The 57,671-nt window shown below is 59.2% G+C and carries 54 protein-coding genes (1 of these 54 running past the window's edge); 26 read left to right on the plus strand and 28 right to left on the minus strand.

What is annotated here, in order from left to right:
• On the plus strand, positions 1 to 318 hold a 318-nt coding region (locus BLS87_RS34425; RefSeq protein WP_208605153.1), incomplete at its 5' end, for a hypothetical protein.
• On the opposite strand, the gene tyrS is transcribed toward BLS87_RS34425, so the two are convergent.
• Complete coding sequence (gene tyrS / locus BLS87_RS09170; protein ID WP_074752188.1) at positions 270 to 1,469, minus strand: tyrosine--tRNA ligase; 1,200 nt, start codon at positions 1,467 to 1,469, stop codon at positions 270 to 272. The genes BLS87_RS34425 and tyrS overlap by 49 nt on opposite strands.
• 212 nt (positions 1,470 to 1,681) lie before the next feature.
• Between tyrS and BLS87_RS09175 the strand changes: the two genes are divergently transcribed.
• Positions 1,682 to 3,118 carry a peptidoglycan DD-metalloendopeptidase family protein gene (locus tag BLS87_RS09175; RefSeq protein WP_074752189.1) on the plus strand — a complete coding sequence of 479 codons (1,437 nt, stop codon included), beginning with the start codon at positions 1,682 to 1,684 and terminating at the stop codon, positions 3,116 to 3,118.
• 3 nt (positions 3,119 to 3,121) lie between these two features.
• On the plus strand, positions 3,122 to 4,213 hold the full coding sequence (locus BLS87_RS09180; RefSeq protein WP_074752190.1) for an anhydro-N-acetylmuramic acid kinase: 1,092 nt from the start codon (positions 3,122 to 3,124) through the stop codon (positions 4,211 to 4,213).
• Positions 4,214 to 4,274: 61 nt separating this feature from the next.
• Here BLS87_RS09180 and erpA read toward each other — a convergent pair whose 3' ends face one another.
• A complete protein-coding gene (erpA, locus tag BLS87_RS09185; protein ID WP_074752191.1) occupies positions 4,275 to 4,625 on the minus strand; it encodes an iron-sulfur cluster insertion protein ErpA in 351 nt (116 codons plus the stop codon).
• A gap of 166 nt (positions 4,626 to 4,791) precedes the next feature.
• A complete protein-coding gene (gene argC / locus BLS87_RS09190; RefSeq protein ID WP_074752192.1) occupies positions 4,792 to 5,826 on the minus strand; it encodes an N-acetyl-gamma-glutamyl-phosphate reductase in 1,035 nt (344 codons plus the stop codon).
• A gap of 133 nt (positions 5,827 to 5,959) precedes the next feature.
• Here argC and hemJ point away from each other — a divergent pair, with 133 nt between their 5' ends.
• The 5 genes from hemJ (at position 5,960) to coq7 (ending at position 9,396) form a co-directional block, all read left to right on the plus strand.
• A complete protein-coding gene (gene hemJ, locus BLS87_RS09195; RefSeq protein ID WP_074752193.1) occupies positions 5,960 to 6,385 on the plus strand; it encodes a protoporphyrinogen oxidase HemJ in 426 nt (141 codons plus the stop codon).
• Positions 6,386 to 6,429: 44 nt separating this feature from the next.
• Positions 6,430 to 7,353, plus strand: a complete 924-nt coding sequence (locus BLS87_RS09200; RefSeq protein WP_074752194.1) for a DUF805 domain-containing protein — start codon at positions 6,430 to 6,432, stop codon at positions 7,351 to 7,353.
• A 57-nt stretch (positions 7,354 to 7,410) separates the two neighbouring features.
• On the plus strand, positions 7,411 to 8,196 hold the full coding sequence (locus tag BLS87_RS09205) for an SDR family NAD(P)-dependent oxidoreductase (protein WP_074752195.1): 786 nt from the start codon (positions 7,411 to 7,413) through the stop codon (positions 8,194 to 8,196).
• An 89-nt stretch (positions 8,197 to 8,285) separates the two neighbouring features.
• On the plus strand, positions 8,286 to 8,624 hold the full coding sequence (locus BLS87_RS09210) for a histidine triad nucleotide-binding protein (RefSeq protein ID WP_074752196.1): 339 nt from the start codon (positions 8,286 to 8,288) through the stop codon (positions 8,622 to 8,624).
• 124 nt (positions 8,625 to 8,748) lie between these two features.
• Positions 8,749 to 9,396: a 2-polyprenyl-3-methyl-6-methoxy-1,4-benzoquinone monooxygenase gene (coq7, locus tag BLS87_RS09215; protein ID WP_074752197.1), complete on the plus strand. Its 648-nt coding sequence runs from the start codon at positions 8,749 to 8,751 to the stop codon at positions 9,394 to 9,396.
• Positions 9,397 to 9,527: 131 nt separating this feature from the next.
• Here coq7 and speD read toward each other — a convergent pair whose 3' ends face one another.
• Entirely contained in the window at positions 9,528 to 10,322 is a 795-nt protein-coding gene (gene speD / locus BLS87_RS09220) for an adenosylmethionine decarboxylase (RefSeq protein ID WP_074752198.1), read from the minus strand.
• A gap of 239 nt (positions 10,323 to 10,561) precedes the next feature.
• Complete coding sequence (locus BLS87_RS09225) at positions 10,562 to 10,984, minus strand: OsmC family protein (protein ID WP_074752199.1); 423 nt, start codon at positions 10,982 to 10,984, stop codon at positions 10,562 to 10,564.
• 207 nt (positions 10,985 to 11,191) lie between these two features.
• Here BLS87_RS09225 and crp point away from each other — a divergent pair, with 207 nt between their 5' ends.
• A complete protein-coding gene (gene crp, locus BLS87_RS09230) occupies positions 11,192 to 11,836 on the plus strand; it encodes a cAMP-activated global transcriptional regulator CRP (protein ID WP_074752200.1) in 645 nt (214 codons plus the stop codon).
• A gap of 14 nt (positions 11,837 to 11,850) precedes the next feature.
• Here the strand turns inward: crp and BLS87_RS09235 are convergent, their stop codons facing one another.
• The 5 genes from BLS87_RS09235 to BLS87_RS09255 all read right to left on the minus strand — a co-directional run bounded on the left by BLS87_RS09235 (position 11,851) and on the right by BLS87_RS09255 (position 16,379).
• Positions 11,851 to 12,546, minus strand: coding sequence for a lipoyl protein ligase domain-containing protein (locus BLS87_RS09235; protein WP_074752201.1), 696 nt, complete (start codon positions 12,544 to 12,546; stop codon positions 11,851 to 11,853).
• 34 nt (positions 12,547 to 12,580) lie between these two features.
• Positions 12,581 to 13,417: an indole-3-glycerol phosphate synthase TrpC gene (trpC, locus tag BLS87_RS09240; protein WP_074752202.1), complete on the minus strand. Its 837-nt coding sequence runs from the start codon at positions 13,415 to 13,417 to the stop codon at positions 12,581 to 12,583.
• Complete coding sequence (trpD, locus tag BLS87_RS09245; RefSeq protein WP_074752515.1) at positions 13,414 to 14,463, minus strand: anthranilate phosphoribosyltransferase; 1,050 nt, start codon at positions 14,461 to 14,463, stop codon at positions 13,414 to 13,416. Before trpD ends, trpC begins: the two co-directional genes overlap by 4 nt.
• Positions 14,464 to 14,481: 18 nt before the next feature.
• A complete protein-coding gene (locus BLS87_RS09250; RefSeq protein ID WP_074752203.1) occupies positions 14,482 to 15,081 on the minus strand; it encodes an aminodeoxychorismate/anthranilate synthase component II in 600 nt (199 codons plus the stop codon).
• A 377-nt stretch (positions 15,082 to 15,458) separates the two neighbouring features.
• Positions 15,459 to 16,379, minus strand: coding sequence for a LysR family transcriptional regulator (locus BLS87_RS09255; RefSeq protein ID WP_074752204.1), 921 nt, complete (start codon positions 16,377 to 16,379; stop codon positions 15,459 to 15,461).
• 146 nt (positions 16,380 to 16,525) lie between these two features.
• Here BLS87_RS09255 and BLS87_RS09260 point away from each other — a divergent pair, with 146 nt between their 5' ends.
• Entirely contained in the window at positions 16,526 to 17,740 is a 1,215-nt protein-coding gene (locus tag BLS87_RS09260) for an MFS transporter (RefSeq protein ID WP_074752205.1), read from the plus strand.
• Between the two features lie 233 nt (positions 17,741 to 17,973).
• The gene (gene estP / locus BLS87_RS09265) at positions 17,974 to 19,914 is read left to right on the plus strand and encodes an esterase EstP (RefSeq protein ID WP_074752206.1); all 1,941 of its coding nucleotides are present in this window, start codon (positions 17,974 to 17,976) and stop codon (positions 19,912 to 19,914) included.
• A 187-nt stretch (positions 19,915 to 20,101) separates the two neighbouring features.
• Here estP and trpE read toward each other — a convergent pair whose 3' ends face one another.
• The 12 genes from trpE to BLS87_RS09325 form a co-directional block, all read right to left on the minus strand.
• Positions 20,102 to 21,583, minus strand: a complete 1,482-nt coding sequence (gene trpE, locus BLS87_RS09270) for an anthranilate synthase component I (protein WP_074752207.1) — start codon at positions 21,581 to 21,583, stop codon at positions 20,102 to 20,104.
• A gap of 70 nt (positions 21,584 to 21,653) precedes the next feature.
• Positions 21,654 to 22,472: a phosphoglycolate phosphatase gene (locus BLS87_RS09275; protein ID WP_062385176.1), complete on the minus strand. Its 819-nt coding sequence runs from the start codon at positions 22,470 to 22,472 to the stop codon at positions 21,654 to 21,656.
• The gene (gene rpe / locus BLS87_RS09280) at positions 22,472 to 23,143 is read right to left on the minus strand and encodes a ribulose-phosphate 3-epimerase (RefSeq protein WP_074752516.1); all 672 of its coding nucleotides are present in this window, start codon (positions 23,141 to 23,143) and stop codon (positions 22,472 to 22,474) included. The genes BLS87_RS09275 and rpe overlap by 1 nt, the downstream gene beginning before the upstream one ends.
• Before the next feature lie 223 nt (positions 23,144 to 23,366).
• The gene (locus BLS87_RS09285; protein ID WP_074752208.1) at positions 23,367 to 24,791 is read right to left on the minus strand and encodes a hypothetical protein; all 1,425 of its coding nucleotides are present in this window, start codon (positions 24,789 to 24,791) and stop codon (positions 23,367 to 23,369) included.
• Between the two features lie 71 nt (positions 24,792 to 24,862).
• Complete coding sequence (locus tag BLS87_RS09290) at positions 24,863 to 26,026, minus strand: iron-containing alcohol dehydrogenase (protein ID WP_074752209.1); 1,164 nt, start codon at positions 26,024 to 26,026, stop codon at positions 24,863 to 24,865.
• Between the two features lie 198 nt (positions 26,027 to 26,224).
• Positions 26,225 to 27,598 carry a sigma-54 interaction domain-containing protein gene (locus BLS87_RS09295; protein WP_074752210.1) on the minus strand — a complete coding sequence of 458 codons (1,374 nt, stop codon included), beginning with the start codon at positions 27,596 to 27,598 and terminating at the stop codon, positions 26,225 to 26,227.
• A gap of 213 nt (positions 27,599 to 27,811) precedes the next feature.
• Positions 27,812 to 28,636: an ABC transporter permease gene (locus tag BLS87_RS09300; protein ID WP_074752211.1), complete on the minus strand. Its 825-nt coding sequence runs from the start codon at positions 28,634 to 28,636 to the stop codon at positions 27,812 to 27,814.
• A gap of 10 nt (positions 28,637 to 28,646) precedes the next feature.
• Entirely contained in the window at positions 28,647 to 29,894 is a 1,248-nt protein-coding gene (locus BLS87_RS09305; protein ID WP_074752212.1) for an ABC transporter permease, read from the minus strand.
• Positions 29,895 to 30,006: 112 nt separating this feature from the next.
• Positions 30,007 to 31,038, minus strand: a complete 1,032-nt coding sequence (locus BLS87_RS09310) for a polyamine ABC transporter substrate-binding protein (RefSeq protein WP_074752213.1) — start codon at positions 31,036 to 31,038, stop codon at positions 30,007 to 30,009.
• A 91-nt stretch (positions 31,039 to 31,129) separates the two neighbouring features.
• The gene (locus BLS87_RS09315; RefSeq protein ID WP_074752214.1) at positions 31,130 to 32,254 is read right to left on the minus strand and encodes an ABC transporter ATP-binding protein; all 1,125 of its coding nucleotides are present in this window, start codon (positions 32,252 to 32,254) and stop codon (positions 31,130 to 31,132) included.
• Positions 32,255 to 32,544: 290 nt separating this feature from the next.
• On the minus strand, positions 32,545 to 33,174 hold the full coding sequence (locus BLS87_RS09320) for a response regulator (protein WP_074752215.1): 630 nt from the start codon (positions 33,172 to 33,174) through the stop codon (positions 32,545 to 32,547).
• Positions 33,171 to 35,186, minus strand: coding sequence for a PAS domain-containing sensor histidine kinase (locus BLS87_RS09325; RefSeq protein WP_074752216.1), 2,016 nt, complete (start codon positions 35,184 to 35,186; stop codon positions 33,171 to 33,173). Before BLS87_RS09325 ends, BLS87_RS09320 begins: the two co-directional genes overlap by 4 nt.
• A 192-nt stretch (positions 35,187 to 35,378) precedes the next feature.
• Here BLS87_RS09325 and BLS87_RS09330 point away from each other — a divergent pair, with 192 nt between their 5' ends.
• Complete coding sequence (locus BLS87_RS09330) at positions 35,379 to 36,362, plus strand: alpha/beta hydrolase family protein (RefSeq protein WP_074752217.1); 984 nt, start codon at positions 35,379 to 35,381, stop codon at positions 36,360 to 36,362.
• A 123-nt stretch (positions 36,363 to 36,485) separates the two neighbouring features.
• Here BLS87_RS09330 and BLS87_RS09335 read toward each other — a convergent pair whose 3' ends face one another.
• Genes BLS87_RS09335 through BLS87_RS09345 form a run of 3 tightly spaced genes read right to left on the minus strand, consistent with a single transcriptional unit; the run spans position 36,486 to position 38,990 of the window.
• The gene (locus BLS87_RS09335; RefSeq protein ID WP_074752218.1) at positions 36,486 to 37,256 is read right to left on the minus strand and encodes a DnaJ domain-containing protein; all 771 of its coding nucleotides are present in this window, start codon (positions 37,254 to 37,256) and stop codon (positions 36,486 to 36,488) included.
• Positions 37,257 to 37,925, minus strand: coding sequence for an N-acetylmuramate alpha-1-phosphate uridylyltransferase MurU (murU, locus tag BLS87_RS09340; protein WP_074752219.1), 669 nt, complete (start codon positions 37,923 to 37,925; stop codon positions 37,257 to 37,259).
• A 48-nt stretch (positions 37,926 to 37,973) separates the two neighbouring features.
• The gene (locus tag BLS87_RS09345; RefSeq protein ID WP_074752220.1) at positions 37,974 to 38,990 is read right to left on the minus strand and encodes an aminoglycoside phosphotransferase family protein; all 1,017 of its coding nucleotides are present in this window, start codon (positions 38,988 to 38,990) and stop codon (positions 37,974 to 37,976) included.
• Positions 38,991 to 39,551: 561 nt separating this feature from the next.
• Here BLS87_RS09345 and BLS87_RS09350 point away from each other — a divergent pair.
• The 11 genes from BLS87_RS09350 (at position 39,552) to BLS87_RS09400 (ending at position 53,231) form a co-directional block, all read left to right on the plus strand.
• Positions 39,552 to 41,924: an LPS-assembly protein LptD gene (locus BLS87_RS09350; protein WP_425262213.1), complete on the plus strand. Its 2,373-nt coding sequence runs from the start codon at positions 39,552 to 39,554 to the stop codon at positions 41,922 to 41,924.
• Positions 41,905 to 43,227, plus strand: coding sequence for a peptidylprolyl isomerase (locus BLS87_RS09355; protein ID WP_074752222.1), 1,323 nt, complete (start codon positions 41,905 to 41,907; stop codon positions 43,225 to 43,227). Before BLS87_RS09350 ends, BLS87_RS09355 begins: the two co-directional genes overlap by 20 nt.
• On the plus strand, positions 43,224 to 44,213 hold the full coding sequence (pdxA, locus tag BLS87_RS09360) for a 4-hydroxythreonine-4-phosphate dehydrogenase PdxA (protein WP_074752223.1): 990 nt from the start codon (positions 43,224 to 43,226) through the stop codon (positions 44,211 to 44,213). Before BLS87_RS09355 ends, pdxA begins: the two co-directional genes overlap by 4 nt.
• Positions 44,210 to 45,016: a 16S rRNA (adenine(1518)-N(6)/adenine(1519)-N(6))-dimethyltransferase RsmA gene (gene rsmA, locus BLS87_RS09365; RefSeq protein WP_074752224.1), complete on the plus strand. Its 807-nt coding sequence runs from the start codon at positions 44,210 to 44,212 to the stop codon at positions 45,014 to 45,016. The genes pdxA and rsmA overlap by 4 nt, the downstream gene beginning before the upstream one ends.
• A gap of 118 nt (positions 45,017 to 45,134) precedes the next feature.
• Positions 45,135 to 45,515, plus strand: a complete 381-nt coding sequence (apaG, locus tag BLS87_RS09370) for a Co2+/Mg2+ efflux protein ApaG (RefSeq protein WP_074752225.1) — start codon at positions 45,135 to 45,137, stop codon at positions 45,513 to 45,515.
• The gene (locus tag BLS87_RS09375) at positions 45,515 to 46,396 is read left to right on the plus strand and encodes a symmetrical bis(5'-nucleosyl)-tetraphosphatase (RefSeq protein ID WP_074752226.1); all 882 of its coding nucleotides are present in this window, start codon (positions 45,515 to 45,517) and stop codon (positions 46,394 to 46,396) included. The genes apaG and BLS87_RS09375 overlap by 1 nt, the downstream gene beginning before the upstream one ends.
• A 55-nt stretch (positions 46,397 to 46,451) precedes the next feature.
• Entirely contained in the window at positions 46,452 to 46,772 is a 321-nt protein-coding gene (glpE, locus tag BLS87_RS09380) for a thiosulfate sulfurtransferase GlpE (protein ID WP_062385210.1), read from the plus strand.
• A 287-nt stretch (positions 46,773 to 47,059) separates the two neighbouring features.
• Positions 47,060 to 48,982: a PrkA family serine protein kinase gene (locus tag BLS87_RS09385; RefSeq protein ID WP_074752227.1), complete on the plus strand. Its 1,923-nt coding sequence runs from the start codon at positions 47,060 to 47,062 to the stop codon at positions 48,980 to 48,982.
• Positions 48,983 to 49,099: 117 nt separating this feature from the next.
• A complete protein-coding gene (locus tag BLS87_RS09390) occupies positions 49,100 to 50,371 on the plus strand; it encodes a YeaH/YhbH family protein (protein ID WP_074752228.1) in 1,272 nt (423 codons plus the stop codon).
• A complete protein-coding gene (locus tag BLS87_RS09395; protein ID WP_074752229.1) occupies positions 50,368 to 51,930 on the plus strand; it encodes a SpoVR family protein in 1,563 nt (520 codons plus the stop codon). Before BLS87_RS09390 ends, BLS87_RS09395 begins: the two co-directional genes overlap by 4 nt.
• A gap of 71 nt (positions 51,931 to 52,001) precedes the next feature.
• Entirely contained in the window at positions 52,002 to 53,231 is a 1,230-nt protein-coding gene (locus tag BLS87_RS09400) for a multifunctional CCA addition/repair protein (RefSeq protein WP_074752230.1), read from the plus strand.
• A gap of 131 nt (positions 53,232 to 53,362) precedes the next feature.
• On the opposite strand, the gene folK is transcribed toward BLS87_RS09400, so the two are convergent.
• Complete coding sequence (gene folK, locus BLS87_RS09405; RefSeq protein WP_074752231.1) at positions 53,363 to 53,890, minus strand: 2-amino-4-hydroxy-6-hydroxymethyldihydropteridine diphosphokinase; 528 nt, start codon at positions 53,888 to 53,890, stop codon at positions 53,363 to 53,365.
• A complete protein-coding gene (gene folB / locus BLS87_RS09410) occupies positions 53,881 to 54,234 on the minus strand; it encodes a dihydroneopterin aldolase (RefSeq protein ID WP_074752232.1) in 354 nt (117 codons plus the stop codon). The genes folK and folB overlap by 10 nt, the downstream gene beginning before the upstream one ends.
• Positions 54,235 to 54,308: 74 nt before the next feature.
• Here folB and plsY point away from each other — a divergent pair, with 74 nt between their 5' ends.
• Positions 54,309 to 54,878, plus strand: coding sequence for a glycerol-3-phosphate 1-O-acyltransferase PlsY (gene plsY / locus BLS87_RS09415; protein ID WP_074752233.1), 570 nt, complete (start codon positions 54,309 to 54,311; stop codon positions 54,876 to 54,878).
• Between the two features lie 54 nt (positions 54,879 to 54,932).
• On the opposite strand, the gene tsaD is transcribed toward plsY, so the two are convergent.
• Positions 54,933 to 55,958 (minus strand): tRNA (adenosine(37)-N6)-threonylcarbamoyltransferase complex transferase subunit TsaD, encoded by a 1,026-nt coding sequence (gene tsaD / locus BLS87_RS09420; protein ID WP_074752517.1) that lies wholly within the window; start codon positions 55,956 to 55,958, stop codon positions 54,933 to 54,935.
• Positions 55,959 to 56,154: 196 nt separating this feature from the next.
• Here tsaD and rpsU point away from each other — a divergent pair, with 196 nt between their 5' ends.
• Both rpsU and dnaG read left to right on the plus strand, forming a co-directional pair.
• Positions 56,155 to 56,370: a 30S ribosomal protein S21 gene (gene rpsU, locus BLS87_RS09425; protein WP_002551877.1), complete on the plus strand. Its 216-nt coding sequence runs from the start codon at positions 56,155 to 56,157 to the stop codon at positions 56,368 to 56,370.
• 246 nt (positions 56,371 to 56,616) lie between these two features.
• Positions 56,617 to 57,671, plus strand: the 5' portion of a protein-coding gene (dnaG, locus tag BLS87_RS09430; protein ID WP_074752234.1) for a DNA primase. The gene runs 916 nt beyond the window's last position; only the first 1,055 of its 1,971 coding nucleotides appear in the window; the start codon lies at positions 56,617 to 56,619; its stop codon lies beyond the right edge, outside the window.

Raw genomic sequence — 57,671 nt, forward strand, 5'->3', positions numbered from 1 at the left:
GAAGTTTTCAAAGTTTCCTTTGCAACTTCAACCACTTGCGCTTCGTTCGACTTACCGTCTCACGTCAGCGGGAGGCGAATTCTACAGCGTTACAACCTGCTGTCAACCCCTTTCTCACCGCTGTCGATTCAAGCATCTGAACCGAAGCGCTTCCTCGCTGCTTACTTCGTCCAACTCATTGATTCTCAAGGAGTTTTCCGTTTCGTCTGCGCCGGAAGTGGGGCGAATTATAGACAGATCCAGACGAGCGTCAAGCACTTATTTGAACTTTATTCCAAATTCAGCGTAACGCGCCCAAAAGCCTTCTTACCCGCCTGACAAACATGAGTAGCGCCCAGCTTAAAGATGAAGCTGCGATCGACAACCTCTCCATCTATACGCACGCCGCCGGACGCCAACAGATCGCGAGCCACTGCCGAGTTCTTTACCAGCCCTGCCTTATTAAGGACGGCAGCAATCGGCATATCCTCGACACCCGACACAGCGATTTCCGGGAGATCTTCTGGCAGCTCGCCATCCTTCATACGATTACCCGCAGATCGGTGGGCCGACGCAGCAGCCTCTTCACCATGGAAACGGGCAACGATCTCTTCTGCCAGCTTGATCTTGATGTCGCGAGGGTTCGCACCCGACTCACAATCAGCCTTGAAGCCATCGATCTCTTCCATGCTGCGGAAGCTCAGCAACTCAAAGTAGCGCCACATCAGTGCATCAGGGATCGACACCAGCTTGCTGTACATAATGCCCGGTGCTTCCTGGATACCCACGTAGTTACCCAACGACTTGGACATCTTCTTCACGCCGTCCAGACCTTCCAGCAACGGCATGGTCAGCACGCACTGCGCTTCCTGACCATACGAACGCTGAAGCTCACGCCCCATCAGGAGGTTGAACTTCTGATCGGTACCGCCCAGCTCAACATCGGCACGCAACGCAACCGAGTCGTAACCTTGTACCAGCGGATACAGGAACTCATGGATGGCAATGGACTGGTTCGACTTGTAACGCTTGTCGAAGTCATCTCGCTCGAGCATGCGAGCCACTGTGTACTGCGAGGACAGACGAATGAAGTCGGCAGGACTCAGCTGATCCATCCAGGTGGAGTTGAAGGCCACTTCGGTTCTGGCAGGATCAAGAATTTTGAAAACCTGGGCTTTATAGGTTTCCGCATAGTCGAGCACTTGCTCGCGCGTGAGCGGAGGGCGCGTCGCACTTTTACCGCTTGGGTCGCCGATCATGCCGGTGAAGTCGCCGATCAGGAAGATCACCTGATGGCCCAGCTCCTGAAACTGGCGCAGCTTATTAATAAGCACCGTGTGACCCAGGTGCAGGTCGGGCGCCGTGGGGTCAAAACCGGCCTTGATGCGCAGTGGCTGACCACGCTTAAGCTTCGCGACCAGTTCGGACTCGACCAGGAGTTCATCCGCGCCACGCTTGATCAGCGCTAGCTGCTCTTCAACCGACTTCATAACAGCCCCGTAATGCCTTATTTCAAAGGGAAACAACCATACAAGATCACCGCCCAAATACAAGTTCTGAGCGGAGAAGGCAGACGAATCGAGAAGCGATCCGCTTACGCGCTTGCCTCAAGGAGGATTTGGTTATATTTTATACAGTTATTTCATCTTCATCATGTCATTCATCTTTTCCATTTCATCTTTTTTCAAAGTCAAAATTACCTATGAACGACACTCCGCCTAAAGCGCCTCCGCTTTATCCGAAGAGCCACCTGCTAGCTGCCAGCGGTATCGCCGCGCTGCTGAGCCTGGCCCTTCTGGTTTTTCCATCCAGCGATGTCGAAGCCAAGAAAACCAATCTCACCCTCGAACTGGACACGCCGGCCGACCAGTTCAAGCAAGAACAAGACGCTCAAGATCAGAACAAAGCCACAGAAGACACATCATCTTCTCCTTTTGCTCAGATCGACAATGCTGCCGACGAGCCTGAAGACACGGCCGCAACCCAACCGGGAACCAAGCCTGCTGCGCCTGAAGTCGCAGCGGCCGCTAAAAGCCCAAACCATAAGGAGGTTGTCGTCTCCAAAGGCGATACGCTTTCTACCCTGTTCGAAAAGGTAGGCCTTCCTCCGGCAGCCGTTCACGAAGTCATTGCCAGCGACAAGCAGGCCAGGCAGTTCAGCCAGCTTAAAAACGGCCAGGTATTGCAGTTCGAGCTAACGCCTGAGGGCAAACTCAAACAACTGCACAGCAAACTCAGCGATCTTGAAAGCATCAGCATCTCAAGAACGGACAAGGGTTACACCTTCACCCGGGATGTCAGCAAACCCAACGTCCGCACGGCGTATGTCCACGGCGTGATCAGCAATTCGCTGTCGCAGTCGGCACAACGTGCAGGCCTGAGTCACAGCATGACCATGGACATGGCCAACATCTTTGGCTACGACGTCGACTTCGCTCAAGACATCCGCAAGGGCGACGAATTTGACGTGATCTACGAGCAGAAAGTCGCCAACGGCAAGACGGTAGGCACCGGCAATATCCTGTCGGCGCGCTTTACCAACCGCGGCAAGACTTACACCGCCGTGCGATACACCAACAAGCAAGGCAATACTAATTACTACACCGCGGACGGCAACAGCATGCGCAAGGCGTTCATCCGTACGCCGGTTGAGTTCGCCCGCATCAGCTCGATGTTCTCCATGGGCCGCAAACACCCGATCCTGAACAAGATCCGCGCCCACAAAGGCATCGACTATGCTGCACCACGCGGCACGCCGATCAAGGCGACGGGCGATGGCAAGGTTATCTTGGCTGGCCGTCGCGGCGGTTACGGTAATACGGTGATCATCCAGCACGGCGAAACCTATCGCACGCTCTACGGCCATATGCAGGGTTTCGCAAAAGGCATCCAAAGCGGCAGCAACGTCAAACAAGGCCAGGTCATCGGCTATATTGGAACAACCGGCCTGTCGACGGGTCCGCATGTACATTACGAGTTCCAGGTAAACGGCGTTCACGTTGACCCCCTAGGTCAGAAGCTGCCTATGGCAGACCCGATCGCCAAGTCCGAAAAACAGCGGTTCATGCAGGAAAGCCAACCTCTGATGGCGCGCATGGACCAGGAAAAGGCCACCATGCTGGCCTCGAGTAAGCGCTGACCCATGCATTTATATGTAGGTGTAATGTCCGGAAGCAGTCTAGATGGACTCGACTTCGCGCTCGTAGAACAGGGTGACCGACCACGTTTGCTCGGCACCCATTACATCCCTATGCCTGAAGATCTGCGCGCCGAGCTGCTTGGCCTGTGCTCAAGCGGCCCGGATGAGCTCGCTCGCGCCGGGATTGCGGAGCAGAAGTGGGTACGTCTGGCCGCGCAAGGCGTGCTCAAATTGCTGGACGAGCAGAAAGTCCTGGCGGGTGCGATTCGCGCCATCGGCAGCCATGGCCAGACGATCCGCCACGAGCCTGCGCGCGGGTTCACCATCCAGATCGGTAACCCCGCCCTGCTTGCAGAGCTGACGGGTATTACCGTTGTCAGTGATTTCCGCAAGCGCGACATTGCTGCAGGTGGGCAAGGTGCGCCGCTGGTGCCTGCCTTCCATGAAGCATTGTTCGACGACAACAAGGACTATCGTGCCGTCCTGAACGTCGGCGGGTTCAGCAACCTCAGCCTGATCGAGATCGACAAGCCCGTATCCGGCTTCGATTCCGGCCCGGGTAATGTGTTGCTGGATGCCTGGATCCAGGCCCAACGTGGCTTGAGCTATGACAAGGATGGTGCATGGAGCGAAAGCGGGACGGTTAACGCCGACTTGCTGAAGTCTATGCTGAGCGACCAGTTCTTCCAGACCAAAGGCCCAAAAAGTACCGGGCGCGAGGTATTCAACCTGGGCTGGGTTCACCATCACCTGTTTCAGCTGCCAACGCTGAAACCTGAAGACGTGCAGGCGACGTTGCTGGAAGTCACTGCGCTGAGCATCACCGAGTCGCTGCAATCGGCTCAGGCACAGACCAAAGAACTGCTGGTCTGTGGTGGCGGCGCTCTTAACAAAGCCCTGATGAATCGACTGGCTGCGCTGCTGCCCAACACCAAGGTCTCGAGCACAGCCAAGTTCGGTGTCGACCCTAAATGGGTTGAGGCGATGGCGTTCGCATGGCTGGCCCACTGCGCGCTGGAAAGCGTCCCGGCCAACCGCCCAAGCGTCACGGGCGCCAAAGGCCTTCGCGTTCTGGGTGCAATCTACCCGGCGTAATGCTCAGCGCCAACGCAAAACGCCGCGCATATGCGCGGCGTTTTCGTTTACAGCCCGTGAATCAGATCGAGAAAGACGAACCGCAACCACAGGTCGTGGCAGCATTCGGGTTCTTGATCACGAAACGAGAACCTTCGAGACCTTCCTGATAGTCAACCTCTGCGCCCGCCAGATACTGGAAGCTCATCGGGTCGACAACCAGGCTTACGCCCTCACGCTCAACGATGGTGTCATCGTCGGCGACGTCTTCATCGAAAGTAAAACCATACTGGAAACCGGAACAGCCGCCGCCAGTGACGAACACCCGCAACTTCAGGCGATCATTGCCCTCTTCGTCGACCAGGGTTTTCACTTTGTGCGCTGCACCTTGCGTGAATTCCAGAGCCGTAGGAGTGAAGGATTCAACGCTCATGCTCGATATCTCCCGGCGCTAAGCCGTCATAATGCGTAATGCGCGCATTATCCGCTTGTCCTAGAAAATTGGTCAACTATTTGGAGAGCAGCGGTAAGCCACTCGCTTCAAGCCGCAAGAAGCGTTACCCCTCTCGCAGCTTGAAGCTTGCCGCTAGAAGCTGCTCTCAAGGCAACAATGCGGCGTGAGACAGCCCCATACGCTCGTCCAGTTCGAACATGATGTTCATGTTCTGCAGCGCTTGGCCCGATGCGCCTTTGACGAGGTTGTCGATAACCGACAACACCACCACCAGATCGCCATCCTGAGGACGGTGCACCGCGATGCGGCAGACGTTGGCGCCGCGTACGCTGCGCGTTTCGGGGTGGCTGCCCGCCGGCATCACATCGACAAACGGTTCCTCGGCGTAGCGCTTCTCAAACAGAGTCTGAAGATCAACAGACTTGTCGACGACAGTTGAGTAAAGCGTCGCGTGGATACCGCGGATCATCGGCGTCAGGTGCGGAACAAAGGTCAATCCGATGTCGCCGCCTGCTGCACGACGCAGGCCCTGGCTGATTTCCGGCAAATGGCGATGGCCTTTTACGGCGTACGCCTTGAAGCTCTCGCTGGTTTCAGCATAAAGAGAACCGACACTGGCGCCGCGACCTGCACCGCTGATGCCGGATTTACAGTCGGCAATCAGACGAGTCGGATCGGCCAGGCCCGCTTCCAGCAACGGCAGAAAGCCCAGCTGAGTGGCGGTCGGGTAACAACCCGGTACAGCGATGAGGCGAGCACCCTTGATTTTCTCGCGATTGACTTCAGGCAGGCCATAGACCGCTTCGTCGAGCAAGTCTGGCGCACCATGTGGCTGGTTGTACCACTTGGACCACTCAACCGGATCCTGCAGACGGAAGTCAGCCGACAGGTCGATGACCTTGGTGCCTGCTGCCAGCAATTCACCGGCCAGCGCGTGAGCGACACCGTGCGGGGTGGCGAAGAACACGACATCGCAAGCACCCAGAACCTTCACGTCCGGCACGCTGAACGCCAGACCGTCATAGTGGCCTCGCAGGTTCGGGTACATGTCGGCAACGGGCAAACCTGCCTCGGAGCGCGAGGTGATCGCCACCACTTCAGCCTGCGGATGCTGTGCCAGAAGACGCAGCAACTCGACGCCGGTGTAACCCGTGCCACCGACGATACCGACCTTGACCATAACCTGCCCCTCAACGAAACCACTGGAAAGCCGCTGATAATAGGAGTCCAGCGCCTTCGGGACAACCGCGAACGTGACGTACGGGCACGCAAGCCACTACTATTTACGCCACCGTGCCCCTGGAAAAACCAAAATGCTCTATCTGTGGATCAAAGCGCTGCACATTGTTTCGATGGTCTGCTGGTTCGCCGGCTTGTTCTATCTCCCTCGCCTGTTCGTCTACCACGCCATGAGCGAAGACACCGTTAGCCGCGAGCGTTTCTGCACCATGGAGCGCAAGCTCTATCGCGGCATCATGGGCCCGGCGATGATCGCCACGCTGGTGTTCGGCATCTGGCTGATCACACTTAGCCCAGGGTTTCTTCAGCAAGGCTGGATGCACGCCAAACTGACGCTGGTCGTGCTGTTGATCGGTTATCACCACATGTGCGGCGCGCAGGTCAAACGCTTCGCTCGCGGTGAAAAGGGCCGCAGTCATGTGTTTTATCGCTGGTTCAACGAAGTCCCGGTACTGATCCTGCTCGCCGTTGTCATCCTGGTGGTGGTGAAGCCGTTTTGATTACCCCGTGGTGACGCATTCAACCCAAGACAAGGAAGCCAAGCATGGCGGAACACTTCAAGATCGTTTTCGAAGGGCAGTTGCGAACGGGTGTCGATCTGGAAACGGCGCGCCTGAACCTGGCGCAGCTGTTCAAAAGCGACGTATCGAGCATGGATCGGTTATTTACCGGCAAGCCTGTGACCGTGAAACGTGGCCTGACGCAGGATGACGCGCAGCGCTATATGAAAGCCTTGAACGATGCAGGCGTTGAAGCCCGTATCGAACCCGAGCAGCCTGTCACCTGGACGCTGGAAGAGGTCACCGCTCCCGAACCGCAGAAGCCCGCTTTCGAACCTGCCGCCTCCCCTTATGCACCTCCGCGCGCATCGATGGCCCAGGACTGGCCGGCGGTTGGCGAGCTCAAGGTCTTCACGATCCAGGGTCGGATTGGTCGTCTGCGCTACCTGGCGTGGAGCATGGTAATGGTTTTCGCGCTGATGGCCGCCTTTATGGTGTGCCTTCAGGTCATGGCGATGTCGCTGACGGCTGGCGGTTTGCTCGCGACGGTGCTTTTTATCGCGTTCCTCGTGGTCAGCATTCAGATGGGAGCCCAGCGGCTGCATGACGCAGGGTGGTCGGCCTGGTTGCTTCTGTTGAATCTGGTGCCCGTGATCGGAGGCTTTTTCCCGTTCTTGATGATGGCTGTTCCCGGCAACAACGGGCCGAATCGATATGGCCCACCACAACCGCCAAACACGCGATCCGTCAAAGTGCTCGCCACCTTGTGGGTTGTCTTCCTCGCGCTGGTGTTCGCTGGCGCAATGATGGGGGGCCTGCAGAAGATTCAAGACCAAGTGGAGGCCACTACGGGTGACTATGAGCAGACGTTGCCCAACGATGATGATTCGGACGACGCCGCACAACCTGTTGTCCCTGTAGACCCTGCCGATGCCGGTGACTCTTCCGACAGCGAAGACGACCAATAACTGTCTGGCAGCAAGGAAGCTGTCTCAACATCTGCTACACGTTCATTGGAGAACCGCATGACCCGTTACGCCCTGGTCACTGGCGCATCCAGCGGCATCGGCCTGGCCATGGCTGAAGCCTTGGCCCGCCGTGGCCGCAATCTGATTCTGGTCTCGCGCCACCGGGACATGCTGGAAAGCATCGCACTTGAATTCACTCAGCGCTTTGGCGTCGAGGTGCTGTTTCGCGCCTGCGACCTAGGTGAACCCTTACGACTCTCAGGTTTCCTGCTCGAGTTGGAAGAGGGCGAGCGACAGATTGATCTGCTGGTGAACTGCGCAGGCATCGGCAACAGCGGGCCGTTTCTCGCCCAGGAATGGGCGCAGGAACAAGACTTGCTGGACCTCAACGTGCTGGCCCTGACTCGCCTTTGCCACACCGTGGGCAACCTGATGGCAGTGCAAGGCGGCGGACAGATTCTCAACGTCGCCTCGATCATGGGTTTCCAGCCAGGCCCCTGGATGAGCACGTATGCCGCCAGCAAGGCCTACGTACTGCACTTCTCAGAAGGTCTGCGCGAAGAACTGAAGAAAACCGGGGTGAAGATTTCGGTACTGTGTCCGGGCCCGACGCGGACATCGTTCTTCCGCACAGCACAACTCAACGCAGACAAATTCACCGACGACAAGACGATGACCGCCGAGGAGATTGCGCTGTACACCGTTCGCGCCCTCGACAAGAACCGCGCGATTATCATTCCCGGAAGGCGAAACCGCTTCCTGGCCCAGCTACCGCGCCTGACAGGTCGCTGGATGGCGCGCAAAATCTGGGGATCGATACTGAAGTCGCGCACTTCGGCCTGAGTCGCTGAACAGCAAGAAACGGCTGGGCGCACGCGGGTACGCTCAGTACACTCGATCCACTCCCCCACAAGAAACGGAGAAACAAGGCTGTGGAAACTCTGTTCACCAAGATCATCAATCGCGAGATACCAGCGAAGATCATCTATGAAGATGACCAAGTGCTGGCCTTTCATGACATCGCCCCGCAGGCGCCGGTGCATTTTCTGGTTATCCCGAAAAAGCCGATTCGTACGCTCAATGATGTGACCGAGGAAGACAAAGGCCTGCTGGGCCACATTCTCTTCACCGCGCAACGCCTGGCGAAGGAGCAAGGTTGCGAGGACGGTTTCCGGGTGGTCATGAACACCAATGAGAAAGGCGGTCAGACCGTCTATCACATTCATATGCATGTACTGGGCAAGCGCCAGATGACCTGGCCTCCGGGCTGAGTCGGAAATTCAACGACTTACGCCCGCCGAGCGTCTAAAACGCGTCTCGGCGGGCTGACGCAGAACAAGCCTCGTCACATCGATTGAGGTAGACTGGCCGCCGTGGATTTATCCGGAGGTGCCCATGGCTACCGAACGTCACTACTCCCCTATCGACCGTTTCCTTCTGCAAGCCGACGCCGCGATGAAAACGCTGCTGCCTGCCAGCGCGCACGCTCACCGCCCCTCGCCTGCCATCGTTCAACCCGACACCAAGATGAGTGAAGTCGACACCAAACATGTCGCGGGCCTCATGCGCATCAACCATACGGGCGAAGTCTGTGCTCAGGCGCTGTATCAGGGACAAGCCCTGACCGCCAAGCTGCCGCACGTGCGCAAGGCGATGGAGCACGCCGCCGAAGAAGAAATCGACCATCTGGTGTGGTGTGAGCAACGCATCCGCCAATTGGGCAGTCACACCAGCGTACTCAACCCCTTGTTCTACGGCATGTCGTTCGGCATTGGCGCGGTGGCGGGTTTGATCAGCGACAAAGTCAGCCTGGGGTTCGTTGCCGCCACTGAAGATCAGGTCTGCAAACATTTGAACGAGCACCTGGAGCAATTGCCGATCGAGGACGAAAAATCTCGCGCGATTCTCGAACAGATGCGCACTGACGAAGAACAACACGCCGAAGGCGCTATTGATGCAGGCGGTTTCCGCTTTCCGCGGCCGGTAAAATTTGGCATGAGCTTGCTGGCCAAGGTCATGACCAAGAGTACTTACCGGATCTGATGCGCCAGCGTTGACGACAACGGCCGCTCGCAACTGAATTAGCGAAGCGGCCATGTCAGACACAGATGTCTTGTTGATAAACAAAAAAGGCGCCTCGATAGGCGCCTTTCTTGTTCATGCAGGAAACATCATCAGTTCGGCATGTTGCGGCCGTAGAAGATTTCCAGCATTTCGTGTTTCACACGGTCAGTGACCTGCTCGCGCTGTTCTGGCGAGAGGTTGCTGGTCGCGTCGCCGAACAGGTAATTGTCCAGTTCGAACTGCTTGAGCAGCATTTTGGTGTGGAACAGGTTTTCCTGATACACGTTCACGTCAGTCATCTGATAGCTGTCGCGAGTGTCTTCGGAAAGGTAGTTCTGGATCGAGTTGATCTCGTGATCGATGAAGTGCTTCTTGCCTTCCACGTCACGGGTGAAACCGCGCACGCGATAGTCGACGGTCACGATGTCGGACTCGAACTTGTGAATCAGATAGTTCAGGGCCTTGAGCGGGGAAATCACGCCGCAGGTCGACACGTCGATGTCCACGCGGAAGGTCGCGATACCGTCGACCGGATGAATTTCCGGGTAGGTGTGGACCGTGATGTGGCTCTTGTCCAGATGAGCAAGAATGGTTTCCGGCAACGGGCCGGGCGATTCTTCAATCTGGCTGTCGGTTGGCGTCACCGGCTGCTCGGAAATCAGGATCGTGACACTGGCACCTTGCGGATCGTAGTCCTGACGCGCGATGTTCAGGATGTTGGCACCAATGATATCGACGACATCCGTGAGAATCCGCGTCAGGCGTTCTGCGTCATACACACTGTTGATGTACTCGACGTAGGCCTGCTGGTCCTGCGGGGTTTCCGCATAGCAGATGTCATAGATGTTGAAGCTCAAGGTCTTTGTCAGGTTATTGAACCCGTGGAGCTTGAGTTTGCTTTTCACCGTTAAAAACTCTCTATATGGGTGCGGCCCAGGCCGCGTGATCAAGCATGCCCGTCAACTGAGCCCGGCTCAGTCGCGTAGGACGGTTAACACCTCTTCGCGTTGGCGATTTTGGTTGTCTGGTCGGAGGCGAGCCGGCAAGGTTCCGGCGGTCGCGCCCTGAAAAAGGGGCGCATTATGCAGACCTCGGAAGTCGCATGCCATAGCCTGCGCCTCATTTGTGAAAATTGGGTGGTGAATCAGCCCAATTCGATGATTTCGTAATCGTGGGTGATTTCAACGCCAGCGTTGCCCAACATGATAGACGCGGAGCAGTACTTCTCGGCGGAAAGCTCGATAGCGCGTTTGACTTGGGTCTCTTTCAGACCACGGCCCTTCACCACGAAATGCAGGTGAATTTTGGTGAACACCTTGGGGTCCTCGTTGGCGCGTTCGGCTTCCAGAAACGCCTCGCAGCTTTCGACCGGCTGACGGGCCTTTTTCAGAATGCTGACCACGTCGAAGTTGCTGCAACCCCCCAGACCAATGAGCACCATCTCCATCGGGCGCACACCCAGATTACGACCGCCGCTCTCGGGCGGGCCATCCATCACGACCACGTGACCGCTGCCCGACTCGCCGAGGAACATGGCCTCACCGGCCCACTGAATACGCGCTTTCATCCCCAGGACTCCAATGCTTGAAAAAAGGCGGCCAGCTTAGCACAGGGCCGGAATGTCGCTGAGTGGACCGGAAATGTCGATAAGCGACAGAAATGTAGGAAATTTCCGAAAAAATGGCGAATTGCCGCTGCTGAACTGTGACAAATCGGAAATACTGCCGATACCTTTAAGAATGCCTCAGGGCGCAGTTTTTTACGGGATACAGCCATGGTCGCCATGACCCCTCCGAACAAAGTGAAGCTGGTCGACAAACTTCTCCCTCACGCACAACGAAAGCGCTGCGCCGCCAAGAGCAACATCATCTGCGCCGGTGAACAATCCGAATCGCTGTACCTGATCATCAAAGGGTCGGTCACGATCCTGATCGAGGACAACGAAGGCCGCGAGATGATTGTCGCCTACCTCAACAGCGGTGATTTCTTCGGCGAGCTGGGCCTGTTCCAGCAAGCGGCGACCGGTCCACAGCGCAGCGCCTGGGTCCGGGCCAAGAGCGAGTGCGAAGTCGCCGAAATCAGCTACACGAAATTCCGCGAGTTGAGTCAGCACGACCCCGAGTTGATGTACGCGATAGGCGGACAAATGGCCGAGCGTCTGCGCAATACCACACGCAAAGTCGGCGACCTGGCATTTCTCGATGTCACCGGGCGCGTCGCACGCAGCCTGCTCGACCTGTGCAAACAGCCAGATGCGATGACTCACCCCGACGGCATGCAGATCAAGATCACCCGTCAGGAAATCGGTCGTATCGTGGGGTGTTCACGCGAGATGGTGGGCCGCGTTCTCAAGTCTCTGGAAGAACAGAAGCTGGTGCACGTTCGTGGCAAGACGATGGTGGTCTTCGGCACTCGCTAAGCGCCCGATCCCGACTATAAGCGGGCGAACATGTCCGCGTAGCGCTCGCCCAACCGGTCCAGGAAGTCGGGGGCGGCGAACAGCTCGTGCAGCGCGATGTGGCTCTGCGCACGGCAGCGCTGTTCCAACTCGCACATCTGATTGAAGCGGTTGACGGCATTGACCATGTCAACCCGCTCGTTATCCAGCAGCATCGCGCCATGGGCCAGCACCACCGGGCGCCGTCCACCCTGACTTTGCCGCCAGCGCTGGGCCGTCCCGACCATTTTGCGATCATCCAGATTGACGTTGAAACGACCGTCGCAGAAGGCGCCGTCAACCTCGCCCAGAGAAGCGGCGCCACCGAGATCGGTCAACACGTCGAGCATGGGCTGACACAGACGCATGTAGGCGTTCTCGATACGATCCCTGTCCAGATCGGATTGTGGCTGAACGTAGACCAGCGCGACGTTCACCGTGGCAGGTGACTGTGGGACCGGTTCTCCGCCGCTTTCACGCAGCAGAACCGGCCAACCGATATCGGCCAGGGTCTCGCTGGCTTCGGTGAAACCGTCCAGACGGCTCAAGCGTCGCGGCATCACCAGCGCGTGATCACTGGGTCGCCAGAACAACAGACCGTAATCGGCATCGCCTGCGCAGACCGAGGCCAGCAGGTCCTGTTCGGCCTTGAGGCCGGCTTCAACGCAGATGTCGATTACCTGGGTGGTCATGATCACGCCTCGTTCCGACGAACCTATGGCCGTCTCAATCCAGGGTGCTGGATTTGATGGCCGTACCTTTTTCCGGGAAGAACAGACGCTGCAGCTCCACACCCGGCTTCTCGGCGCGCATGAATGCTTCGCCAACCAGGAACGAGTACACGTCGTTGATTTCCATCAACTCGACGTCGGCACGGTTGAGAATGCCGCTCTCGGTGATGACCAGGCGATCACGCGGGATACGCGGCAACAGGTCCAGCGTGGTTTCCAGGCTGACATCGAACGTATGCAGGTTACGGTTGTTAATCCCCACCAGCGGCGTATCGAGGGTTTTCAGCGCACGCTCCAGCTCATCACCGTCGTGCACTTCAACCAGCACGTCCAGTTTGTTGGCTTTGGCGACCGCAGCCAGTTCGGCCATCTGAACGTCGTCCAGCGCAGAAACAATCAGCAGGATGCAGTCTGCGCCCAGCGCGCGAGCTTCGACGACCTGATACGGGTCGATCATGAAGTCCTTGCGGATCACCGGCAGTTTGCACGCGCCACGGGCTTCTTTCAGATAGGCGTCAGCACCCTGAAAGAAGTCGATGTCGGTCAGCACGGAAAGACACGTCGCGCCGCCCGCTTCGTAGCTTTTGGCGATTTCAGCGGGCTGGAAATGCTCGCGAATCACGCCCTTGCTCGGCGAAGCCTTCTTGATTTCGGCGATGACGGCAGGCTGCTTGCGCTTCGCCTGCTCGATCAGCGCCTTTGCGAAGCCACGTGGAGCATCGGCGGTGGCAACCAGGGTTTCCAGCTCGGACAGGCTGACGCTGGCGCGCCGCGCCGCGACTTCCTCGGCCTTACGGGCGAGAATCTTTTCCAATACCGTCGGCACGCTCATCCTTCATTCTCCTGTTTGAATACCGCGGTAAAAGCACCCAGCTCTTCAAGCTTCTCACGCGCCAGACCGGTGTGCAGCGCATCGTGCGCCAATGCCACGCCTTCCTTCAGGGAAGAGGCATGATCGGCGGCGTACAGCGCGGCGCCCGCATTGAGCACAATCATTTCAGCCGCTTTCTGGCCGTTCTCGGTTTTGCGCCGACCCAGCGCATCGCGGATCAATTCCAGCGACTGCGCAGGACTGTCGACCACCAGGCCGAACAGGCTCTGGCTCTTCATGCCCAGGTCTTCCGGTTGCACCCAGTATTCGGTGACTTCGCCGTTCTTGAGTTCAGCGACAAAGGTCGGCGCCGCGAGGCTGAATTCGTCCAGGCCGTCCTGTGAGTGCACCACCAACACGTGCTTGCTGCCCAGACGCGACAGCACTTCAGCCAGCGGACGGCACAGCGCCTGACTGAACACGCCGACGACCTGGTGCTTGACGCCTGCCGGGTTAGTCAGTGGACCCAGCATGTTGAACAGCGTGCGCAGGCCCAGCTCTTTGCGCGGACCGGCGGCATGTTTCATCGCCCCATGATGGGTTTGCGCAAACATGAAGCCAATGCCGACGCTGTCGATGCAACGCGCCACCTGAACCGGCGTCAGGTTCAGATAGACACCCGCCGCTTCCAGCAGATCGGCACTGCCGCTTTTGCCGGAGACAGCACGGTTGCCGTGTTTGGCGACCGTGCAGCCCGCCGCAGCGATGACGAACGAAGCGGCTGTCGAGACGTTGAAGATATTCGCGCCGTCGCCGCCGGTGCCGACAATGTCGACCACGCCTTCGAGGGTCTTGAGTTCGACCTTGTCGGCCAGCTCACGCATGACCGAGACCGCGCCGACAATCTCGTCGATGCTCTCGCTCTTCATGCGCATGCCCATCAGAAAGGCACCGATCTGCGCCTGCGTGCACTGGCCGGTCATGATTTCGCGCATGACGTCGCGCATTTCGTCGGTGCTCAGGTCCAGTTGCGTCACAACCCGGCCCAGCGCCGTCTTGATATCCATTGCCATATCGAAGTGTCCTTAACCCTGACGAGTGCCGCCGGTCTGCTTGAGGAAGTTGGCGAACAGCTCGTGACCCTGCTCGGAAAGAATCGACTCAGGGTGGAATTGCACACCCTCGACATTCAGCGTCTTGTGACGCAAGCCCATGATCTCATCGACGGAGCCGTCTTCGAGCTGGGTCCATGCGGTCATTTCCAGGCAGTCCGGCAGTGTCTCGCGCTTGACCACCAGCGAGTGATAGCGGGTAACTGTCAGCGGGTGTTTCAACCCTTCGAACACGCCTTTGTCTTCGTGGATCAGGTCGCTGGTTTTGCCGTGCATCACCTGACGCGCGCGCACGACGTCGCCGCCAAACGCCTGGCCGATGGACTGATGGCCCAGGCAGACGCCCAGCACCGGCAGCTTGCCGGCGAAGTGCTTGATCACGTCGATGGACACGCCCGCTTCATTCGGGGTGCAAGGGCCTGGGGAAACGACGATGCGCTCGGGGTTCAGCGCCTCGATTTCAGCGACGGTCATTTCGTCGTTGCGGATCACTTTAACGTCGGCGCCCAACTCGCCAAGGTACTGCACGACGTTATAGGTGAAAGAGTCGTAGTTATCGATCATCAGCAGCATGGTGTGCTCAACCTCTTGGAATCACTGACCTTTATTCAAACCTTCCAGAGTCCGTGTTCGTTTTTGCGCCCGTTTGTGCAGTCGTTGCATGGCTCGACTGGGGCAGACGTCACGGTTTGAAGGCAGGGTGTTACAGGGCCGGGAGAGCCGGCAGGGAAAAGAGTCAGGCGCGCCAACGCCAGCGGGCGTGAGCCTTGATAACGCGCATCAAGAGTTTGCTGACAGTCGTCACGGAAGGGGTCTCATCTAAACGTTTTGGGACATTAGCGTACCGAATCAAGCGGCGCAACCGCATTGTACGATAGAAAAAATTTGAGTGGATGCAGTCAGAACGAGCGGCATAACACGGATCAGCCTGTGTCGGAGTTTCAACCCTTTCAAACCGGGGCTGTTTCACCGAGCAGTCGGGACATCCTGGCCCGCAGCCGAGGCCCGACGAAATCCAGAAACGCGCGCAGCTTCAACGGCAGCGGCGCCTGACCGGTGTGCACCAGGCTGACGGGCAAGGGCGCCGATTCATAAGACGCCAAAACCACACGAAGCGCGCCATGACGCACAGCTTCCGCCACTTGATAAGACAGAACGCGAATCAAGCCGACACCCAGTGCCGATGCATCGATGGCAGCCTCGGCGGTGTTCACCGTGAGCCTTGACTGAACAGGCACCGACACCTGAGAGCGGCCAGCGCCGAAGACCCAGGCGCGTTTAGACTCCAGCACCTCAAAGGTGATGCAGTCGTGTTCGGCCAGATCAGTCGGGTGAGTGGGCTCGCCACGCTGACTCAGGTAGGCGGGACTCGCACACACGACGCGCCGCACCGTTCCCACGCGGGTCGCCATAAGCGAACTGTCGGGCAGCTCACCTATGCGCACGGCAATATCACCGTGCTCTTCCATTAAATGCACCACGCGATCGGTCAGCATCAGGTTGACGGTGATCAGCGGGTAATGAGCCAGAAATTCTGCAATCACGGGCACCGCGTGCAGGCGGCCGAACACCACGGGCGCCGTGACCGTCAGCTCGCCTTTCGGCGCCGAATATTCCCCCGTCGCAGCCCGCTCCGCCTCACCGATGTCTTCAAGAATCCGCCGGCACGCGACCAGGTAAGCGCTTCCAGCTTCGGTCAGTGAAAGCTGACGCGTGGTGCGGTGCAGCAAGCGTGTTTTCAGGTGCGTTTCCAGCTCCACGACCTTGCGGCTGACTGTCGCCAGCGGCATGCCGAGTCGGCGTGCTGCGGCGGACAGGCTGCCAGCGTCCGCAACGGTGACAAAGATGGACATCGAGTCAAGGCGGTTCAACGGCGACTCTCTCGGAATATGGAAGAATGATTCCCGATCTTAGGGAATTATCTTTACCAATGCGAGGGCGTAGGGTTCAAGGCTCACCACCGGTACGCGACAGATTGGCTGCAAGTGCCGGAGCCACTTACCCACAGGAGGGTGCCATGAGCATTTCCAAAACGCCCGCTGCGCCCGTCATCGCGTCACGCGGCAAAATCATCATGATGGCGATCATTGCCGGAGCGGTGATCACTAATCTGTACTGCGTACAGCCCATCTTGCCGCTGATCGCCTCAAGTCTTGGCGTTGACCAAACGACCGTGGACCTCGTGGCCGGCGCAGCGCTGCTCGGGTTTGCCTTTGGGCTCGCGCTGCTGTTGCCGCTGGGCGACCGTTTCGATCGGCGCAAGCTGGTCCTCGGACAAATCGCGGTCGCCTTCATTTTCGGTATCGCCGCCGCAGCAGCGCCGAGCATCTGGACGTTGATTGCCGCGGCGTTCGGTCTGGGTGTGGTCAGCTGCGTCCCACAGCAACTGGTGCCTTTCGCTGCGGTGATGTCGCAACCCAGTGAACGCGGACGTAACGTGGGAACCGTGGTCAGCGGCATCATGGTCGGCATTCTGCTGGGCCGAACCATCAGCGGCGTGGTGGGTGACACCTACGGTTGGCGCGCGGTGTTCGGCGTAGAAGCAGCCTTCATGATCCCGGTCTTCATCGCCGCCGCAACGCTGCTGCCCAAGGGCGTGCCCAGCACCCAACTTTCCTACGGTCGCCTGCTGGCTTCGCTGTGGCCGTTGATGCGCGACAACCGTCCGATTCGCGAATCAATGATGGTCCAGGCGCTGCTGTGGGCGTGCTTCAACGCCTTCTGGGTGAACTTGGCCGCGCTGCTCGCAGATGGCCCCATGCATCTGGGCAGTGCCTGGGCGGGTGGATTCGGCATCATCGGTGCGGCCGGCGCGCTTGCCGCTTCTCTGGGCGGTCGTGCCTCGGACACACTCGGTGCGCGCAAGGTGATTGGCGCCAGCATCGCTATCGTGACGTTGTCCTTCCTGCTCCTCGCCGGTGCCGAGTCCTCTCTGATCTTCCTTGTGATCGGGGTTATCGTGCTCGACATCGGCGTACAGGCCGGCCTTGTGTCCAACCAGACCCGCGCCTTTGCGGTCGACCCGAAAGCGCAAGGCCGAATCAACAGCCTTTATATGACCGCAACGTTCTTCGGTGGCGCGGTCGGCACCATCATCAGCGGCTGGCTAATGGCCCGACTGGGATGGCAAGGGATCGTCGCCTTCGGAATCCTGCTGGGTCTGATCGCGATGGCCATCCACTGGGTCGGCTCGGCCCGCCTCCCGCAAAAACAAGTGAGCCCTGGCGCCTGAAACGCTGTCACTCGTAAGTTCTGAAACAGACGACAAAAGCCCTCAGTCAAACGTTTCCTCTTGATCCCGCACGTTGGATTCGGGTGTCCGCTTTCCGGGTGGACACCTTTTTTCTGCTGACCGTGAACGCACTGTTCTTGCGACGCACCTGCATCCTTGTTGATACAGAACATGGCGACCTGTGTCGTGGCTGCTACCTTGTCGTACAGCAATAAAAAAAGAAGGGATTTCTCATGCTCAACGCCACACTGTCGCGACCTTTCGCCGCCTGCCTCCTCGCGCTCGCCTGCTCCTCGGCGACGGCAGCTTCCTCGCCCTATTCAACGATGATCGTATTCGGCGACAGCCTCGCCGATGCGGGCCAGTTTCCCGACGCGGGCGGCCCACCCGGTGCAACCTTGCGCTTCACCAACCGTACCGGCCCCACGTATCTGAATGGAAGCGGTGAGGTGTTCGGCCTGAACGCCTCGACGCTGCTGGGCGGCATGCTCGGGGTGTCACCCAATGATCTACAGGCATCCACCTCACCGGTCCGTGCGGCACAAGGATTGGCCGACGGTAACAACTGGGCGGTGGGTGGTGATCGGACGGATCAAATTTTGGCCGCGATCACCACTCAGTCGCAGGTCGCCAATACCGATACCACGACCGGCGTGACCACCGTTTTCCGCACACGACCAGGTTATCTGGCAGAAACCGGCTTTCGTGCCGACCCGAATGCGCTGTATTACCTGACCGGCGGTGGCAACGACTTTCTGCAGGGTCGGGTGCTCAGCCCGGGGCAAGCGGTCAGTGCCGCGAACAATCTCGCTGACAGCGCGCAGGTGCTGTCGCAGGCAGGTGCGCGTTACATCATGGTCTGGCTGCTGCCCGATATCGGCCAGACGCCCGCTGTTTCAGGCACGCCATTGCAGGTCCCGTCGACGTTGCTCAGCGGCGTGTTCAATCAACAGCTGGTAAACCGTCTCGGGCAAATCAATGCCGAGGTCATCCCGCTGAACGTGCCCGGCCTGGTCAGAGAAGTGTTGGCCGAACCTGCGCGCTACGGTCTGGCCGCCGACCAGAATCTGGTCGGCACCTGTTTCAGTGGTAACAGCTGCACCGCCAACAGTGTTTACGGAATTGGCGGGCTCACGCCTGACCCGACGAAACTGCTGTTCAACGACGGGGTTCACCCCACCGTCGCCGGCCAGCGCCTCATCGCCGACTACGGCTATTCCATTCTCTCTGCTCCGTGGGAGATCACCCTGCTGCCGGAAATGGCCAATGGCACTTTGCGCGCACAGCAGGATGAGCTGCGCAGTCAGTGGCTGGCCGACTGGGGCAACTGGCAGAACGTGGGTGAATGGCGTGCGATCGTCGCCGGGGGCGGTCAGAAACTGGACTTCGATGCGCAGAGCAATTCTGCGAGGGGCGACGGCCATGGCTACAACCTGACCATCGGCGGCAGCTACCGGTTTGCCGAAGACTGGCGTGCCGGCCTGGTGGCGGGCGCCTACCGGCAGACGCTGGAAGCGGGTCCACGGGATTCGGACTACAAGCTCAACAGCTACATCGCGACGGCTTTTGTGCAGTTTCAGGCGAATCACTGGTGGGCTGATCTCGCTGCATCGGGCGGCAAGCTCGATTACGACAACCTCAAGCGCAAATTTGCGCTGGGCGTCAGCGAGGGTGCAGAGAAAAGCGACACCGACGGCAACCTTTGGGCGCTCAGTGGCCGAGTGGGATTCGATCTTGCCGAGCAGACCAGCCGCTGGCATGTCTCGCCCTTCATCAGCGCCGATTACTCGCATGTCGAGGTGGACGGTTACTCGGAGAACAGCACTCGGGCGACGGCGCTCAACTACGACGATCAAACCCGCCGTTCAAAACGGCTCGGAGCAGGCGTGCAGGGCAAGTTCGACCTCACACCGCAAACCCAGCTGTTTGGCGAGGTGGCACATGAGCGGGAATTCGACACCGATCAGCAGGATGTGACCATCGCACTGAACAGCGTTCCCGGCGTGGACTTCAATCTGGAAGGTTATGAGCCGCAGCGCAGTTTGAATCGGGCAAGCGTTGGCATGAGTCAGAAGCTCGCCCCGGATCTGACACTGCGTGCGGGTTACAACTGGCGCAAAAACGATGACGTGACGCAGCAAGGGGTGAATCTTGCGTTGAGCCTGGATTTCTAATGCCGCTCTCCTACCCCGCATCAAACGTGGACGTGTAGGAGCGCGCTTGCCCGCGAAGACTGATTGTCTGACGCTGAGTTTGCAGCGGATGTACCGACCTCATCGCGGGCAAGCGCGCTCCTACACGGGATTTGCGCCGGACAAAAAAAACGGCGCCATTGGCGCCGTTTTTAAGGGTGCAGCTTCATTACGCCTCAGGCGTCTGCTCTGCCAAGGCCACCGCGCGGAACATGGCGCGGCGTTTGTTCAGGGTTTCTTCCCACTCAAGCGCGGGCACCGAGTCTGCAACGATGCCGCCACCGGCCTGAACGTGCAGTTCGCCGTTCTTGATCACTGCGGTTCGAATGGCAATCGCAGTGTCCATGTTGCCGTTCCATGCCAAGTATCCGACTGCCCCGCCGTAAACGCCACGCTTGACCGGCTCGAGTTCGTCGATGATTTCCATCGCGCGAATCTTAGGCGCACCCGACAACGTGCCTGCCGGCAGAATCGCCCGCAGGGCGTCCATGGCAGTCAGGCCGGCTTTCAACTGACCGGTCACGTTGGACACGATGTGCATGACGTTGGAATAACGCTCGATGACCATCTTCTCGGTCAGTTTCACCGAGCCGATCTCCGAGACGCGCCCCGTGTCATTACGGCCCAGGTCGATGAGCATCAAGTGCTCGGCGATTTCCTTGTCGTCGGACAGCAGATCGACTTCGAGCGCGTGGTCCGCTTCTTCGGTCGCGCCACGAGGACGGGTACCGGCGATAGGACGCACGGTGATCAGGTTGTCTTCGACGCGCACCAGCACTTCCGGCGAACTGCCGACGACGTGGAAGTCGCCGAAGTTGAAGAAGTACATATACGGCGTCGGGTTGAAGCAACGCAACGCGCGGTACAGATCGATCGGCGCAGCCTTGAAGTCGATGGACATGCGCTGCGACGGCACGACCTGCATGCAGTCGCCCGCCAGGATGTATTCCTTGATGGTGTCGACGGCTTTTTCGTAGTCACCCTGCGTGAAACTGGAGCGGAACACCGGGTCAGCCGCCTGTGGACGGGTCAGGTCCAGGCCACGACGCGGGGTGATCGGCTGGCGCAGTTTCTCCATCAACTGGTCCAGACGCTCCCGGCCGCTTTCATACGCGTCTGGCTGAGCAGGGTCGACCAACACGATGGCGTGCATCTTGCCCGCCAGGTTGTCGAACACCACCACGGCGTCGGACACCATCAGCAGGATGTCCGGCACGCCCAGTGGGTCCGGGTTCGGGCAGGCGCCCAGACGCGGCTCTACATAACGCACGCAGTCGTAACCGAAATAACCCACCAGGCCGCCGTTGAACCGCGGCAGACCGGGAATGGTCGGCACGTTGTAACGCGCCTTGAAGGTTTCGACGAATGCCAGCGGATCTTCGGCTTCGAGACGCTCGATCTCGACACCGTCCCGGGTCACGCTGATGGTGTGCCCATGCACACGCATGACCGTGCGGCAGGGCAGTCCGATGATCGAATAACGGCCCCACTTTTCGCCGCCTTGCACCGACTCCAGCAGATAGGAGTTCGGCTCGTCGGCGAGCTTCAGGTAGATCGACAACGGTGTGTCGAAGTCGGCCAGTGTTTCGAGGGCAAGCGGAATGCGGTTGTAGCCGTCAGCGGCCAAACGCAGGAATTCTTCGCGGGTCATGATCAGCCTCGTGGTCTGAGGGTAAAACGGTCAGTTGTGCAAACGCGCCGGACGTCCGGCCAGATTCAAGTCAGGCGCGCCAACGCCAACGGGCCAGGGCCTTGATGACTTTCATCCAGAGTTTGCGAGTGACCACCACGATGGATTCTCTAAAGGAGGGAGCTTTAACGTCGGGCAACGTTATCTCAGCCCCAAGATCTAAGCAACCGGGAATCAGTTTGCGCAAATCGTCGATCACCAACGCCGGAGATTCCTCGGCAATCGGGCGACCGTGGTTGTAGCCGTAGCTCAATGCCACACAGGCAACGCCGGCAGCTTTGGCGGCCAGCACGTCGTTGCGCGAGTCACCGACAAACAGCGATTGCGAGCCCGGCGCACCGGCCATTTTCATCACGAAGAACAGCGCCGCAGGATCGGGTTTCTGTTGCGGCAAGGTGTCGCCGCCGACGATCCAGCGAAAGAAACGGCCCAGTTTCATGTCATCCAGCAACGGCGCGACGAACTGCTCGGGCTTGTTGGTGATGAGGGCCATTTCCACGCCATTTTTCTGCAGCCATTTCAGCGTTTCACGCACGCCTGGATAGACCTTGGTCAGCGAATGGTCGCCGCCGTAGGCCTCCATGAAAATCGCCAGCGCCGACTCAGTGGACGCTTCGTCCACGCCGGAGTGGTCCATGTCGTTCGCCAACGCCCGGCGTACCAACACGCGCACGCCGTTGCCGATCCAGTCGCGCACGCGCTCGATACCCGCCGGCGCGCGTCCGAGCTGAATCAGGGTTTTATCCACAGCTGCGGCCAGATCCGGCACCGAATCGACCAGGGTCCCATCCAGATCGAACATGATCAGTTTGGGCAGGCGACCCGGAAACAGCTGTTCGAAGCCGCTCATCAACGAGCCAACGCCAGTTCTGCACGCATTTTTTCAATGACCTCTTGGTAGTCCGGCGCATTGAAGATAGCTGAACCTGCAACAAACGTATCGGCGCCCGCTGCAGCGATTTCACGGATGTTGTTGACGTTGACGCCACCGTCGATTTCCAGACGGATGTCACGCCCGGACGCGTCGATCAACGCGCGCGCTTCGCGCAGCTTGTTGAGCGTGCCGGGAATGAACTTCTGCCCGCCAAAACCCGGGTTGACGCTCATGAGCAGGATCATGTCGACCTTGTCCATGACGTATTCGAGCAGGTTCAGCGGAGTCGCCGGATTGAACACCAGACCGGACCTGCAACCGCCTTCGCGGATCAGTTGCAGGGAGCGGTCGATGTGCTGGGTCGCTTCCGGGTGGAACGTGATGTAGGTCGCGCCGGCCTCGACGAAGTCGCCGATGATGCGATCGACGGGGCTGACCATCAAGTGAACGTCGATCGGTGCCGTGATGCCGTACTTGCGCAGCGCCGAGCACACCATCGGACCGATGGTCAGGTTGGGGACGTAGTGGTTGTCCATGACGTCGAAGTGGACGATGTCGGCGCCAGCGGCCAGGACATTGTCGACTTCCTGACCCAGACGGGCGAAATCGGCGGACAGAATCGACGGAGCAATAGCGAAGGGCTGCATGACGCACCTTTTTTGAGCGAAATCACGGTGGCGCGCATTGTACTCCAAGAGTTTGAAACGTGTGTTGGGTGGCGGATGAATGCGGTTTCCCGTGAATACAATCGCGATCCATTGTGGGAGCTGCCGGAGGTGACGACGGTGGCGAAAGCGGTGTGTCAGAACAACCGCATTCGCCACCGTCGTCACCTCCGGCAGCTCCCACATAGCATCACCCTAAGCAGAATCAATCCACCAACGCTTCTTCCTTCACGCGTTCGGTGTTGGCGGCTGGCTTGGCGTCGACCACCCTCAAATCCTTGGCGAACGTTCCGTCCACTTCACCTTTGAAGAAGTTCTTCCCGTAGATCAGCAGGCACAGCACCACACCGATACCAAACGCCCAGCTCGCGCCTTTGATCGCCAGCACCGCGCCGATCACGCCCGCAATGCCCAGGTCACGCTGGCTGCGCGCTTCGAGGATACCCAGACGCACGCTCACGTAGCCCTGAATCAGCAGGGTCAGCGACAGCGCCACACCGAGAATCGGCTGAACCAGCGTCACGACCGGCAACAGCAGCAAGCCGGTGTTGGTGCCCCAGCGGAACGAGCCAACGCCACCGATGATCGACTGCATCGCCTTCGGGCCACCTTTGAAACGCTCGATCACCACGACCAGCATCGCGGCCCACTTCGGGCCGCACATGGCAACGTCCGGGCCGAAGATGCTCATGAACGCGTTACGCGCACCGAAGATCAAGTGAGCACGATCCGGGTTGTAGTCCACGACTTCATCGGTACGTACAGTTTGCGCCTCATCAAGCAGCGACTTCGCACTGAGGACGTCGCCGAAGACGATGATGTACACCGCCAGCATGGTCGGCAGCGCGGAGATAAACATCGACAACGGCGGCATACCCAGCCCGAACACGGTGTAGTGTTCCCACAACCCGGCGAAGTCCGGCTTGCTGATGCCCCATTGAATGGTCGGCCATGGCGCCTCACCGAACAGCGGTGCAATCACGACGGCTAGCAGGATGATCGGCAAGATGCCCAGCTTTGCGAAGTTCCACCAAAAACGGTTGCGCCGCTTCAGCTCATTGAAGTGCTGGGAGAAGATCAGGTAGAACGCGATGCCGACCGCGATGGAAATGGTCCACGGCAGCACGTTGAACTTGCCACCCACCTGGAACACGGCGATCACCGCGCTCAATCCAGCGCCGACGATGATCCCGGACTTGATCGCGGACGGCACGTATTCGACGACCTTCTTCGCCATCCCGGTGGCCCCGAGTGCAATCGAGAACACCCCGAGCATCAGCTGGAACGCAATCAAGGCATGGACACGCTCCGGGCCCATGGGGAATTGCGCGCAGTAAGCCATTAACAGCGGAACAGCCGGGGTGATCCAGCCCGGCACGGTTGGGTCGCCTAGCAGGTGGTGCGTGAGGTAAAGCAACCCGTTCAGCATCACCACCGCCAGTGCAACCTCGAAGGGCATGCCCAGCAGCTCGGTCATCAGCGGGATCGCGGCCAGGTCCACGGCACACATCAGCAGACCTTGCAGGTAGTCCGGCATCTCGAACGTGTAGTGAATGAACGGCAATCGCACCTTGAAAGGGCCGAGCGGGATGTACGGGCTTTCGCTCCGCGGTTGGGGAGTGTTGGACATTGTCTGCACCTGTTTTATTGGTCTTGTAATGGCTGACGCCCGAACGGGCCGGGCGTCTTGGCGTTTCGGGATCAGTAGGCTGCGCGGTAGATTTTTTCGATGTCGGCGGCGGTCAACTTGCGCGGGTTGTTGCGCATCAGGCGATCGATCTTGCTCGCCTCTTCGGCCATCGCAGGAATCGCATCCTCAGGCACGTTGAAGCTGCGCATGCCGGACGGGATGTCCACGGCGGCGCACAGATCAGCCATGGCTTTGACGGCCAGATCGGCGGCGTCCTTGTCGCTCAGCTCGGCGACTCGCACACCCATGGCTTCGGCGATGTCACGGAAGCGCTCGACGCACGCCATCTTGTTCCACGCCATCACGTACGGCAGCAACAAAGCATTGCTGACGCCGTGCGCGATGTTGAAACGGCCGCCCAACGGATACGCCAGCGCATGCACAGCACCCACGCCCGCGTTGCCGAACGCCATGCCCGCCATCAGGCTCGCGGTGGCCATGTCTTCACGGGCCTGCAGGTTGGCCGGGTTGGCGTAGGCCTTGGGCAGCGCCTTGGCGATCAGTTTGATGGCGCCCAGCGCGATGGCATCAGTGATCGGCGACGCGTTGACCGACAGGTACGACTCGACGGCATGCACCAGCGCGTCGACGCCACTGGCCGCTGTCACACTGCGTGGGCAAGTCAGGGTCATGATCGGGCTGACCAGGGCCACGTCAGGCAGCAGGTAGTCGCTGACGATGCCCTTTTTCAGCTGCGCTTCCTTGTCCGAGAAGATCGCCACATTGGTGACTTCCGAACCGGTGCCAGCAGTGGTGGGAATGGCAATCAGCGCAGGGCCTTTGCGCTTTACCAGATCCACGCCAAACAGCTCGGCGAGCGGGCCTTCGTGACCGGCAAACGCTGCAACCCCTTTGGCGATGTCGATGGCGCTGCCGCCACCAAGACCGATCAAACCGTCGTGGCCGCCGTGGCGATACGCACGGGTGCAGTCTTCGACGATGGAGATTTCAGGCTCAGGTTTGACCTGGTCGAAGATGCCGTAACGACGGCCTCCCAGTTGCGCCAGCGCCAGGTCGACGGTGCCGGATTTCACCAGAATGGCGTCCGTGACGATCAGGGGATTGTTGACGTTGAGGCGGGTCAGTTCAGCGGCAAGCTGCTCGATGGCGGCTTGGCCAGTGATCAGTTTGTTGGCGATTTTGAAGGCGCTGATTTGAGAGGCAGAGAGGCTCATCGTGCTCGTCCTGTGTGCGTTGTTTTATTGGAAGACGTGCAGGAGGAGTTAGCGAAAGCTGTGCCAATCCACGCAAAGCCCCACGCCATGGACCTTTGCGCGAATCACAGGGTGTCAGGAAGGCTTTTGACCGATCAGTCCTGATTAGCTTTCTGATCGATTTCACAGGTCTTGATTGAAATCCTGATCAGAGCGCCGTTAATCAGATCGCTCCCAGCGCTTCATCTTTTGCACCACGGTCGCCTGACTGACACCCAGCGCCTTGGCTGCCAGGCGAGTGGTTTTGTGAATCTGCAACGCGGCACGAATGGCCGAGCGCTCGGCGTTTTCCAGCACCTTGCGCAAGGGCAAGCGGCTGTCGTCGGTGTTCTGCGGGTTGAGGTTGAGGATTTCCTCAGGCAGATCCAGCGCCTCGATGGTGCCGCTCTGATTGGTCACCACCAGGCGCTCGACGATGTTGATCAGCTCGCGAATATTGCCCGGCCAGGCGTATTCGCACATCAGGTCCAGGACCTCAAGGCTCCACTGCACCTGGCGCTCGTACCGGCTATTAAAGCTTTCGAGGTAGTAATGCAGCAGCGGCGGGATTTCCTCACTGCGTTCGCGCAAGGCCGGAATATTGATCGGCACCACGTTAAGGCGATAGAACAGGTCCGCGCGGAAGCGCCCTTCTGCCACCAGCTGTTTGAGGTCGTGATGGGTGGCGCTGATGATGCGTACATCGACCTCTTTCAACTCAAGCCCGCCGACCGGGATAAAACGGTTCTCTTCGATGACCTTGAGCAGCTTCACTTGAACCGGCAACGGCAGGTCGCCGATTTCGTCGAGGAACAACGTGCCGTGGTGCGCCAGCTCCAGAAGACCGCGCTTGCCCTTCGGCCCCGCGCCGGTGAAGGCGCCTGGCGCGTAACCGAACAGCTCGGCCTCGATCAGGTTTTCAGGCAGCGCGCCGCAGTTGAGGGCAAGAAACGGCTCGCTGGCGCGCGGGCTGGCGTTGTGGATGAACTGTGCGACGAGTGTCTTGCCGACGCCGGTTTCACCTTGCAGCAGAACTTTCACTGGGCTGCTGGCGACCTGACGGGCCAGAGCGAAGACCCGACCGGAGACCTCTTGATCGGCCATCAGGGGAGAATGCAGGAGGTTGTCGCGCTGACCAGCATGCAGCTTGGCCGTGCTGTTGCGCAGTTGTTTGAGCTGCTGGAGTTCATCGCGCTCGTGCTTCATGCGCAGCAGTTCGGTCATGTCGCGAACCGTGCTGACCACGTAGGAAATGCGGTGCTCGGCATCGAGAATCGGCGTGGCACTTACCAGCAGTTTCTTGCCCTGACTGAGGCTCTGCATCACCGACACCGGCCGGCCTTCCTGCAGAACGCGCAACGAGGCCGATTGCGAGATGACGCCTTCCTTGACCAGCTCCTGCATGGGTCGGCCTATCAGGTCCGCGCCGCTGAGGCCGGTCAGACGCTCATAGGCGTGATTGACCTTGAGCGTCTTGCCGTCACCGTCGGTGATGTAGACGCCGTCATGCAAAGCGTTGAGCAGTTCTTCGAAACTGGCGTCGTTGACGTTCACCGAGGGCTCCGTGCGTGGTAGATCGCAAGAAGCGGAGTTTAAACGGTGAACGACCAATTGATACAAAACCGGAGGGTGGACGGAGCCCTACCTGTAGGAGCGCGCTTGCCCGCGATGCGTTGTGTCAGGCGATACCTTCGTCACAGACGCTACGCGATTCGCGGGCAAGCGCGCTCCTACAGGGGATGGCAGCTCCACTTGCAACTCTATGGCTTACTCCACCGCCGTGCGCAGTTTCTCACTGCGCCCGCGCAGCCATTCCAGGGCGAGCAGCAACACCACCGAAAAACCGATCAGCAGGGTCGCCGCTGCGGCGATGGTCGGGCTGAGGTTTTCACGAATGCCGCTGAACATCTGCCGTGGCAGCGTCGCTTGTCCGGGACCTGCGAGGAACAGGGTCACCACGACTTCATCGAACGAGGTCGCAAAGGCAAACAAGGCACCGGAAATCACGCCCGGCGCAATCAATGGCAAGGTCACGCGACGGAAAGCCGTCAGCGGTGATGCGCCAAGACTGGCGGCCGCGCGCACCAGGTTGTAGTTAAAGCCTTGCAGCGTGGCCGACACGGTGATGATCACGAACGGCACACCCAGCACCGCGTGGACCAGAATCAGTGAGGTGTAGCTGTTACCCAGCCCCAAGGGCGCGAAGAACAGGTAACTGGCAACCCCCACGATGACCACCGGCACGACCATCGGCGAGATGACCAACGCCATCACCAGCGACTTGCCGGGGAAGTTGCTGCGGGTCAAACCGATCGCTGCCAACGTTCCGAAGCCCATGGCGAGAATGGTCGCCGCAGGCGCGACGATCAGGCTGTTCTTCAATGAGCGCATCCACTCGGCCGAACCGAAGAAGTCCTGGTACCAGTGCAGCGAAAAACCCTGCAGCGGATACACCAGAAAACTGCCCGAGTTGAACGACAGCGGCACGATGACCAGCACCGGCAACACCAGGAACAACAGAATCAGCCCGCACAGGATGCGCAGTGCGTAGTACCAGACCCGCTCGATGGGCGAGGAATAAGGGCTCAACATTTCAGTCTCCTCAGCTCAGACGCAGGCGGCTGGCACCGACCAGCCAGCTATAGATCAGGTACAGCACGACAGTCGCCAGCAACAGCAAGCCACCCAAGGCCGTGGCCATACCCCAGTTGATGCTGGTGTTGGTATAGAAGGCCACGAAATAGCTGACCATTTGATCGTTGGGGCTGCCGAGCAAGGCCGGGGTGATGTAGTAACCGATGGACAGGATGAACACCAACAGACAGCCTGCGCCGACACCGGCGTAGGTCTGCGGGAAGTACACGCGCCAGAAGCTGGCGAACGGGTTGCACCCAAGGGAAATCGCGGCCCGCATGTACGTGGGTGAGATGCCCTTCATGACGCTGTAAATCGGCAGGATCATGAACGGCAACATGATGTGCACCATCGAGATGTACACGCCGACCCGGTTGAACACCAGTTCCAGCGGCTTATCGATGATGCCCAGCGCCATGAGGGCACCGTTGATCAGACCGCTCGACTGGAGCAAAACGATCCATGCCGCGACGCGCACCAGAATCGAGGTCCAGAACGGCAACAGCACCAGAATCATCAGCAAGTTGCTTTGACGTGCAGGCAGATTCGCCAACAGGTACGCCAACGGATAGGCAAGGAACAGGCAGATCACCGTTATCACCAGACCCATCCAGAAGGTGCGGGCAAAGATATCGATGTAGATCGCTTGATCAGGGGTCGCTGGCGCCACTTCACCGAGGTCATCGATACGGTGATCCACAGCGGCCAACAAATAATAGGGGGTGAAGCTCGACGTGTTGCGACGGATCGCCTGCCAGTACGCGGGATCACCCCAGCGTTCATCGAGGGCTTCCAGCGCTTCTTTATAAGAAGCAGGTTCTTCCTTGAACGGAACGGCACGGGCCGTTTTCGCCAGTAGGCTGCGGTAACCAGCCAGCTCCTGGTTCAGGCGCCTGGACAGGTCGCCCAGGGTCTGATTCTTGCGGGCTTCGGCCAGATCCTGGCTCGCGGCCTTGTAGACTGACTCGGGAGGCAGACCTTTGCCGTCCCATTTCGACACTTCAACCACGGTCAGCGGCATGCCGCCAACCACTTCAGGGTTGTTCACGCTTTTGTAGAGCAGCGCCGCAATCGGCACCAAAAACACCAGCAGCAGGAAAATCGCCAATGGCGCGATCAACGCCTGAGCCTTCCAGCGGTTGACGCGCTCGGCACGGGCCAGGCGTTGCTTCAAGGTCGGGCTGGCGCCTTCAGTCAGGGGCACGGCGGTGGCCATAGCGAACTCCGAAATCTTTCAACTAAGGGTGCGTTTTCTCACTCGACGAGAAGGAAAACGCACCCGGATCTAACTCAAATCACGACGCCAAACGGCACCGTCTTTCGCAGGCTTACTTGGCAGCCCAAGCGTTGAAGCGCTGCTCCAGTGACTCGCCATTGTCTGTCCAGAAGCTCACGCTCAACTGCACCTGATCCTTGATGTTCTCAGGCGTGGTTGGCATGTTTTTCTGGTTATCCGCCGTCAGCAGACTAACGGCCTGCGTGTTAGCCGGACCGTATGCGATGTTTTCGGAGTAGGTCTTCTGCTGTTCAGGCTTGAGCGTGTAAGCGATGAACTTCTTCGCTTCCTCGGCGTTTTTTGCGCCTTTCGGAATGGCCCACGAATCGAAGTCATACACGCCGCCGGTCCAAACCACTTTCAGGTTGCTTTCTTTCTGCACGGCGGCGATGCGACCGTTGTAGGCCGAGCTCATCACGACGTCGCCAGACTGCAGGAACTGAGGCGGCTGTGCGCCCGCTTCCCACCACTGAATGCTTGGTTTGAGTTTGTCGAGCATCTTGAAGGCGCGGTCCTGACCATCTTTGCTGGCCAGCACTTTGTAGACGTCTTTCGGCGCAACACCGTCAGCCATCAGCGCGAATTCCAGGGTGTACTTGGCGCCCTTGCGCAGGCCGCGCTTGCCTGGGAATTTCTCGGTGTTCCAGAAATCGGCCCAACCGGTCGGGGCGGATTTCAGCTTGTCGGCGTTGTACGCCAATACGGTCGACCAGACGAAGAAGCCCACGCCGCAGGTCTGAATCGCACCGGGCACGTAGTCTTCTTTCTTGCCCAGAATGGCCGGATCGATTTCTTCGAACATGTCTTCGTCGCAACCGCGAGCCAGCTCAGGCGATTCAACCTCAACCAAGTCCCAGCTCACGCTCTTGGTGTCGACCATGGCTTTGACCTTGGCCATCTCACCGTTGTACTCGCCCGCAATGATCTTGCCGCTGCCCTTTTTTTCCCAAGGCGCGTAGAAGGCCTTTTCCTGCGCAGCCTTGTTCGCGCCACCGAAGGAAATGACTGTCAGGTCGGCGGCCATGGCTTGCGCCGCGCACATCATGCCGACCGATAGAGCGGTGAGCTTCAATGTCTTGAGCATTTGTTTTTCTCTCCACGAGCAATGTTGGTTAAGCAATGGGGGGCGATTCGGTCGCCTCTGGGTGCTTCTGTTTGCGACGACAGCGGATGAATCAATGCGCTTCCTGCAAAGGGTCCAACGCGCGAGCGTGTTCGACCTGCCATCCAATGGGCACAACGTCGCCAACGCTCAATGCCGGATCCAGCTCGGCGATGGGCTGTTTGACGAAGAAATCGGTTTTTCCAGCGACTTCCAGACGCACACGCACGTGGTCGCCCAGATAGATGAATTCAGCCACTCGGCCGGAGAAACGGTTAACGCAGCTTTCGCTCCGACCGTTGAGGTTCACACGCTCAGGACGAATCGACAGGGTGACGGAGTCGCCCGGTGCGCCGACGTTGACCGCCAGCGCCTCGACCTTCTCACCCCGGCCCAGGGTGACGACGCAACGGTCGCCGGTCTGGCTGAGCAGGGTGCCGTTGATGCGGTTGTTCTCGCCGATGAAGTTGGCGACGAAGGTGTTTTTCGGCTCTTCGTACAGCGTGCGCGGCGGCGCGATCTGCTGGATTTCACCTTGGTGAAAGACGGCCACGCGGTCGGACATGGTCAGCGCCTCGCCCTGGTCGTGGGTCACGTAAACAACCGTCACGCCCAGACGCTGGTGCAGGTGCTTGATCTCCATCTGCATGTGCTCGCGCAGTTGCTTGTCGAGTGCGCCGAGGGGTTCGTCCATCAGCACCAGTTGCGGCTCGAACACCAGCGCGCGGGCCAGCGCGACACGCTGTTGCTGACCACCGGACAATTGCGCCGGATAGCGATGGGAGAACGTGCCGAGCTGCACCATGTCGAGGGCACGTTTGACCTTCTCGGCAACGTCGGTCTTGCTCATGCCGCGCACCGACAGCGGGAACGCCAGGTTCTCGGCGACCGTCATGTGCGGGAACAGCGCGTAGTTCTGGAACACCATGCCGATGTCGCGCTTGTGGGGTGGCACGTTGTTGATCGAGCGACCGGCCAGCAGGATCTCGCCCGCCGTCGGTGTCTCGAACCCGGCGAGCATCATCAGGCTGGTGGTCTTGCCGGAGCCCGAAGGCCCGAGCAGGGTAAGAAACTCGCCCTTGCGGATGTCCAGGTTGAGGTCTTTGACGATCAGGGCTTCGCCGTCGTAGCTCTTTTGCACACCACGAAAGCTGACCAGAACATCACTTGCCCCAGCGCTTGAATCGACGTTGCTCATTACCCACACCTTTGTTTAATCAACCGTGGGAACAAGCCTAGATTAGCCCGCAGACCGCGCAAATCGGGGTGTAGGAGAGATTGTCCTAGGCGCCATGGAAGGTTCTCTGTAGGAATTGCCCTACACGGATGGCGGGAATAGGCATGCAGTCAGGCAAACGGATTTCGCACGTGGAAACCCGTTCGCGGGCAAGCGCGCTCCTACAGGGGATCGCAGTCTTTCTGTGGGAGCGAGCTTGCTCGCGAAGGGGTCATTACAGGCGATGAAAACCGTCGTTTTCAGACACGTGATCAGACCAGCTTGTGCTCCATCGCATACTTCACCAGCTCCGCCAGCGAGGTAATGTTGAGCTTCTGCATCAGGCGCGCCTTGTGGGTGCTGATGGTCTTGCTGCTGAGCGCCAGTTGCTGGGCGATGTCGTTGACATTGGCGCCTTGGGCCAGGCGCTCGAACACCGAGAACTCGCGCTCGGACAGCAGCGAATGCAACGGCCGGCTATCCGTCAGCCCAACCTCGAACACCATGCGATCGGCCAGGTCTGGATCGATGTAACGACCACCCGCCGCCACCCGCCGGATCGCGGTCAGCAGCAACGCCGGATCACTGTCCTTGGTGGCGTACCCGGCAGCACCCACCTTCAGGGCGCGAGCCGCCATCTGCGCCTCGTCGTGCATCGAGAGCACCAGAATGGCAGGAGGGTTGTTCAGCGCGCGGATTCGCGGGATGGCTTCCAGACCGTTCACGCCGGGCATGGAGATGTCGAGCAGCACCACTTCGCACTCGATATGACGCAACCCTTCCAGCAACTGTTCACCATTGCTGGCCTCCCCCACCACTTGCAGGTCTTTGGCCAAGCCGATCAACTGCTTGATGCCTTCACGAACGATGGTGTGGTCTTCGGCGACCAATACACGAATCACTGCACTTGCTCCTGCGCGACCTGTTCCAGCGGAATGTAGATGCGCAAGGTTGTGCCTTCTCCCAGCGTGCTGTCCAGATGCAATCGTCCGCCCATGATCAATACGCGCTCGCGCATGCCCACCAGCCCGAACGACGCTGGACGCTCTGCATCTTGATCGAAGCCTTTGCCGTCGTCGGCCACGCTCATGCACAGCACGCCGTTGTTCAGGCTCAGGTTCAGCTCGACGGTGTGCGCCTCGGCATGACGCATGACGTTGGTCAGCGACTCCTGGAGGATGCGAAACAGACCAATGGCCGTCGCGTCCGGCAACGCGGGCAGGTTGTCCGGCACCTGGACAAGACATGGAATCTGCGTGCGCGCTTCAAAACGCCGGGCTTGCCACTCGATCGCCGAGGCGATGCCAGCATCGAGAATCGGCGGACGCAACGCGGTGGCGACGTCACGCACCAGCTGAAACAACTGGGCGATCAAGCGCTTCATGCTGTTCAGGCGGTCCCGCAACCCTGGATCGAGGTCGGCATAGGCCAGTTCGCACATGGACGTTTCCAGTTTGAGCACGGTCAACATCTGACCCAGTTCGTCATGAACCTCACGGGCGATGCGCGCCTTTTCCTCTTCCCGAACGGTTTCCAGGTGCGCCGACAACTCCCGCAGCTGCTCGGCCAGAACCTGCAAGCGGGCTTCGCTTTCCTGCAACGCGGCCAGCGAGCGACGGCGCTCGGTCACGTCGGTGATGAACACCACCAGGTATTCAGCCTCGCGAAAGCGCAAAAAGCTGAGCGAAACGTCCGCGGGCAGGATGCTGCCGTCCGCGCGAACACAATTACTTTCGAAGCTCTGCGGGGCCTCATCACTGGAGCGTGCGTTCTTCCACAGGTTAAGCCAGCGATCCATGTTCAGCCCGGGCTCGAAATCGATCAAAGGACGATCGACCACCCCGCCCGGCGCATACCCCAGCATGCTTTCCGCCGCGCGATTGGCGTAACGCACGTGGCTGTCCCAGTTGACCCAAAGAATGCCGACTGTGCTCTGATCGATGGAGAATTGCGCCAGACGCAGCGACTCCTCACCTGCCCGGCGCTTGGTAATGTCCTCACGCGCGGCCAACAACTCACGCTCCAGCGCCTGCTGTTGCTTGCGTTGCCAGAGCACAATGGCGGCGCTCGCCATCACCAGCACTAACAACAGCAGCGTGAGGTTTTTCCAAAGGCCCGGGGACTCACTGACGTGCGGGTATTTGGGCTGCAACCACTGGGCATGCAACTGGTCGAGGTCTTTGGGTGCGATGACGTTCAGCGCGCGACTGATGATCTCGGCAAGCTCGGGCATGTCGCGCCGGGAGGCGACCCGCAGCAACTGCGGAAAGCCGATATCGCCGACCACGGCCAGGCCCGCGAACTCGCTTTCCCGGGACAACCGACTGAGTTGCGCTTCGTCGACGACTGCATACCGTGCCTGCTGGCTCAACAGCAACTGCAACGCCTGGCGCTCCATCGGCACACCCTGCAGATTGAGGTGGGTGTAGTTGGAGCGCAGGTAGTCCGCAGTGGTGCTGGGCATGCGCACGGCGACGCGCACCTGGCTGTCCAGTTTCTCCAGATCGACAACACCCGAGCCATCACGCTCACCGACCACCAGTTGCGGCACACGCATGTAAGGGTCGGAGTACAGCCACAGGCGAAGCCCGGCAGGCGTTTGCGTCAGGCCGGGCGCAAAGTCGATCTCGCCATCGGCGAGCGCTTTCTCAAGCTCCGCCTGATCCGAAAAATTACGCCATAGCAACTCGACCTGCAGGGTTTTGGCCATCAGGTTGACCAGATCGACGTTGGCCCCCGACAGCACCTGCGCCCGTCGGTCAAACTGCGCATAGGGTGCCTGCAACACCAGTCCGACCCGCAACTGAGCGCGTTGATTGAGCCAGTCTCGCTGCGCACCGCTGAGCGGATCAGGCGGCGCAGTGGGCACGCCAGCCTGCGCCAGTGAAGAGAGGACGGTCAGCACCAGAAACATCAAGAGCGCTCTCGGACAGCCGATAACCCGAAGGCACAGCACGTGGATTCTCAACCCGTCATCTCCACTTCCCTGAATCCTCGATCAATCATGTGGTGTACCTGGCTCCCGACGCGTTCGCCGATACTGGCCTGACAAACCGTCATCAACCCATTAGGCTGCCGGAATTGTTTCTGGCTTTTGGAATATCCGATGTCCTACACCATTCGCGCAATGTTTCCCGCGATTTGCCTGACGCTGATACTACCTTGCTCGCAGATCGCGATGGCGGCAGACCCTGCACCGACCAAAGACGCCAAGCCTGCCGAAACCCCCGTCGAGCGCGCAGCCCTGCCCTCTCGCAGCCAGGAAGATGCGCTGGCGCTTGAACGTTCGGTGCCCCAAGCCGAACAACAGCAGCTGCAGGCTGGCGACGACAGTTTCCTGGCCCTGTGGAAGCCCGCCAACATTGATGAACCGAAGGGCGCAGTGGTGATCGTGCCCGGCGCGGACGAATCACCCGACTGGCCCAATACCGTCGGGCCGCTTCGTCGCAAGCTCCCCGACGTGGGTTGGTCAAGTTTGAGCCTGAGCATGCCGGACGCCTACAACGACGTTTTCGCACGTGCCGCCGATCCGGCCCCTGCGGGCGACAAAGCGCCTGCCGACAAGGACAAGCCCAAGGACGCTCAAGCCAAGACGCCCGATCCGGCCGCCAGCGCTGAAGCCGATGCGGCCGCTGCCGCCGAGCAAGCGGCAGCACAAGCGGAACTGGCCAAGGCTAACGCGGAAAAAATCTTTGCCCGTATCGACAGTGCCGTGGCGTTCGCTCAACAGAACAAAGCGCGCACCGTCGTATTGCTGGGCCATGGCACAGGCGCCTACTGGGCCGCGCGGTACATGAGCGAGCACGCTTCGCCTGCCGTTCAGAAACTGGTGATGGTGACGGCGGTGGATACCGGAAAGGACACGCCAACGTTGCTGGAGCTGCTACCGACCCTGAAAGTCGCGACAGCGGACTTCGTCAACAAGGAGCGAACCGTTGCGCGGCAGCAGGCACAGGACCGTCTGGATGCGAGCAAACGTGTGAAGAATGCACGCTTCACTCAAGTGGCGCTGAGCACGATTGCGGGTAATCCGGCGATGGAGCAGGATCAACTGTTCCGTCGGGTTCGCGGGTGGCTGGAGAGTCAGTAAGGTCGACTCACCTTGTAGGAGCACGCTTGGCCGCGGTTGCGATCTGCCCGCCAATGATGAAGCGTCTGACCCTGCGCAATCGCGGGTAAGCGCGCGCCTACAGGTGACATACAACCCTGGAAGTCACCGAAACCCCCGCCGATCACGAATGACGGCATAGGCGTTGTGCAACTCCCGAGTCCTTTCCGTCGCATCACGCACCTGAAGTTGATTGGCACCTGAGCCCGCGACCTTGTCCGGGTGGTGGCGACTCAATAAACGCCGGTATGCATGCTTGATCTGCGCGGGCTCCGAATCAGACCTCACGCCCAGCAGTCGTAGCGCTTCCTGATACTCCCCTGCGCTACTGGCAGGCGCACGAGCCCTTTGCTCATCCTCACCGGATGACAGCCCCTCGACCTTGTCCGCAGGCCAGCCCAGCCATTTGCCCCACAGCACGATCAACTCACGCTCTACGCGCGTGGCTCTGCCGTCTGCCCAGGCCATACGCCAGCAGGCGCGCAGAAGCCCTTCGGCCGCATTCGGTTGTGGTTTCAAGCGCGTCAGGTGCACACGCAGGTTGTCGCGCCCGTCCTTGCCGCGATTGAACGCCGCAATCGCCCGCCGCTTCGCGGGATCGCTCATTTCCAGTCGCTGCATCTCAATGCGCGCCTGCTGAATATGACCGTCAACGACCCGACCCTCGCTTTTGGCCAACCGACCCAGCAGGATGAAAATCAACTCGTCGTCGCGAGGAACGCTGCGTCCGCTGACACGCTCGCGCAGTTCGGCCAGGCTCTGCACGTGCAGACGCCGGTCCAACGCCTGCCCCAACAAAGCCCCCAGCATGGCGCCGGGAATGCTCGCGATCGCATACCCGACGCCACCGCCGATCACTGTGAATGGCCACAGCATTTAGGGTTTCACCGCAAGAATCTGTTCGACTTCCGCCAACCGTTCATGGGTCCCGACATCCACCCAGCGTCCGGTGAAATGCTCTCCGGTCACCTGCCCCTTGCCCATCGCATCGCGCAACAACGGCGCGAGCTTGAACGCCCCCGCGCTGCACCCGGCAAACAGCTGTGGGTGCAACACCGCAATGCCGCTGTAGGTCAGGCGCGACAGGCTGGCGTCATCCCGAACCTCTCCCCCCACCAGCGCGAAGTCGCCGGTCGGGTGATGCAGCGGGTTGTCCACCAGCACCAGATGCGCAAGCCCTTTGATCGGTGCCCTAAGCGGCGCGAAATCGCAATCGGTCCAGATGTCGCCGTTAACCACCAGAAAAGGTTCGTCACCCAATAACGGCAGCGCGCGAAAAATACCGCCGCCTGTTTCAAGCGGCTCACCTTCAGGGGAATAGGCGATGTTCAACCCCAGGCGCTGACCGTCGCCCAGATAATCCTCGATCTGCTGACCGAGCCAGGCGTGGTTGATCACCACATCGGTGAAGCCTGCGCGCTTGAGCGCGCGCAGGTGATATTCGATCAACGGGACGCCACCGGCACGCACCAGCGGCTTGGGCGTGTGCAGGGTCAGCGGGCGCAAGCGCTCGCCTTTGCCTGCGGCGAGAATCATCGCTTTCATGCGTCCCTCTTCCAGACAGTCTTCACATCCATTCCTTAAAACGATGGCTTATTGTTTTGGCTGACCAAGACTGGTCAGCAGGTTGCTCAACTCAACCAGTTCAGGTCGGCGCGCCAGCACGGCTTCTATATAAGAGAAGAAGCGTGGCACGTCGGCAACGTAACGAGGTTTGCCATCACGATGGCAAATGCGAGCAAAAATACCGATCACCTTCAAATGCCGCTGTACGCCCATCAAATCACTGGCACGGCAAAATTCGTCGAAATCATCCTGCACGGGGATACCCACGGCACCCGCTTTGTCCCAATACAGCTTGAGCCAGCGCGCGACACGCTCCTGCGGCCAGCTCAGAAAGGCGTCTTTGAACAGGCAAGTGATGTCATAGGTCACCGGGCCGTACACCGCGTCCTGAAAGTCCAGCACGCCAGGGTTCGGCTCGCTGAGCATCAAGTTGCGCGGCATGTAGTCGCGGTGCACCAGCACCTTCGGCTGCGCCAGCGCGCTGTCGATCAACAGTTCACTGACCCGTTGCCAACTGGCCTGTTGCGTTGCATCGAACTCGATACCCAAATGACGCTTCACGTACCACTCGGGAAAAAGCTCAAGCTCACGGCGTAACAGCGCCACGTCGTAACTGGGCAGTGGTGCTTCCATTGGCAACTGCTGAAATGCCAGCAGCGCGTCGATGGCATCGGCGAACAATTGATCGGCATTTTGTACATCGATGACGTCGAGGTAGGTTTTTCGGCCCAGATCGTTCAGCAGCAGAAAGCCCTGATTCAGGTCTTCGGCATAAATTTTCGGAACATTAATTCCTGATTTGCTCAATAAATGAGCGATATCAACGAAGGGTTTGCAGTTTTCCTGAGGCGGAGGAGCGTCCATCACGATAAAAGTGCGGCCCTCACCCTCCCAACGGAAATAGCGTCGGAAACTGGCGTCACTGCTGGCCGCAGTCAACGTGGCTGGGGGTATGGCGCCCCAACCTTGAGCCAAAAACAACTTCGGCAGCTGCTCATCGAGCCAATCTTTCAGGTGTTGCAGGCGTACATCTTGATCTGGCATTGCAAGGGTCTCCGACGGCGCTAGCCGTCAAGCGGGTCATGCTTTATTATCCGACATCTTTTTCAGCCCATCGAGAGGCGTGCGGCCCCCCCGCGGGCAGATGGCGCGCAGGAAGCCCGGACTAATAAGATGGCATTGAAATCCCCCGCGTTTCGTAAAAAATTTCCGTTGCTCGTAACCGGCAGTCTGCTGGCGATGCAACCTCTGGCCACCCAGTACGTGGTTGCAGCTGAACAGTATGACTGCTCGGTGTCTGCAACAGGTTCCTGGGATTGCTCCCCGAAAACCAACGCAGCCCAGTTGCCTCCGCGGCCAGTGCACGACGCCAACAGCGTGTCGTCCAACACCAGCACGGCGACTGAAGGCACGACCACGACCGAAAGCGGTGAGGTCGTGCCCAAAACGATGCTCGTCACCGAAGCCAAAGGCCGTGGTCTGAAATCGCGCAGTGCCGACTACAGTCACCTGGACTGGGTTCCGCGCGAGAAGCTGACCGCTGCCCAACTGGCAGAAACCGGTCCGTACTGCTCCGGCGCCTACATCGAGCCGATACGTCCGGGCATGGACGACAAGACCGCGAAGAGCGACGCACCGACCTTCATCGGCGCCAAGGCTTCGCGTTATCAGCAGGAAGAACAGATTGCGACCCTGGCCGGTGACGTCGTCATGCGCCAAGGCAGCATGCAGGTCGAATCCGAAGAAGCGAGCCTGCACCAGGCTGAAAACCGTGGCGAGCTGAACGGCAATGTCCGTCTGCGCGACAACGGCGCGCTGATCGTCGGTGACCACGCCGAAGTCCAGCTGGACACCGGTGAGGCGAAGGTCGACAACGCCGAATACGTGCTGCACAAATCCAACGTGCGCGGTAACGCGCTGTACGCTCGCCGTGCAGAGAACGCGATCATCCGTTTGAAGGACGGTACGTACACCACGTGCGAACCGAGCAGCAACGCCTGGACGGTGAAGGGCAACAACATCACCCTGAACCCGGCCACCGGTTTCGGTACCGCGACCAACGCGACCCTGCGTGTTCACGACATCCCGGTTCTCTACACGCCGTACATCTATTTCCCGATCGACGACCGTCGCCAGTCCGGCTTCCTGCCTCCGACCATCGGTGCCAGCAGCGACACCGGCTTCTCGTTGCTCACCCCGTACTACTTCAACCTGGCGCCAAACTACGACGCCACGTTGTACCCGACGTACATGGCCAAACGTGGTCTGTTGCTTGAAGGCGAGTTCCGTTACCTGACCAAGAGCAGTGAAGGTCAGTTCGGTGCGGCTTACCTGAATGACGACGACGATGATCGCAAGCTGCAGTCTGACTACAAAGACACCCGCTGGATGATCAACTGGCAAAACCGCAGTGGGCTGGATGAGCGCCTGACTGCGCACGTCGACTACACCAAGGTCAGCGACCCCTACTACTTCCAGGATCTCAAAAGTGGTCAGGAAGGCGTCAGCACTCATGATTACCTGAATCAGCAAGGTGATCTGACGTATCGCGGCGACGGCTACGTCGCCCGCCTGAATGCTCAGCAGTACCAATTGACCACGGTGACTCAAATCACGCCGTACGGTCGCCTGCCACAACTGACTCTGGATGGAACCCTTCCATTTCGTCCAGGTGGCCTGAAGTTTGATTACAACACTGAGCTGGTTCGCTTTGATCGCGATCTGCGTACCGGTAGCTATACCGACGAAGATGGTATTTCGAGCACCCGCCTGGACAACAACATTTTCGGCCTCGCGCGCGCCACCGGCGACAGACTGAATCTGGCACCGTCGATCAGCCTGCCGCTGACCGCGAGCTATGGTTACGTCACGCCGAAGCTCAAGTATGTCTACACCAAGTACGATCTTGATCTGGACGGACGAGGAAAAGCGGATCTCCTCACTGCAACGAACCAGATTGCGGGCTATCAGCAGAATTTCGACAGCGGCGTAGACAGGTCGATCCCAGTCCTCAGCGTTGACAGCGGCCTGTATTTCGACCGCAACACCAACTGGTTCGGCAAGGATTACCGCCAGACGTTGGAACCACGCCTGTACTACCTGTATGTGCCTAATAAAGACCAGAACGACATCCCGATTTTCGACACGGGTGAAACAACGTTCGATTACGCCTCGCTGTTCCGCGACAACCGCTTCGTCGGTTCCGACCGTATCGGCGACGAAAACAAACTGTCGCTGGGCGTGACCAACCGCTGGATCGAAGACAACGGTTTCGAACGTCAGCGTTTCAGCATTGGTCAGGCGCTGTACTTCGCGGACCGCAAGGTGCAGTTGCCGGGTATCGCCTACGAAGATCGTAAAGACGCTCAGTCTGATGTGTCTCCGTATGCACTGGAATACGAATACCGCTTCAACCGAGACTGGCGTGCAACGTCGACCTTTAACTGGGATCCGGACAGCCGCAGCACCCGTTCCGGCAGCGCGATGTTCCACTACCAGCCTGAAGATGAGCCGGGCAAAGTGTTCAACGCCGGCTATCGCTATCGTAACGACCAGGTTCGCTACGACCAGACCACTGGTCGGTGGAGTGTCGGTGGTGGTGATGCGGTCCTTCCGGACGGCTCCATCATCAAGGACTACTACAAGATCCAGCAGCATGACTTCTCGGTCATCTGGCCGGTCGTTCCGCAGTGGAGCGCCATTGCTCGCTGGCAATATGACTACAACCGCGACCGTACCCTCGAAGCCTTTGGTGGTTTTGAATACGACAACTGCTGCTGGAAGCTGCGTCTGATCAACCGTTACTGGGTCGACTACGACGAATCCACTCAAGAAGTGGCGCAGAACGAAAAAGGCGACCGCGGCATCTTCCTGCAAATCGTGTTGAAGGGGCTTGGTGGCGTCGTTGGCCAAAAAGTTGAAAGCTTCCTCGACAAAGGCATCCAAGGTTATCGTGAACGTGAAGACCAAGCTTTCTGATTGTCTGCGCCCGCTGATGCTGGGCGCGCTACTCATCGGTACCGTGGCGCACGCTGAAGTGCGCTCCATCGACAAGGTTGTAGCCATCGTCGACAACGACGTGGTGATGCAAAGCCAGCTCGACCAGCGCACCCGTGAAGTTCAGCAAACCATCGCCAAGCGTGGGCAAGGCGTTCCGCCTGCCAGCGCTCTGGAGTCGCAGGTTCTGGATCGCCTGATCCTGGAAAACCTGCAACTGCAGATCGGCGAGCGCTCCGGCATCCGCATTACCGATGAAGAGTTGAACCAGGCGGTCGGCACCATTGCTCAACGCAACAACATGAGCATCGACCAGTTCAAAGCGGCACTGGCGCACGACGGTCTGTCGTACAACAGCGCACGCGAACAGATTCGTCGGGAAATGATCATCAGCCGCGTGCGTCAGCGCCGCGTTGCCGAGCGCATTCAGGTGTCGGACCAGGAAGTGAAGAACTTCCTGGCGTCGGACCTGGGCAAGGCGCAGTTCTCCGAAGAATTTCACCTGGCGAACATCCTGGTTCCAACGCCTGACAGTGCGACCTCGGACCAGATCCAGGCGGCCGCCGTCAAAGCCAAGGACATCTACGGCAAGCTGCAGCAAGGTGCGAATTTCGAGCAGCTCGCAATCTCCTCCTCGGCCAGCGAAAGCGCCCTGGACGGCGGTGACATGGGCTGGCGTAAAGCCGCTCAATTGCCTCCACCGTTCGGTGACATGCTGAGCTCGATGAGCCCGGGCCAGGTGACGCCGCCTGCGCGCACTCCGGGCGGCTTCATCATTCTCAAATTGCTGGAAAAACGCGGTGGCGAGAATCAGACCCAAATGCGCGACGAAGTTCATGTTCGTCACATCCTGATCAAGCCAAGCGAAATCCGCAGCGAAGCCGAAACCAAGCTGCTTGCACAGCGCATCTACGATCGCATCCAGAACGGCGAAGACTTCGGTGAACTGGCGAAGAATTTCTCTGAAGATCCGGGCTCGGCGCTCAACGGCGGCGACATGAACTGGGTTGATCCTCGTTCGCTGGTACCTGAATTCCGCGACGTCATGAACGAGACACCTCAGGGTGTCGTATCCAAGCCGTTCCAGACTCAGTTTGGCTGGCACGTGCTGGAAGTCCTGGGCCGTCGCGCAACCGACAGCACCAGCCAGGCGCGTGAGCAACAAGCGATGACCGTACTGCGTAACCGCAAATACGACGAAGAGCTTCAAACCTGGCTGCGTCAGATCCGCGACGAAGCGTACGTTGAAATCAAGCTTCCTGGCGCTGACCAGGCTGCCAAGTGAAACCCAAGCGTTTCGCCCTGACACCCGGTGAGCCCGCTGGCATTGGTCCTGACCTTTGCCTGCTGCTCGCCGAGCAGTCCCAGCCCCACCCCCTGATTGCCATCACCAGTTGCGACCTGCTCAACGAGCGGGCCGCGCAGCTGGGTGTGGCCGTCCGCCTGATTCCCGTCACGCCAGACGCCTGGCCTGATACGCCTGCACCTGCGGCAAGCCTGTATGTCTGGGATACCCCGCTGCAGGCGCCTGTCGTTGCCGGGCAACTGAACAAAGCCAATGGCGCGTTCGTGCTGGAAACCCTGACCCGTGCGGGCCAAGGCTGCATGGACGGTCACTTCGCCGGCATGATCACAGCCCCCGTACACAAGGGCGTGATCAACGAGAGCGGGATTGCGTTTTCGGGCCACACCGAATTCCTGGCTGATTTGACCCAAACACAGCAGGTGGTGATGATGCTCGCCACCGGTGATCTGCGCGTGGCGTTGGTGACCACTCACCTCCCCCTGCGTGACGTCGCTGACGCCATCACGCCTGAGCGTATCGAACGCGTGACCCGCATCCTGCATGCAGATCTGGTCAACAAGTTCGGGATTGCTCACCCACGGATTCTGGTCTGCGGACTGAATCCGCACGCGGGCGAAAGCGGCCATCTGGGCCGCGAAGAAATCGACATCATCGAACCTACCCTTGAGCGTCTGCGCAGCGATGGTCTGGATTTGCGCGGCCCGCTGCCTGCCGACACACTTTTTACCCCCAAATATCTGGAGCACTGCGACGCAGTGCTGGCGATGTACCACGACCAAGGCCTGCCCGTACTGAAGTACAAAGGCTTCGGCGCCGCCGTCAACGTGACCCTTGGCCTGCCGATCATTCGCACCTCCGTGGACCACGGCACTGCGCTGGATCTGGCGGGCAGCGGCAAGATCGACACCGGCAGCCTCAAGGTCGCGCTGCAAACCGCCTACCAGATGGCCGAGACCCATCAATGACTGAGCAATACCAACACAAGGCGCGCAAGCGCTTCGGCCAGAACTTCCTGCACGACGCTGGCGTGATCGACAAGATCCTGCGCTCCATCCGCGCCAAGGCCGAAGACCGCATGCTGGAAATCGGCCCGGGCCAGGGCGCCCTGACCGAAGGCCTGCTGAGCAGCGGCGCGCAACTGGACGTGGTGGAACTGGACAAGGATCTGGTACCGATCCTCATGCAGCAGTTCAGCGCCATGCCGAATTTCAACCTGCATCAGGGCGACGCATTGAAGTTCGACTTCACCCGCCTCAACGCAGCCCCTGGCAGCCTGCGCGTCGTCGGCAACCTGCCTTACAACATCTCAACGCCGCTGATTTTCCATCTTTTGCAGAATGCACACCTCATCCGTGACATGCACTTCATGCTGCAAAAGGAAGTGGTCGAGCGCCTGGCCGCAGGCCCTGGCGGTGGTGACTGGGGCCGCCTGTCGATCATGGTTCAGTACCACTGCCGCGTGGAGCACCTGTTCAATGTCGGTCCTGGCGCGTTCAACCCGCCGCCAAAAGTCGACTCGGCCATTGTCCGACTCGTTCCGCACCAAACGCTGCCTCACCCTGCCAAGGACCATCGCGTCCTGGAGCGGCTCGTGCGCGAAGCCTTCAACCAGCGTCGCAAGACCTTGCGCAATACCCTGAAGGCCCTGCTCACCAGCGATGAAATCGCTGAGGCAGGCGTGGATGGCAGCCTGCGTCCCGAGCAGCTGGACCTGGCCGCGTTCGTCCGCCTGGCTGACACACTCACCGAGAAGCCTGTCGTCGGCTAGTGCCTCAGGACACGGGGCGGGCCAAGGAGCCATTGGTTTTTTACCCGCCACATGTCCTAGACTGAGTCCTCACCGGGCTTTTCCGGCTTTTTCCGCTTTCGCTTTTAAGGCCTCATGCATGTCCGATCCTCGTTATCAGGTCGACGTCAGCGTCGTCACCCGCTTCCTTGCAGCACAATCGCAGCCTGAGCAAAACCGCTTTGCCTTCGCCTACACCGTCACTGTGCATAACAACGGCGAGATACCGGCCAAGCTGTTGTCGCGCCACTGGGTGATCACCGACGGTGACGGCCATGTCGAAGAGGTTCGCGGCGAAGGCGTGGTCGGCCAGCAACCGCTGATTCAGGCGGGACAAAGCCACACGTACAGCAGCGGTACGGTCATGACCACCAAGGTCGGCAACATGCAGGGCAGCTATCAGATGCTGGCCGAAGACGGCAAACGCTTCGACGCGATCATTGCCCCGTTCCGCCTGGCGGTGCCGGGGGCGCTTCACTGATGACGGTCTATGCGGTCGGCGATCTGCAAGGTTGCCTTGAACCTCTGAAATGCCTGCTTCAGCGCGTGTCCTTTCAACCGGACAAAGACACACTTTGGTTGGTGGGCGATCTTGTCAACCGCGGCCCGCAATCGCTGGAAACATTGCGTTTTCTCTACGCGATGCGCGATTCGGTGGTGTGTGTGCTGGGCAATCACGACCTGCACCTGCTCGCTGCCGGCCGAAACATCGAGCGTTTGAAAAAAGGTGACACGCTGCGGGAAATTCTTGAAGCCCCGGACGCCAACGAGCTGCTCGACTGGCTGCGCCAACAGAAACTCCTGCATTACGACGCCCAGCGCGACATCGCCTTGGTGCACGCCGGCATCCCGCCACAGTGGACGCTCAAGAAAGCGCTGCGCTGTGCCGAGGAAGTCGAAGAAGCGCTGCGCGACGACAACCTGTTCGAGCCTTTTCTCGACGGGATGTATGGCAACGAGCCTGCCAAATGGGACAAGGACCTTCACGGCGTCACCCGATTACGCGTGATCACCAATTACTTCACGCGCATGCGCTTCTGCACCGTTGACGGCAAGCTGGACCTCAAAAGCAAGGAAGGCCTGGACAGTGCGCCTGCCGGGTATGCCCCCTGGTTTAGCCACAAGGATCGCAAGACCAAGGGCCTGAATATCATTTTCGGGCATTGGGCCGCGCTGGAAGGCCGCTGCAATGAGCCTGGGGTCTATGCGCTCGACACGGGCTGTGTCTGGGGCAACGTCATGACCCTGCTCAACGTCGATACCCGGGAGCTGATTCGTTGCGACTGCGACGAGCGCGGCAATCTCGCCCCGTCAACATCCAGCAACCCAAGCGCTAGCGACCCCGCCGCTGCCCAGCGTTAGAATCCCCTTTTCGTTCTCGACAGTCCGAGAACCCAACGGCCCAGGAGCCCACGCCATGACCGACTTCAAACGCATTCCGCCGGAGCAGGCCCAGGCCCTGCGTGAACAAGGCGCTGTGCTGGTCGACGTTCGCGACGCACAGACTTTCGCCAGCAATCACATCCCGGATTCGCACCATCTGGACAACCATTCCATTGCCGACTTCATCCGCAATGCCGACCTCGACAAACCGCTCGTCGTTGTCTGCTATCACGGCAACTCCAGCCAGAGCGCAGCAGCCTATCTTGTAGGTCAGGGCTTCTCTGAGGTCTACAGCATGGATGGCGGATTCGAGCTGTGGAAAAACACTTTCCCGAGCGAAACTGCGCAAGGCTGATCGAAAAATATTTTTTCGGTACGCGAGGCCGCGTTCTACGCGGCCTCGCGCGTCCAACTGACGAACGGTCCCCCTTCATTCATACGCCTTCCTTCTTTCTGTGTGCGAATCCGAACTATCCTTAGCCTCAGGCCATCCGAATCAGGGGAGAGCCGGTACACCGGCGCGTGGGTCATCGGTAGCTACTTTTATGGTGTTTGGGGGGTAATGGTTTCTGAGTGATCAGAGGCCAGCCAGCATCGACTGACGATCCGCCGCCGGCTCCACGTATCGAGCGAGGTGACGTCATGAGTATTTTTAGCCACTTCCAACAACGCTTTGAATCGACACGCCAGGAAGAGCTCTCGCTACAGGAGTACTTGGAGCTCTGCAAAACCGACCGCAGTGCATACGCCTCTGCCGCAGAACGTCTTCTGATGGCCATCGGCGAGCCTGAGTTGTTCGACACCTCGACCAATTCCCGGCTGTCCAGAATCTTCTCCAACAAGGTCATTCGGCGCTATCCGGCGTTCGAGGATTTCCATGGCATGGAGGACTGCATCGAGCAAATCGTCTCGTACTTCCGCCACGCCGCCCAAGGCCTGGAAGAGAAGAAACAGATCCTTTACCTGCTCGGCCCCGTAGGCGGCGGCAAGTCGTCCCTGGCTGAAAAACTCAAACAGCTTGTTGAAAAAATACCTTTCTACGCCATCAAGGGCTCCCCGGTTTTCGAATCGCCCTTGGGCCTGTTCAAACCTACCGAAGACGGGACGATCCTCGAAGAGGACTACGGCATTCCGCGCCGCTACCTCAACACCATCATGTCGCCATGGGCGACCAAACGTCTGGCCGAGTTCGGGGGCGATATCAGCCAGTTCAAGGTGGTGAAACTCTATCCGTCGATCCTCAATCAGATTGCGGTGGCCAAGACCGAGCCGGGTGACGAGAACAACCAGGATATTTCGGCACTGGTCGGTAAGGTCGATATCCGCAAACTCGAGGAATACCCACAGAACGACGCCGATGCCTACAGCTATTCTGGCGCGCTGTGCCGGGCCAACCAGGGCCTGATGGAGTTCGTGGAGATGTTCAAGGCGCCGATCAAGGTCTTGCACCCACTGCTCACCGCGACTCAGGAAGGCAACTACAACAGTACCGAAGGCCTTGGGGCGATTCCGTTCACCGGCATTTTGCTGGCCCACTCCAACGAATCGGAATGGCACAGCTTCCGCAACAACAAGAACAACGAAGCCTTCATCGACCGTATCTACATCGTGAAGGTGCCGTATTGCTTGCGGGTCAGTGACGAGATCAAGATCTACGACAAACTGCTGTTCAACAGCTCGCTGGCCAAAGCGCACTGTGCGCCTGACACCTTGAAAATGCTGGCGCAGTTCACGGTCCTGTCGCGGCTTAAAGAACCCGAGAATTCCAACATCTATTCGAAGATGCGGGTGTACGACGGCGAGAACCTCAAAGACACCGACCCGAAAGCCAAGTCGATTCAGGAGTATCGCGACAGTGCGGGCGTCGACGAAGGCATGAACGGTTTGTCCACCCGGTTTGCATTCAAGATCCTGTCCAAGGTCTTCAACTTTGATCCGCACGAGATTGCCGCCAACCCGGTTCACCTGCTTTATGTGCTGGAGCAACAGATCGAGCAGGAGCAATTCCAGGCCGAGACCCGTGAGCGTTACCTGCGCTTCATCAAGGAATACCTCGCGCCGCGTTATATCGAGTTTATTGGCAAGGAAATCCAGACGGCGTACCTGGAGTCGTACAGTGAATACGGCCAGAACATCTTCGACCGCTATGTGCTGTATGCGGATTTCTGGATTCAGGATCAGGAATACCGCGATCCGGAAACCGGCGAGATCCTTAATCGCGTCGCGCTGAATGAAGAACTGGAGAAAATCGAGAAGCCGGCCGGCATCAGTAACCCGAAAGACTTCCGCAACGAAATCGTCAATTTCGTGCTGCGTGCCCGCGCCAACAATAACGGCAAAAACCCGACCTGGCTCAGCTACGAGAAGCTGCGCGTGGTGATCGAGAAGAAAATGTTCTCCAACACCGAGGATCTGCTGCCGGTTATCAGCTTCAACGCCAAAGCCAGCAAAGAGGACCAACAGAAACACAACGACTTCGTCACCCGAATGGTCGAGCGGGGCTACACCGACAAACAGGTACGCTTGCTCTCCGAGTGGTATCTGCGGGTCCGTAAATCCCAATAAAGCAGCTGTGAGCTACAAGTTTCAAGCGGCAAGCTGAACGGGTCAGCGTTTGAATGCCTGGTCCGAATCAGCTTGCAGCTTGTGGCTGATTTTTTCTTGTAGCTGCCCGGAGGGCCTATGAGCTATGTGATCGACCGACGTCTCAACGGCAAGAACAAGAGCACGGTAAATCGGCAGCGCTTTTTGCGCCGCTACCGTGACCACATCAAGAAAGCAGTCGAAGAAGCAGTCAGCCGCCGCTCCATCACCGACATGGAGCATGGCGAACAGATCAGCATTCCCGGACGCGACATCGACGAACCGGTGCTGCACCATGGGCGGGGCGGCAAACAGACCGTCGTTCACCCGGGCAACAAAGAATTCACCTCGGGCGAACACATCGCCCGCCCACAGGGGGGCAGCGGAGGAAAAGGCCCCGGCAAAGCGAGTAATTCCGGCGAAGGCATGGACGAGTTCGTCTTCCAGATCACTCAGGAGGAATTCCTTGAATTCATGTTCGAGGACCTGGAACTCCCCAACCTGGTCAAACGCAACCTGAGCGGCACCGACACCTTCAAGACCGTGCGCGCGGGCATCAGCAACGAAGGCAACCCGTCGCGCATCAACATCATCCGTACCCTGCGTTCGGCACACGCGCGCCGCATTGCCTTGTCCGGCAGCAGCCGCGCCAAGCTACGGGAGGTGCTCGCGGAACTTGAGCGCCTTAAACGCGAAGAACCCGACAATTTCGGCGATATTCAAGAGTTGGAAGTGGAAGCGCAGCGCCTGCAGGCGCGCATCAAACGCGTGCCTTATCTGGACACCTTCGACCTCAAATACAACCTGCTGGTCAAGCAACCCAATCCCAGTTCAAAAGCGGTCATGTTCTGCCTGATGGACGTCTCTGGCTCGATGACGCAAGCCACCAAGGACATCGCCAAACGCTTCTTCATCCTGTTGTATCTGTTCCTGAAGCGGAACTACGACAAGATCGAAGTCGTGTTCATCCGTCACCACACCAGCGCCAGGGAAGTCGACGAGGAGGAGTTTTTCTATTCCCGCGAAACCGGCGGCACCATCGTCTCCAGCGCATTGAAACTGATGCAGGAAATCATGGCCGAGCGTTACCCCACCAACGAGTGGAATATCTATGCGGCCCAAGCATCGGATGGCGACAACTGGAACGACGACTCCCCCATCTGCCGGGACATTCTGATCAAACAGATCATGCCGTTCGTGCAGTACTACACTTACGTCGAGATCACCCCGCGCGAACATCAGGCGCTGTGGTTCGAATACGAGCGCATCGGTGAAGCCTTCGCCGACACGTTCGCCCAGCAACAGCTGGTCTCTGCCGGTGATATTTATCCGGTATTCCGTGAACTCTTCCAGCGCAGGTTAGTGACATGACCGCTAGAGAGCAGAAGCGCCAACCTCTATCCACGGGTTCAGAGTGGACGTTCGAGCTGATCCAGGCCTATGACCGGGAGATCAGCCGTATTGCCGAACGTTACGCGCTGGACACCTACCCTAATCAGATCGAGGTGATCACCGCCGAGCAGATGATGGACGCGTATGCGTCGGTGGGCATGCCGCTGGGGTATCACCATTGGTCCTACGGCAAGCACTTCCTGAGCACGGAAAAATCCTACTCTCGCGGTCAGATGGGCCTGGCCTACGAAATCGTCATCAACTCCGACCCGTGCATCGCCTACCTGATGGAAGAAAACACCATCTGCATGCAGGCACTGGTGGTGGCGCATGCTTGCTATGGCCACAACAGCTTCTTCAAAGGCAATTACCTGTTTCGCACCTGGACTGACGCCAGCTCGATCATCGATTACCTGGTGTTCGCCAAGCAGTACATCATGCAGTGCGAAGAGCGCCATGGCATCGACGCCGTCGAGGATTTGCTCGACTCCTGCCACGCGCTGATGAACTACGGCGTTGACCGCTACAAACGCCCTTATCCCATTTCGGCCGAAGAGGAACGCCGTCGCCAGAAGGACCGGGAAGAACACCTGCAAAAGCAGATCAATGACCTGTGGCGCACCATTCCGAAGAACGCCAGCAAGAACGACAAGGAGGACTACGCCCGTTTCCCTGCCGAACCTCAGGAAAACATCCTTTACTTCATCGAGAAACACGCCCCGTTACTGGAGCCTTGGCAGCGCGAAGTCGTGCGGATCGTGCGCAAGATCGCCCAGTATTTTTATCCCCAGCGTCAGACGCAGGTCATGAACGAGGGTTGGGCAACCTTCTGGCACTACACACTGATGAACGACCTGTACGACGAAGGCCTGGTCACTGACGGATTCATGCTTGAGTTCCTGCAGTCCCATACCAGCGTAGTGTTCCAGCCCGGATTCGACAGCCCGTACTACAGCGGCATCAACCCCTACACACTGGGTTTTGCCATGTATCAGGACATTCGGCGGATGTGCGAACACCCGACCGAAGAAGATCATCGCTGGTTCCCGGACTTGGCGGGCACCGATTGGCTCACGGCGGTAAAGTTTGCGATGAGCAGCTTCAAGGACGAGAGTTTTATCCTGCAATACTTGTCGCCGAAGGTCATCCGCGACCTGAAATTGTTCAGCATTCTGGACGATGACCAGAAAGACGATTTGCTGGTCCCGGCGATCCATGACGAAACGGGCTACCGAATCATTCGTGAAACGCTGGCCGCGCAGTACAACCTGGGCAACCGTGAACCGAACGTGCAGATCTACAGCATCGACCGCCGTGGCGATCGCTCGCTGACCCTGCGCCATCAACAACACGACCGCAAACCCTTGGGCGACTCCACTGACGAGGTCCTCAAACACCTGCACCGCTTGTGGGGTTTTGACATTCATCTTGAAACGCTGCAAGGCGATCAGATCATGAAGACCCACCACGTGCCACCGAGAAGCGAACACGCTGACAGTGAATATCCCCGCCTCGATCTGGCCGTCGTTCACCTCTGACCGATAAAGCGATTACCACCTCCGCAAGCGCGACTTAAGGTTTATCCTGTCGCGCTTACGGAGGTTTTTTTATGCAGATCTATAAAGTTGGCGGGGCCGTTCGTGATCGCCTGCTTGGCAAACCTGTCGCGGATACCGACTGGGTGGTGGTGGGCGCGACGACCGACGAAATGATGATCAAGGGCTATCGCCCGGTCGGGACGGATTTTCCGGTGTTTCTGCATCCCCTCACCGGCGAGGAATACGCGCTGGCCCGCACGGAGCGCAAGACAGGACGAGGCTACGGCGGCTTTGTGTTTCACACCGACCCGGACGTCACCCTCGAAGAGGACCTGATCCGGCGTGACCTGACGATCAATGCGATTGCGGAAGACAAACAAGGTCATCTGACCGATCCTTATCATGGTCAACGGGACCTCGAAGCACGCATTTTGCGCCATGTTTCTCCGGCGTTTGCCGAAGATCCCCTGCGTGTGCTGCGCGTTGCCCGCTTCGCTGCCCGCTACGCGCCTGACGGCTTCACCATTGCGCCTGAAACCATGGCACTGATGCGCCAACTCAGCGCATCCGGCGAACTTGAGGCCCTGACGCCCGAGCGCAGCTGGAAGGAAATTTCCCGCGCACTGATGGAGCGCGAACCTCAGGTGTTCATCGAGGTGCTGCGCGAATGCGGCGCGCTAAATGTCCTGATGCCGGAGGTCGATGCGCTGTTTGGGGTACCTCAACCGCAAGCGCACCACCCGGAGATCGATACGGGCCTGCACGTTCTGAGCGTCCTGCATCAAGCCGCTCTTCATCACCAGCCATTAAGCGTGCGCTGGGCGTGCCTGCTGCACGATCTGGGCAAAGGCCTGACGCCGGAAGAAGAATGGCCTCGTCATATCGCCCATGAACACAAAGGGCTGAAGGCCATCAAGGCCGTGAACCTGCGGTTCAAAGTGCCAAGGGATTGCCAGGAACTGGCGCTGTTGGTCGGCCAGTACCACACGCACGGGCATCGCGCTCTAGAGCTAAAGCCCTCAACGTTGCTCGATTTGCTGCAGACGTTTGACGTTTACCGCCGCCCGCAACGGTTCGAAGAGTTTATCGTCGCCTGCGAAATGGACGCCCGAGGCCGCAAAGGCTTTGAAAACCGGAGTTACCCACAGGCCGAATATTTGCGCGGCGCAGCCGAAGCGGCGCGAAAAGTCGCGGTGCAGCCGTTGCTGGATCAGGGCTATCAGGGACAGGAACTGGGCGAGGCACTAAAGCGTGAGCGGCTCGACACGTTGATGGTTTATAAGGCGTCGTATCAGGGTTAAACGCATCAATCACGCCGGACGTTCTTTCCTGTGGGAGCGAATTTATACGCGAAGGTTTATCAGGCGACACACACGTGTCGGATGCACCGGCCTCTCGCGAATAAATTCGCTCCCACAAACGCTCCGTGCTCTCAAATCGGCGCCAGCAGCGAATCGGGCGTCAATTGCGCTCCGCGCCATTCAAAAGCAACCGGCCAGAGCTTCTGATCAATCTGCGCCTCGGCCCACAGCTGCTGAAAGGGCACACCGACCGCAGGATGCAGACGCTCGGGCGCAATCAACGACAGCGGCCAGAGCACAAAGGCGTTTTTCAGGATTTCGGCGCGCGGCAATACCAGACCATCGAAATTGCCCACCTGTTCGTCGTACAGCAGCACGTCGATGTCCAGCGGCAAGCCCTTACGATCCGGCGCATAGCGACCGTTGTCAGCCTCAATGAATTTCAGTCGACGGTCCAGTTCGATCAATGGCAGGTCGGTCAGGGCAGACACCGCCAGATTGAAAAACGGCCCGCTCTTGATGCCCACCGGGTGACTTTCGAACACCGGCGAACAGGTCATGTCGGTCAGGAAACCGGCCAACGCCTCCAGCCCGGCGCACAAGTGCCGCTCCCGGTCGATATTGCTGCCCAGACCCAGGAAAATTCGTGTCAGCGGCATCCGCGCTCGATCTCCACACCCACGCCCTTGGCCGCTGGCACGGCTCCCGGTTTGGTCAGTTTGAGGTGCAGCCAGGGAATGTTGAACTCGCTCATCAGCACTTCGGCCAGACGCTCGGCGAATGTTTCGACCAACTGGTACTGCGCCGCTTCGGCAAAGGCCTGGATGCGAGCGGAAACGCTGGCATAGTCGAGCGCCTTGCTCAGGTCATCACCCGCCGCGGCCGGCCGATTGTCCCAGGCAAAACTCAGGTCCAGACGCAAGCACTGGCGAATGCCGCGCTCCCAGTCGTAGGCGCCAATCACCGTATCGACTTCCAGACCCTCAATGAAAACTCTGTCCAAGCCTTTCTCTCCGTTACACGACAAGGGCGCGATGCGCCGTTAGAATCAAGGCATCCTCGCCCGGAATGGTTAGCATGTTTTGGTTACTGGCGTTCCTCGCCTACCTGCTCGGCTCGCTGTCGTTTGCCATCCTGCTCAGCCGCATCACCGGGAGCCCGGACCCGCGTGCCAGCGGCTCGGGCAACGCTGGCGCGACGAACATGCTGCGCCTGGCCGGCAAGAAGCTCGCTATCCTGACCCTGATCGGTGACGTCTGCAAAGGCCTGATCCCCGTGCTGATCGCCAGCGGGATCGGGCTCGACCCTCGCGAACAAGCCTGGATCGGGCTCTGCGCAGTCCTCGGCCATCTCTTTCCGCTGTACTTCCGTTTCCGGGGCGGCAAAGGCGTAGCGACCGCGGCCGGCATGCTGCTGGGTTTGTACCCGCCCGCCGCCCTCCTGGCGATTGCTGCATGGCTGCTGACGTTCTACCTGACCCGCACCAGCTCACTGGCTTCGCTGATCGCCACTCCGCTGACCCTGCCGCTTCTCGCTTGGCAAGAGCCTCACGCGCTGCTGCCCATGACCCTGCTGACGCTGCTGATTGTCTGGCGTCATCGCGGCAATCTACGCGACCTGTTTGCCGGGCGCGAACGGCATTTCTGAATGCAAAAGATGAAAAAGGCTCAACCGAGCCTTTTTCATCACACGAAACCCACCTTACAGACCCGGCAATTGCTCCATCGGCCAGCGAGCCTGCACGCTGATGCTCAGGCCTTCCTTCTGACCCGCCTGCAACCGCTGGCAACCGGCAAACGCGATCATCGCGCCGTTATCGGTACAGAACTCCGGACGCGCGTAGTAAACGTTGCCGCCCAGACCGCTCAGCATCTTCTCCAGCGATTCACGCAATGCCTTGTTTGCACTCACGCCACCGGCGATCACCAGTCGCTTCATGCCAGCTTGCTTCAACGCACGCTTGCACTTGATGGTCAGAGTCTCCACCACCGCTTCCTGGAAGGCCAGCGAGATGTCGCAACGGGTTTGCTCACCGTCGTCCCCAGCGCTCTGGCACTGCTGCCAAGTGTTCAGGGCAAAGGTTTTCAAGCCGCTGAAACTGAAATCCAGCCCAGGACGATCCGTCATCGGGCGCGGGAACGTGAAACGCCCCGGAACGCCTTTAACCGCCAGACGGGAAATTTCAGGACCTCCAGGATAATTCAGGCCCATCATCTTGGCGGTCTTGTCGAACGCCTCACCAGCCGCATCATCCAGCGTCTCGCCCAACAGCTCATAAAGACCGATCCCGTCGACCCGAACCAGCTGGGTGTGACCGCCCGACACCAACAAGGCGACGAACGGAAACTCGGGCGGCTGCTCCTCCAGCATCGGGGCCAGAAGATGACCTTCCATGTGGTGAACGCCGAGGGCGGGAATGTCCCAGGCAAATGCCAGCGCCTGGGCGCAGGAAGCGCCTACCAGCAGCGCGCCGACAAGGCCAGGACCCGCCGTGTACGCGATCGCGTCGATCTCGGTCACGGCACAGTCGGCCTCGGCAAGCACCTGACGAATCAAGGGCAGCATGCGTTTTACGTGGTCGCGGGACGCAAGTTCAGGCACCACGCCACCATAGACCCGGTGCAGGTCGATCTGGCTGAACAATGCATCGGCAAGCAGGCCGCGTTCGCTGTCGTACAGCGCAACGCCGGTCTCGTCACAGGAGGTTTCCAATCCCAGTACTAGCATGGGGTACGCCTTGTAGAGGCCAAATTCGAAGGCGCGCATAATAGTCGCCGCTCATCCCTGCGACCAGCGGTTTTCGATCAGAGGCTTTGCATTCCTCGCGGCGAGGGGTTAACATCCGCAACCCTTAAAAACCGACGTACTTAGTGCAAGCGTTGCACGAGGCGTTGACCCCGGTAATGAATGAAGGTAGCTCTGGATGCCAGCCGTCAAAGTTAAAGAGAACGAACCCTTCGACGTAGCTCTGCGTCGTTTCAAGCGCTCCTGCGAAAAAGCCGGTGTTCTGGCTGAAGTTCGTAGCCGCGAATTTTACGAGAAGCCGACTTCTGAGCGTAAGCGTAAAGCAGCTGCTGCTGTTAAGCGTCACGCCAAGAAAGTTCAGCGCGAACAGCGCCGCGCCGTTCGTCTGTATTAATACAGACGTCTGTCGCAAGCTTCTGCCTCGCCCGGCCCCAAAGCCGGGCTGCCGGCAGTTGCAGTTTTAGCCTCAAGCAGCATAGACAGAGGCTGTCGACGCCGCAGATGCGACCGAGACACACCCCGTCGAACTCTTCCAGCCTGATTCAGGCCGCGTTGACCCGTCTACACTGACCAAGCAACCGTCGTTACGCTTTGGATTCGCCACGATCTTTCTGGCGGGGCGCCTGATGATGAGAACGCCATGGCCGGACTGATTCCCCAAGGTTTTATTGACGACCTTCTGAACCGCACCGACATCGTCGATGTTGTCAGCTCACGCGTTCAATTAAAGAAAACCGGCAAGAACTTCAGTGCGTGCTGTCCTTTCCACAAGGAAAAGACACCGTCGTTCAGCGTCAGCCCGGATAAACAGTTCTACTACTGCTTCGGTTGCGGCGCAGGCGGAAACGCCCTCGGCTTCATCATGGATCACGACAACCTGGATTTCCCCCAGGCCGTCGAAGACCTTGCGAAAGCCGCTGGCATGGAAGTGCCTCGCGAACAGGGCGTCAAAGGCCAAAAGCCAAGACAACCCACGGATTCGCCGCTTTACCCACTGCTCACAGCCGCCGCCGATTTTTACCGCGCCGCGCTGAAAAGCCACCCGACGCGTAAGTCGGCCGTGGATTACCTGAAGGGCCGCGGCCTTTCCGGCGAAATTGCCCGCGACTTCGGCCTGGGGTTCGCCCCGCCCGGCTGGGACAATCTCTACAAACACTTGAGCAGCGACACCCTTCAGCAGAAAGCCATGATCGATGCCGGCTTGCTGATCGAAAATGCCGAAACCGGCAAACGTTATGACCGCTTCCGCGACCGAGTGATGTTTCCCATCCGCGACAGCCGTGGTCGAGTCATCGCCTTTGGTGGTCGCGTACTGGGTGATGACAAACCGAAATACCTGAATTCGCCGGAGACACCGGTCTTTCATAAAGGCCAGGAGCTTTACGGCCTGTTCGAGGCGCGCAAACACAACCGCAACCTTGACGAGATCATCGTTGTCGAAGGCTACATGGACGTCATCGCTCTCGCGCAGCAAGGCCTGCGCAACGCCGTGGCAACCTTGGGCACCGCGACCAGCGAAGAACATTTGAAACGTCTGTTTCGTGTCGTACCGAACGTGCTGTTCTGTTTCGACGGTGATCAGGCGGGCCGCAACGCTGCCTGGCGTGCGCTGGAAGCAACGCTTTCCAGCCTGCAGGATGGCCGACGTGCCCGGTTTCTGTTTCTGCCGGAAGGCGAAGACCCGGACACACTGGT

The organism is Pseudomonas abietaniphila (assembly GCF_900100795.1).
In the GTDB taxonomy this organism is placed as follows: domain Bacteria; phylum Pseudomonadota; class Gammaproteobacteria; order Pseudomonadales; family Pseudomonadaceae; genus Aquipseudomonas; species Aquipseudomonas abietaniphila.

Coding starts and splice junctions, on each gene's coding strand:
- BLS87_RS09350 (WP_425262213.1), top strand. CDS start 39,552: ATGGACGACAAGACCGCGAAGAGCGACGCACCGACCTTCATCGGCGCC.
- BLS87_RS09225 (WP_074752199.1), bottom strand. CDS start 10,984: ATGAAAGCGCGTATTCAGTGGGCCGGTGAGGCCATGTTCCTCGGCGAG.
- BLS87_RS09300 (WP_074752211.1), bottom strand. CDS start 28,636: ATGTTGAGCCCTTATTCCTCGCCCATCGAGCGGGTCTGGTACTACGCA.
- BLS87_RS09400 (WP_074752230.1), top strand. CDS start 52,002: ATGCAGATCTATAAAGTTGGCGGGGCCGTTCGTGATCGCCTGCTTGGC.
- erpA (WP_074752191.1), bottom strand. CDS start 4,625: ATGAGCGTTGAATCCTTCACTCCTACGGCTCTGGAATTCACGCAAGGT.
- BLS87_RS09290 (WP_074752209.1), bottom strand. CDS start 26,026: ATGAGCCTCTCTGCCTCTCAAATCAGCGCCTTCAAAATCGCCAACAAA.
- BLS87_RS09315 (WP_074752214.1), bottom strand. CDS start 32,254: ATGAGCAACGTCGATTCAAGCGCTGGGGCAAGTGATGTTCTGGTCAGC.
- rpe (WP_074752516.1), bottom strand. CDS start 23,143: ATGCAGCCCTTCGCTATTGCTCCGTCGATTCTGTCCGCCGATTTCGCC.
- estP (WP_074752206.1), top strand. CDS start 17,974: ATGCTCAACGCCACACTGTCGCGACCTTTCGCCGCCTGCCTCCTCGCG.
- trpD (WP_074752515.1), bottom strand. CDS start 14,463: ATGGATATCAAGACGGCGCTGGGCCGGGTTGTGACGCAACTGGACCTG.
- hemJ (WP_074752193.1), top strand. CDS start 5,960: ATGCTCTATCTGTGGATCAAAGCGCTGCACATTGTTTCGATGGTCTGC.
- glpE (WP_062385210.1), top strand. CDS start 46,452: ATGACCGACTTCAAACGCATTCCGCCGGAGCAGGCCCAGGCCCTGCGT.
- BLS87_RS09375 (WP_074752226.1), top strand. CDS start 45,515: ATGACGGTCTATGCGGTCGGCGATCTGCAAGGTTGCCTTGAACCTCTG.
- BLS87_RS09345 (WP_074752220.1), bottom strand. CDS start 38,990: ATGCCAGATCAAGATGTACGCCTGCAACACCTGAAAGATTGGCTCGAT.
- rsmA (WP_074752224.1), top strand. CDS start 44,210: ATGACTGAGCAATACCAACACAAGGCGCGCAAGCGCTTCGGCCAGAAC.
- BLS87_RS09305 (WP_074752212.1), bottom strand. CDS start 29,894: ATGGCCACCGCCGTGCCCCTGACTGAAGGCGCCAGCCCGACCTTGAAG.
- argC (WP_074752192.1), bottom strand. CDS start 5,826: ATGGTCAAGGTCGGTATCGTCGGTGGCACGGGTTACACCGGCGTCGAG.
- BLS87_RS09395 (WP_074752229.1), top strand. CDS start 50,368: ATGACCGCTAGAGAGCAGAAGCGCCAACCTCTATCCACGGGTTCAGAG.
- BLS87_RS09250 (WP_074752203.1), bottom strand. CDS start 15,081: ATGCTGCTGATGATCGATAACTACGACTCTTTCACCTATAACGTCGTG.
- BLS87_RS09200 (WP_074752194.1), top strand. CDS start 6,430: ATGGCGGAACACTTCAAGATCGTTTTCGAAGGGCAGTTGCGAACGGGT.
- BLS87_RS09260 (WP_074752205.1), top strand. CDS start 16,526: ATGAGCATTTCCAAAACGCCCGCTGCGCCCGTCATCGCGTCACGCGGC.
- trpC (WP_074752202.1), bottom strand. CDS start 13,417: ATGAGCGTGCCGACGGTATTGGAAAAGATTCTCGCCCGTAAGGCCGAG.
- BLS87_RS09180 (WP_074752190.1), top strand. CDS start 3,122: ATGCATTTATATGTAGGTGTAATGTCCGGAAGCAGTCTAGATGGACTC.
- crp (WP_074752200.1), top strand. CDS start 11,192: ATGGTCGCCATGACCCCTCCGAACAAAGTGAAGCTGGTCGACAAACTT.
- BLS87_RS09205 (WP_074752195.1), top strand. CDS start 7,411: ATGACCCGTTACGCCCTGGTCACTGGCGCATCCAGCGGCATCGGCCTG.
- folK (WP_074752231.1), bottom strand. CDS start 53,890: ATGCCGCTGACACGAATTTTCCTGGGTCTGGGCAGCAATATCGACCGG.
- BLS87_RS09175 (WP_074752189.1), top strand. CDS start 1,682: ATGAACGACACTCCGCCTAAAGCGCCTCCGCTTTATCCGAAGAGCCAC.
- rpsU (WP_002551877.1), top strand. CDS start 56,155: ATGCCAGCCGTCAAAGTTAAAGAGAACGAACCCTTCGACGTAGCTCTG.
- BLS87_RS09275 (WP_062385176.1), bottom strand. CDS start 22,472: ATGAGCGGCTTCGAACAGCTGTTTCCGGGTCGCCTGCCCAAACTGATC.
- apaG (WP_074752225.1), top strand. CDS start 45,135: ATGTCCGATCCTCGTTATCAGGTCGACGTCAGCGTCGTCACCCGCTTC.
- BLS87_RS09335 (WP_074752218.1), bottom strand. CDS start 37,256: ATGCTGTGGCCATTCACAGTGATCGGCGGTGGCGTCGGGTATGCGATC.
- BLS87_RS09385 (WP_074752227.1), top strand. CDS start 47,060: ATGAGTATTTTTAGCCACTTCCAACAACGCTTTGAATCGACACGCCAG.
- BLS87_RS09325 (WP_074752216.1), bottom strand. CDS start 35,186: ATGTTTCTGGTGCTGACCGTCCTCTCTTCACTGGCGCAGGCTGGCGTG.
- plsY (WP_074752233.1), top strand. CDS start 54,309: ATGTTTTGGTTACTGGCGTTCCTCGCCTACCTGCTCGGCTCGCTGTCG.
- tyrS (WP_074752188.1), bottom strand. CDS start 1,469: ATGAAGTCGGTTGAAGAGCAGCTAGCGCTGATCAAGCGTGGCGCGGAT.
- coq7 (WP_074752197.1), top strand. CDS start 8,749: ATGGCTACCGAACGTCACTACTCCCCTATCGACCGTTTCCTTCTGCAA.
- trpE (WP_074752207.1), bottom strand. CDS start 21,583: ATGACCCGCGAAGAATTCCTGCGTTTGGCCGCTGACGGCTACAACCGC.
- BLS87_RS09390 (WP_074752228.1), top strand. CDS start 49,100: ATGAGCTATGTGATCGACCGACGTCTCAACGGCAAGAACAAGAGCACG.
- tsaD (WP_074752517.1), bottom strand. CDS start 55,958: ATGCTAGTACTGGGATTGGAAACCTCCTGTGACGAGACCGGCGTTGCG.
- BLS87_RS09330 (WP_074752217.1), top strand. CDS start 35,379: ATGTCCTACACCATTCGCGCAATGTTTCCCGCGATTTGCCTGACGCTG.
- BLS87_RS09285 (WP_074752208.1), bottom strand. CDS start 24,791: ATGTCCAACACTCCCCAACCGCGGAGCGAAAGCCCGTACATCCCGCTC.
- BLS87_RS09310 (WP_074752213.1), bottom strand. CDS start 31,038: ATGCTCAAGACATTGAAGCTCACCGCTCTATCGGTCGGCATGATGTGC.
- BLS87_RS09235 (WP_074752201.1), bottom strand. CDS start 12,546: ATGACCACCCAGGTAATCGACATCTGCGTTGAAGCCGGCCTCAAGGCC.
- murU (WP_074752219.1), bottom strand. CDS start 37,925: ATGAAAGCGATGATTCTCGCCGCAGGCAAAGGCGAGCGCTTGCGCCCG.